The 54576-nt window shown below is 67.6% G+C and carries 57 protein-coding genes, 2 tRNA genes and 1 pseudogene (1 of these 60 running past the window's edge); 30 read left to right on the plus strand and 30 right to left on the minus strand.

The window, feature by feature from the left end; all coding sequences use genetic code 11:
- Positions 1-18: 18 nt before the first annotated feature.
- Positions 19-486, minus strand: a complete 468-nt coding sequence (locus tag WT24_RS11685; protein ID WP_059791513.1) for an NINE protein — start codon at positions 484-486, stop codon at positions 19-21.
- Between the two features lie 111 nt (positions 487-597).
- A pseudogene (locus WT24_RS11690) lies at positions 598-1889 on the minus strand (sorbosone dehydrogenase family protein).
- Here WT24_RS11690 and rpsP point away from each other — a divergent pair.
- The 6 genes from rpsP to WT24_RS11720 all read left to right on the plus strand — a co-directional run bounded on the left by rpsP (position 1890) and on the right by WT24_RS11720 (position 6019).
- Positions 1890-2144, plus strand: a complete 255-nt coding sequence (gene rpsP / locus WT24_RS11695) for a 30S ribosomal protein S16 (RefSeq protein ID WP_006476550.1) — start codon at positions 1890-1892, stop codon at positions 2142-2144.
- A gap of 42 nt (positions 2145-2186) precedes the next feature.
- The gene (rimM, locus tag WT24_RS11700) at positions 2187-2864 is read left to right on the plus strand and encodes a ribosome maturation factor RimM (protein WP_060033588.1); all 678 of its coding nucleotides are present in this window, start codon (positions 2187-2189) and stop codon (positions 2862-2864) included.
- A 1-nt stretch (position 2865) separates the two neighbouring features.
- Entirely contained in the window at positions 2866-3660 is a 795-nt protein-coding gene (trmD, locus tag WT24_RS11705; protein WP_059501656.1) for a tRNA (guanosine(37)-N1)-methyltransferase TrmD, read from the plus strand.
- 132 nt (positions 3661-3792) lie between these two features.
- A complete protein-coding gene (gene rplS, locus WT24_RS11710) occupies positions 3793-4185 on the plus strand; it encodes a 50S ribosomal protein L19 (RefSeq protein WP_006486838.1) in 393 nt (130 codons plus the stop codon).
- Between the two features lie 87 nt (positions 4186-4272).
- Positions 4273-4959: a CoA pyrophosphatase gene (locus tag WT24_RS11715; protein WP_059501654.1), complete on the plus strand. Its 687-nt coding sequence runs from the start codon at positions 4273-4275 to the stop codon at positions 4957-4959.
- 121 nt (positions 4960-5080) lie between these two features.
- Complete coding sequence (locus tag WT24_RS11720; RefSeq protein ID WP_059791509.1) at positions 5081-6019, plus strand: CobD/CbiB family protein; 939 nt, start codon at positions 5081-5083, stop codon at positions 6017-6019.
- Between the two features lie 77 nt (positions 6020-6096).
- Here the strand turns inward: WT24_RS11720 and WT24_RS11725 are convergent, their stop codons facing one another.
- The 3 genes from WT24_RS11725 to WT24_RS11735 all read right to left on the minus strand — a co-directional run bounded on the left by WT24_RS11725 (position 6097) and on the right by WT24_RS11735 (position 8676).
- Positions 6097-6414 carry a putative signal transducing protein gene (locus tag WT24_RS11725; RefSeq protein WP_011351362.1) on the minus strand — a complete coding sequence of 106 codons (318 nt, stop codon included), beginning with the start codon at positions 6412-6414 and terminating at the stop codon, positions 6097-6099.
- A 64-nt stretch (positions 6415-6478) separates the two neighbouring features.
- Complete coding sequence (gene rsgA, locus WT24_RS11730; RefSeq protein ID WP_034206736.1) at positions 6479-7420, minus strand: ribosome small subunit-dependent GTPase A; 942 nt, start codon at positions 7418-7420, stop codon at positions 6479-6481.
- The gene (locus WT24_RS11735; protein WP_059501650.1) at positions 7417-8676 is read right to left on the minus strand and encodes a M48 family metallopeptidase; all 1260 of its coding nucleotides are present in this window, start codon (positions 8674-8676) and stop codon (positions 7417-7419) included. Before WT24_RS11735 ends, rsgA begins: the two co-directional genes overlap by 4 nt.
- A 125-nt stretch (positions 8677-8801) precedes the next feature.
- On the opposite strand from WT24_RS11735, the gene orn reads away from it, so the two are divergent.
- The gene (gene orn / locus WT24_RS11740) at positions 8802-9422 is read left to right on the plus strand and encodes an oligoribonuclease (protein ID WP_059501648.1); all 621 of its coding nucleotides are present in this window, start codon (positions 8802-8804) and stop codon (positions 9420-9422) included.
- A 34-nt stretch (positions 9423-9456) separates the two neighbouring features.
- On the opposite strand, the gene mog is transcribed toward orn, so the two are convergent.
- Complete coding sequence (gene mog / locus WT24_RS11745; protein ID WP_082720383.1) at positions 9457-10065, minus strand: molybdopterin adenylyltransferase; 609 nt, start codon at positions 10063-10065, stop codon at positions 9457-9459.
- Positions 10049-10651 carry a ribosome biogenesis factor YjgA gene (gene yjgA / locus WT24_RS11750; RefSeq protein WP_306453343.1) on the minus strand — a complete coding sequence of 201 codons (603 nt, stop codon included), beginning with the start codon at positions 10649-10651 and terminating at the stop codon, positions 10049-10051. The genes mog and yjgA overlap by 17 nt, the downstream gene beginning before the upstream one ends.
- A 127-nt stretch (positions 10652-10778) precedes the next feature.
- Between yjgA and pmbA the strand changes: the two genes are divergently transcribed.
- Positions 10779-12149, plus strand: a complete 1371-nt coding sequence (pmbA, locus tag WT24_RS11755) for a metalloprotease PmbA (RefSeq protein WP_059501644.1) — start codon at positions 10779-10781, stop codon at positions 12147-12149.
- 87 nt (positions 12150-12236) lie between these two features.
- Here the strand turns inward: pmbA and WT24_RS11760 are convergent, their stop codons facing one another.
- Positions 12237-12737 carry a dihydrofolate reductase gene (locus WT24_RS11760; protein ID WP_060033595.1) on the minus strand — a complete coding sequence of 167 codons (501 nt, stop codon included), beginning with the start codon at positions 12735-12737 and terminating at the stop codon, positions 12237-12239.
- A gap of 285 nt (positions 12738-13022) precedes the next feature.
- A complete protein-coding gene (locus WT24_RS11765; RefSeq protein ID WP_257127472.1) occupies positions 13023-13241 on the minus strand; it encodes a hypothetical protein in 219 nt (72 codons plus the stop codon).
- A gap of 609 nt (positions 13242-13850) precedes the next feature.
- Between WT24_RS11765 and WT24_RS11770 the strand changes: the two genes are divergently transcribed.
- Both WT24_RS11770 and WT24_RS11775 read left to right on the plus strand, forming a co-directional pair.
- Positions 13851-15248 carry a sigma-54 dependent transcriptional regulator gene (locus WT24_RS11770; RefSeq protein WP_059501638.1) on the plus strand — a complete coding sequence of 466 codons (1398 nt, stop codon included), beginning with the start codon at positions 13851-13853 and terminating at the stop codon, positions 15246-15248.
- Positions 15249-15290: 42 nt separating this feature from the next.
- Positions 15291-16262, plus strand: a complete 972-nt coding sequence (locus tag WT24_RS11775; protein WP_059501636.1) for a thymidylate synthase — start codon at positions 15291-15293, stop codon at positions 16260-16262.
- A 99-nt stretch (positions 16263-16361) separates the two neighbouring features.
- On the opposite strand, the gene WT24_RS11780 is transcribed toward WT24_RS11775, so the two are convergent.
- A complete protein-coding gene (locus WT24_RS11780; protein WP_060033692.1) occupies positions 16362-18923 on the minus strand; it encodes a DUF6600 domain-containing protein in 2562 nt (853 codons plus the stop codon).
- Between the two features lie 162 nt (positions 18924-19085).
- On the minus strand, positions 19086-19793 hold the full coding sequence (locus tag WT24_RS11785; RefSeq protein WP_060033599.1) for a helix-turn-helix transcriptional regulator: 708 nt from the start codon (positions 19791-19793) through the stop codon (positions 19086-19088).
- A gap of 187 nt (positions 19794-19980) precedes the next feature.
- Between WT24_RS11785 and WT24_RS34870 the strand changes: the two genes are divergently transcribed.
- On the plus strand, positions 19981-20121 hold the full coding sequence (locus WT24_RS34870) for a hypothetical protein (RefSeq protein ID WP_179949338.1): 141 nt from the start codon (positions 19981-19983) through the stop codon (positions 20119-20121).
- A gap of 129 nt (positions 20122-20250) precedes the next feature.
- Entirely contained in the window at positions 20251-20763 is a 513-nt protein-coding gene (locus WT24_RS11790) for an acyl-CoA thioesterase (RefSeq protein ID WP_023475851.1), read from the plus strand.
- Positions 20764-20809: 46 nt separating this feature from the next.
- Here the strand turns inward: WT24_RS11790 and fumC are convergent, their stop codons facing one another.
- The 3 genes from fumC to WT24_RS11805 all read right to left on the minus strand — a co-directional run bounded on the left by fumC (position 20810) and on the right by WT24_RS11805 (position 24106).
- Complete coding sequence (gene fumC / locus WT24_RS11795) at positions 20810-22204, minus strand: class II fumarate hydratase (RefSeq protein WP_059501633.1); 1395 nt, start codon at positions 22202-22204, stop codon at positions 20810-20812.
- A 156-nt stretch (positions 22205-22360) separates the two neighbouring features.
- Positions 22361-23749 carry a multidrug efflux MATE transporter NorM gene (norM, locus tag WT24_RS11800; protein WP_060033602.1) on the minus strand — a complete coding sequence of 463 codons (1389 nt, stop codon included), beginning with the start codon at positions 23747-23749 and terminating at the stop codon, positions 22361-22363.
- Between the two features lie 138 nt (positions 23750-23887).
- Positions 23888-24106: an RNA-binding S4 domain-containing protein gene (locus WT24_RS11805; protein WP_027783904.1), complete on the minus strand. Its 219-nt coding sequence runs from the start codon at positions 24104-24106 to the stop codon at positions 23888-23890.
- A 267-nt stretch (positions 24107-24373) separates the two neighbouring features.
- On the opposite strand from WT24_RS11805, the gene WT24_RS11810 reads away from it, so the two are divergent.
- The gene (locus tag WT24_RS11810; protein WP_059501628.1) at positions 24374-24775 is read left to right on the plus strand and encodes a hypothetical protein; all 402 of its coding nucleotides are present in this window, start codon (positions 24374-24376) and stop codon (positions 24773-24775) included.
- Between the two features lie 128 nt (positions 24776-24903).
- Here WT24_RS11810 and WT24_RS11815 read toward each other — a convergent pair whose 3' ends face one another.
- From WT24_RS11815 to fdxA, 8 genes are all read right to left on the minus strand, one after another.
- Entirely contained in the window at positions 24904-25680 is a 777-nt protein-coding gene (locus WT24_RS11815) for a DUF4088 family protein (protein ID WP_060033605.1), read from the minus strand.
- Positions 25681-25842: 162 nt separating this feature from the next.
- Positions 25843-26181 carry an AzlD domain-containing protein gene (locus tag WT24_RS11820; RefSeq protein ID WP_043181927.1) on the minus strand — a complete coding sequence of 113 codons (339 nt, stop codon included), beginning with the start codon at positions 26179-26181 and terminating at the stop codon, positions 25843-25845.
- Positions 26178-26945 carry an AzlC family ABC transporter permease gene (locus WT24_RS11825; protein ID WP_060033608.1) on the minus strand — a complete coding sequence of 256 codons (768 nt, stop codon included), beginning with the start codon at positions 26943-26945 and terminating at the stop codon, positions 26178-26180. Before WT24_RS11825 ends, WT24_RS11820 begins: the two co-directional genes overlap by 4 nt.
- Positions 26946-27068: 123 nt before the next feature.
- On the minus strand, positions 27069-27986 hold the full coding sequence (locus WT24_RS11830) for an AraC family transcriptional regulator (RefSeq protein WP_060033611.1): 918 nt from the start codon (positions 27984-27986) through the stop codon (positions 27069-27071).
- A gap of 61 nt (positions 27987-28047) precedes the next feature.
- Positions 28048-28533, minus strand: a complete 486-nt coding sequence (locus WT24_RS11835) for a CreA family protein (protein ID WP_059501619.1) — start codon at positions 28531-28533, stop codon at positions 28048-28050.
- A 128-nt stretch (positions 28534-28661) separates the two neighbouring features.
- Positions 28662-28737 (minus strand) — tRNA-Asn (locus tag WT24_RS11840).
- A 72-nt stretch (positions 28738-28809) separates the two neighbouring features.
- Positions 28810-28885, minus strand: a tRNA-Asn gene (locus WT24_RS11845).
- 104 nt (positions 28886-28989) lie between these two features.
- A complete protein-coding gene (fdxA, locus tag WT24_RS11850) occupies positions 28990-29313 on the minus strand; it encodes a ferredoxin FdxA (RefSeq protein WP_009688972.1) in 324 nt (107 codons plus the stop codon).
- 288 nt (positions 29314-29601) lie between these two features.
- Between fdxA and pncB the strand changes: the two genes are divergently transcribed.
- From pncB to rmuC, 5 genes are all read left to right on the plus strand, one after another.
- Entirely contained in the window at positions 29602-30801 is a 1200-nt protein-coding gene (gene pncB, locus WT24_RS11855) for a nicotinate phosphoribosyltransferase (RefSeq protein WP_034206754.1), read from the plus strand.
- Between the two features lie 86 nt (positions 30802-30887).
- Positions 30888-31550, plus strand: coding sequence for a lactate utilization protein C (locus WT24_RS11860; RefSeq protein WP_060033614.1), 663 nt, complete (start codon positions 30888-30890; stop codon positions 31548-31550).
- A 43-nt stretch (positions 31551-31593) separates the two neighbouring features.
- The gene (locus WT24_RS11865) at positions 31594-33024 is read left to right on the plus strand and encodes a sodium:proton antiporter (RefSeq protein WP_060033617.1); all 1431 of its coding nucleotides are present in this window, start codon (positions 31594-31596) and stop codon (positions 33022-33024) included.
- A gap of 79 nt (positions 33025-33103) precedes the next feature.
- The gene (locus WT24_RS11870; RefSeq protein ID WP_059501719.1) at positions 33104-34093 is read left to right on the plus strand and encodes a D-glycerate dehydrogenase; all 990 of its coding nucleotides are present in this window, start codon (positions 33104-33106) and stop codon (positions 34091-34093) included.
- Positions 34090-35568 carry a DNA recombination protein RmuC gene (gene rmuC, locus WT24_RS11875; RefSeq protein WP_060033620.1) on the plus strand — a complete coding sequence of 493 codons (1479 nt, stop codon included), beginning with the start codon at positions 34090-34092 and terminating at the stop codon, positions 35566-35568. The genes WT24_RS11870 and rmuC overlap by 4 nt, the downstream gene beginning before the upstream one ends.
- A gap of 111 nt (positions 35569-35679) precedes the next feature.
- On the opposite strand, the gene WT24_RS11880 is transcribed toward rmuC, so the two are convergent.
- The 6 genes from WT24_RS11880 to WT24_RS11905 form a co-directional block, all read right to left on the minus strand.
- Positions 35680-36165 carry a GNAT family N-acetyltransferase gene (locus WT24_RS11880; protein WP_059791490.1) on the minus strand — a complete coding sequence of 162 codons (486 nt, stop codon included), beginning with the start codon at positions 36163-36165 and terminating at the stop codon, positions 35680-35682.
- Positions 36162-36437, minus strand: coding sequence for a hypothetical protein (locus WT24_RS11885; protein WP_006476519.1), 276 nt, complete (start codon positions 36435-36437; stop codon positions 36162-36164). The genes WT24_RS11880 and WT24_RS11885 overlap by 4 nt, the downstream gene beginning before the upstream one ends.
- A gap of 37 nt (positions 36438-36474) precedes the next feature.
- Entirely contained in the window at positions 36475-37773 is a 1299-nt protein-coding gene (gene glp, locus WT24_RS11890; RefSeq protein WP_060033624.1) for a gephyrin-like molybdotransferase Glp, read from the minus strand.
- A 113-nt stretch (positions 37774-37886) separates the two neighbouring features.
- Positions 37887-38510, minus strand: a complete 624-nt coding sequence (mobA, locus tag WT24_RS11895; RefSeq protein ID WP_060033627.1) for a molybdenum cofactor guanylyltransferase MobA — start codon at positions 38508-38510, stop codon at positions 37887-37889.
- 28 nt (positions 38511-38538) lie between these two features.
- A complete protein-coding gene (gene moaA, locus WT24_RS11900; RefSeq protein WP_060033630.1) occupies positions 38539-39651 on the minus strand; it encodes a GTP 3',8-cyclase MoaA in 1113 nt (370 codons plus the stop codon).
- Positions 39652-39782: 131 nt separating this feature from the next.
- Complete coding sequence (locus tag WT24_RS11905) at positions 39783-42956, minus strand: Rne/Rng family ribonuclease (protein ID WP_060033633.1); 3174 nt, start codon at positions 42954-42956, stop codon at positions 39783-39785.
- A 720-nt stretch (positions 42957-43676) separates the two neighbouring features.
- Here WT24_RS11905 and WT24_RS11910 point away from each other — a divergent pair.
- From WT24_RS11910 to WT24_RS11925, 4 genes are read left to right on the plus strand one after another with little or no spacing between them, the layout of a single operon-like run.
- Positions 43677-44681 (plus strand): RluA family pseudouridine synthase, encoded by a 1005-nt coding sequence (locus tag WT24_RS11910; RefSeq protein WP_034206763.1) that lies wholly within the window; start codon positions 43677-43679, stop codon positions 44679-44681.
- A 5-nt stretch (positions 44682-44686) separates the two neighbouring features.
- A complete protein-coding gene (locus WT24_RS11915; RefSeq protein WP_034206764.1) occupies positions 44687-45346 on the plus strand; it encodes an HAD-IA family hydrolase in 660 nt (219 codons plus the stop codon).
- The gene (locus tag WT24_RS11920; protein WP_059501717.1) at positions 45343-45744 is read left to right on the plus strand and encodes a Rieske 2Fe-2S domain-containing protein; all 402 of its coding nucleotides are present in this window, start codon (positions 45343-45345) and stop codon (positions 45742-45744) included. Before WT24_RS11915 ends, WT24_RS11920 begins: the two co-directional genes overlap by 4 nt.
- 12 nt (positions 45745-45756) lie before the next feature.
- Positions 45757-46749: a S49 family peptidase gene (locus WT24_RS11925; protein ID WP_059501600.1), complete on the plus strand. Its 993-nt coding sequence runs from the start codon at positions 45757-45759 to the stop codon at positions 46747-46749.
- A 69-nt stretch (positions 46750-46818) separates the two neighbouring features.
- On the opposite strand, the gene WT24_RS11930 is transcribed toward WT24_RS11925, so the two are convergent.
- On the minus strand, positions 46819-47541 hold the full coding sequence (locus tag WT24_RS11930) for an SAM-dependent methyltransferase (RefSeq protein ID WP_059501598.1): 723 nt from the start codon (positions 47539-47541) through the stop codon (positions 46819-46821).
- Positions 47538-48170, minus strand: a complete 633-nt coding sequence (locus WT24_RS11935; protein ID WP_059791478.1) for a Maf-like protein — start codon at positions 48168-48170, stop codon at positions 47538-47540. Before WT24_RS11935 ends, WT24_RS11930 begins: the two co-directional genes overlap by 4 nt.
- A 229-nt stretch (positions 48171-48399) precedes the next feature.
- Here WT24_RS11935 and WT24_RS11940 point away from each other — a divergent pair, with 229 nt between their 5' ends.
- The 8 genes from WT24_RS11940 to fabF form a co-directional block, all read left to right on the plus strand.
- Positions 48400-49035, plus strand: coding sequence for a DUF177 domain-containing protein (locus WT24_RS11940; RefSeq protein ID WP_060033636.1), 636 nt, complete (start codon positions 48400-48402; stop codon positions 49033-49035).
- A gap of 97 nt (positions 49036-49132) precedes the next feature.
- Entirely contained in the window at positions 49133-49312 is a 180-nt protein-coding gene (rpmF, locus tag WT24_RS11945) for a 50S ribosomal protein L32 (protein ID WP_006051932.1), read from the plus strand.
- A gap of 129 nt (positions 49313-49441) precedes the next feature.
- Complete coding sequence (gene plsX, locus WT24_RS11950) at positions 49442-50548, plus strand: phosphate acyltransferase PlsX (protein ID WP_060033639.1); 1107 nt, start codon at positions 49442-49444, stop codon at positions 50546-50548.
- Positions 50549-51538 carry a beta-ketoacyl-ACP synthase III gene (locus tag WT24_RS11955; protein ID WP_059501594.1) on the plus strand — a complete coding sequence of 330 codons (990 nt, stop codon included), beginning with the start codon at positions 50549-50551 and terminating at the stop codon, positions 51536-51538. It begins immediately after the preceding gene.
- Between the two features lie 86 nt (positions 51539-51624).
- A complete protein-coding gene (gene fabD / locus WT24_RS11960; RefSeq protein ID WP_059791474.1) occupies positions 51625-52557 on the plus strand; it encodes an ACP S-malonyltransferase in 933 nt (310 codons plus the stop codon).
- A 36-nt stretch (positions 52558-52593) separates the two neighbouring features.
- Entirely contained in the window at positions 52594-53343 is a 750-nt protein-coding gene (gene fabG / locus WT24_RS11965) for a 3-oxoacyl-ACP reductase FabG (protein ID WP_034206773.1), read from the plus strand.
- 144 nt (positions 53344-53487) lie between these two features.
- A complete protein-coding gene (acpP, locus tag WT24_RS11970; protein WP_004197638.1) occupies positions 53488-53727 on the plus strand; it encodes an acyl carrier protein in 240 nt (79 codons plus the stop codon).
- Between the two features lie 164 nt (positions 53728-53891).
- On the plus strand, positions 53892-54576 hold the 5' portion of the coding sequence (fabF, locus tag WT24_RS11975; RefSeq protein ID WP_059501592.1) for a beta-ketoacyl-ACP synthase II. It continues 548 nt past the right edge of the window; only the first 685 of its 1233 coding nucleotides appear in the window; it begins with the start codon at positions 53892-53894; the stop codon falls past the right edge of the window.

The raw sequence follows: 54576 nt of genomic DNA on the forward strand, positions 1-54576 counted from the left end.
CGACCGTATGGGTCGTGCTTACTGCGAAATCTGCTTGGCTGCTTCGACCTGCGATTCGAAGTACGTCTGGAACGACAGCGCGAGTGCGGTCATCAACAGGAACGCGCCGATCAGCAGCGAGAAGATCACGACGAAGATCACGGTCCAGCCCGACCGGCTGTGCTTGCCGGTATCCGCGTTGAATTGCGCATCCCATTTTTCGTCGGGGCGCAGCCCGTAGACGAGTGCGGCAAGAAACGCCGCCAGCAGCGAGATTGCGCCGGGTACCGCGAGCCACCAGCCGAGGCCGGCGCTGCGCTGGGTTGCGGCGAGCAGGAGGAAGCCCGGGATGCCGACGATCGTCGCGAGCAGGTGGGCCCAGCCGTACACATCGCGAAAGCCGTACAGATAGAAGCGGTGCGCGCCGAGCGATCCGAGCAGGAACGCGAGGGCGGCGGTGAGCGTCTTGGAGCGGAAGCGGCGGGGCGATGCGGTGCTGCTGGACATGGATGGCGGCGTATTGTCGTTGGCATGGGCGGGGCCGGCAGGCCGGCGCGGGCGCACGGCCCGGCACGCATTCTACGATGCCCGGTCGGGCCCGGTCACGCCTCGCCTGCGTCAAGGTGCCGCATAGGTCACGCGGTAGATCGCGCCCGCGTAATCGTCGCTGACGAGCAGCGAGCCGTCCGGTAGCGGCAATACATCGGCCGGGCGTCCCCATACGGTGCCGTCGGGTCGCAGCCAGCCCGTGATGAACGGTATCTGGCGCGCGTGGCTGCCGTCCGCCGATGCGATCACGCGCATCACGCGGTAGCCGACCTTCGTGCTGCGATTCCACGAGCCGTGTTCGGCAATGAAGACATTGTTGCGATAGGGCGCCGGAAACATCGTCCCGGTATAGAAGCGCATCCCGAGCGCCGCGACGTGCGCGCCGAGTTTCAGGACGGGCGGCACGTAATGACGACAGACGTCGGCGCCGCCGAATTCGGGGTCGGGCGTATCGCCGCCGTGGCAGTATGGAAAGCCGAAGTCGAGGCCGGTGCGCGGCGCACGGTTCAGCTTGTCGTCGGGTACGTCGTCGCCCATCATGTCGCGCCCGTTGTCGGTGAACCACAGCTCGCCCGAGTCAGGGTGCCATGCAAAGCCGACCGTATTGCGTATGCCGCGAGCGATCACTTCACGCCCGCTGCCGTCGGCGTTCATCCGCGCGATGATCGCGTAGCGGCCGCGATCGGCGAGGCACGCGTTGCACGGCGCGCCGACCGGCACGTACAGCTTGCCGTCGGGGCCGAACGCGATGAATTTCCAACCGTGATGGTGGTCGGTCGGCAGCGCATCGGTCACGACGACGGGCGCGGGCGGTCTGGCGAGCCGGTCGTCGATATGGTCGAGGCGCAGGATGCGCGAGACGGCGGATATATAGAGGGCGCCATCGCGATAGGCGACGCCGACGGGCATGTCGAGCCCGGACGCGATGACGTAGTGCGCGCTGATCCGGCCCTCGTGCATTGCGAACGCGTGGACGCGGCCGTCTCGCGTGCCGACATACAGGATGCCGCGCGGCGACCACGCCATTTCGCGCGCGGCCGGTACGGCGTCGGTCAGCACGCTCACATGGAATCCGGGCGGCACGACGAGTTCGTTCACCGGCAGCGGCGCGGCAAACGCCGCGGCGGACGCGACGCAGGCAAGGCCGGCAAGCAGCGCCGCCAATTGGCGCTGCACGCGGCGCATCGGGGTGGCGCGAAGGGGCGGCATGATGGTCGAGCGCATCCTGGACACGACGATTGTAGGCCCGGCCGACGGGCCGTCCGCGGATTTTTACGCGTAAGTGTTTGTTGTACCTCTGGTTTCCGGCTATAATCGCGTGTTTCAGTAGTTTCGAACCCGGTTTTCCCGAAGGACATCATATGGTTATCATCCGTCTGGCTCGTGGCGGCTCGAAGAAGCGCCCGTTCTACAACATCGTTGCTACCGATTCGCGCAACCGTCGTGACGGCCGCTTCATCGAGCGCGTCGGCTTCTACAACCCGGTCGCCACGAAGGGCGAATCGCTGCGTATCGCTCAGGATCGCCTGACGTACTGGCAAGGCGTTGGCGCGCAACTGTCGCCGACCGTCCAGCGTCTCGTGAAGGAAGCGCAAAAGGCGCAACCGGCTGCCTGACATGGCGCGGTGTGCCGGTCGTGCCGGCTGTGAGGTGCATTGATGGCGGGTCACGATTCCGGTAATGCAAGGCGCGGGCGTGCGTCATTCGGCGCATTCGTCCGCAAGCCGGTCGAGCGCGACACGGTCGCGAACGCCGGTCAGGCTGCCGAACAGGGCGGCCCCGAAGCGACGCAAGCCTGGCCCGACGATGCCGTCGAGGTCGGGGCGGTGGTCGACGCCTACGGCCTGAAGGGCTGGGTCAAGGTGGCGACGCATGCCGATGCCGGTCGCGGTGGCGACGCGCTGCTCAGCGCGCGTCGCTGGTGGCTGGAACGCGGTGCGGAGCGGCTTTCCGTCCGCATCATGCAGTCGAAGACGCACAGCGACACAGTCGTTGCGCAACCCGCGGGTGTCGGCGACCGCGATGCTGCGCTGTCCATGCGCGGCTTTCGCGTGTTCGTGCGCCGGGAAGATTTCCCGGCACTGGCCGCGGACGAATTCTATTGGGTCGACCTGATCGGTCTCGATGTCGTCAACGAGCAATCGGTGGCGCTCGGGAAGGTGAGCGGGATGATCGACAACGGCGTGCATTCGATCATGCGCGTCGAGTATCCGGCAACCGGCAAAGACGGTCAGCCGACCACCGACGAGCGGTTGATTCCGTTCGTCGGCGTCTACGTCAAAACGGTGGATCAGGCGGCGCGTCGCATCGTCGTCGACTGGGAAGCCGATTACTGAAATGAACCAGGTTACCGAGAGCGCGGTGCAGTTCGACGTCATCACGCTCTTTCCCGAGATGTTCCGCGCACTGACCGACTGGGGAATCACCAGCCGGGCCGTCAAGCAGGGGCGCTTCGGGCTGCGCACCTGGAACCCGCGTGATTTCACGACGGACAACTACCGCACGGTCGACGATCGTCCGTACGGCGGCGGTCCGGGCATGGTGATGCTGGCCAGGCCGCTCGAAGCCGCGATCGACGCCGCGAAAGCGGCGCAGGCGGAGCAGGGCATCGCGAGCACGCGCGTCGTGATGATGTCGCCGCAAGGCGCGCCGCTCACGCATGATCGTGCGGTGCGGATGGCGCAGGAACCCGGCGTCGTCGTGCTGTGCGGTCGCTACGAAGCGATCGATCAGCGCTTGCTCGACCGTTGCGTCGACGAGGAAATCAGCCTCGGCGATTTCGTGCTGTCGGGCGGCGAACTGCCGGCGATGGCGATGATGGATGCGGTCGTGCGGTTGCTGCCCGGCGTGCTGAACGATTCGCTGTCGGCCGTGCAGGACAGCTTCGCCGACGGCCTGCTCGATTGCCCGCACTACACGCGCCCCGAGGAATACGCCGGCGTGCGCGTGCCGGACGTGCTGCTCGGCGGGCATCATGCCGAGATCGAGCGGTGGCGGCGTCAGGAAGCATTGAGGAATACGTTGCGGAAGCGGCCGGACCTGATCGTCCGGGCGCGCCGCGAGAAGTTGTTGAGCCGCGCCGACGAGGCGTGGCTCGCGAACCTCGCACGCGAAGCGAAGGACGCCTCCTGAGGCGGCTGCGCGAGCGGGAATTGGCGGTGCCGTACATGCGTGTGCGGCGCCTGATGTGAATCCATCCTCTATCGGGACCAGGCCTGGAAGCAGGCGGGTTGAACGCCGACACGATGGCATAAGGAGTCAGTAATGAATCTGATCGCAAAACTTGAGCAGGAAGAAATCGAGCGCGCGCTCGCCGGCAAGACGATCCCCGATTTCGCCCCGGGCGACACGGTGATCGTGAACGTGAACGTGGTTGAAGGTAACCGCAAGCGCGTTCAGGCTTACGAAGGCGTCGTGATCGCGATTCGCAATCGTGGTCTGAACTCGAACTTCATCGTCCGCAAGATCTCGTCGGGCGAAGGCGTCGAGCGTACGTTCCAGACGTACTCGCCGCTGCTGGCAAGCATCGTCGTGAAGCGTCGCGGTGATGTGCGTCGTGCGAAGCTGTACTACCTGCGCGAGCGTTCGGGCAAGTCGGCTCGTATCAAGGAAAAGCTGGTGTCGAAGGATCGCGCCGCAGCAGCTTCCCAAGAGTAAGGGCTGTAAGGAAAAAGCACCCAACCGGGTGCTTTTTTCATTCTGGCGCGACAATATGCTCGATACGACACGAACCCGAGAGCCCCATTGAATCGCCGCCCCATCATCGATCCCGAAGTATTGCCGGTCGAAGGCACCGGCGCCGGCCTGCCGGTCATCGATTCCCGGCTGATGACGCCGTCCGGCCTGCGCGAACGGTTCGCGCGCACGCTCGAATGGAGCGTCGAGCCTGGCGAAGCGAGGCTGCAGGAAGGCGTCGATCCGCGTAGCGCGGCCGTCCTCGTGCCGCTCGTCGTCCGCGAATCGGGCCTCACCGTATTGCTGACGCAGCGCGCCGATCACCTGAACGACCACGCCGGACAGATCAGCTTTCCCGGCGGTCGTCGCGAGCCGTTCGATCGCGACGCGACCGCCACCGCGTTGCGCGAGGCGAAGGAGGAGATCGGGCTGGCCGCCGAACGCGTCGAGATTCTCGGTGCGCTGCCCGACTACCTGACCGGCACGGGTTTCTGCGTGACGCCGGTGGTCGGCCTCGTGCATCCGCCGTTCACCGTGCAGGCCGACACGTTCGAAGTCGCCGAGATTTTCGAGGTGCCGCTCGCGTTCGTGATGAATCCCGCGAACCATCAGGTGCGTGTGTTCCGGTGGGAAGGCGGCGAGCGTCGTTTTTTTGCCATGCCCTATCCGAATGAGAAACCGGACGGGCATTACTTCATTTGGGGCGCAACTGCCGCCATGTTTCGCAATCTGTATCGCTTCTTGGCTGCCGGCTAGGCGGGCGCGCCGGCCGGCGCGCGCCGCCGGCTGCCTGGCGAGCGCGCCGTGCAGCCATGCGCGGCTGACGCTGTGCTATCGTTATGCAAAAAATGACATAACTCCGAAGACGGCGCCACGCATGACTTTCTTTTCGGTTCTCCTCGCCCTCATCATCGAACAGGTCCGCGCGTTGTCGCCGAGCAATCCGGTGTTCGCGCTGTTCCAGTTTCATGCGGAAACCGTCGCGCATGGCCTCGACGCCGGCAAGCAGAAGCACGGAATCCTTGCATGGCTCGCGGTCGTGCTGCCGTGGGTACTGATCGTCGCGCTGATCTATTTCCTGCTGTACAAGGTGAGCTTCGTGCTCGCGTTTCTGTGGAACGTCGTCGTCGTGTATTTCACGCTCGGCTTCCGCCAGTTCAGCCACTACTTCACCGATATCCATCTCGCGCTCAACAACGACGACGTGCCGCGCGCGCGCGAAATCCTGCACGAGTGGACGGGTATCGACACGGTCGACATGCCGGTCGGCGAAATCGTCCGTCATACGCTGATCCACGCGGTCGTCGCGTCGCATCGCCACGTCTTCGGCGTGTTCTTCTGGTACGTGCTGCCGCTCGGCCCGGCGGGCGCCGTGCTGTACCGGATTTCCGAATACCTCGCGCGCAGCTGGTCGACGCCGGGCGACGACCGCACCGCTGCCTTCTCGACGTTCGCGCAGCGCGCGTTCTTCGTGATCGACTGGATTCCGTCCCGGCTGACGGCGCTCGGCTTCGCGATCGTCGGCAATTTCGAGGATGCGATCTACGCGTGGCGCAACCATACGCGCCAGTGGCCCGACCCGAACGACGGCGTGCTGCTGGCCGCCGGCAGCGGGGCGCTCGGCGCGCGTCTTGCCGGGCCGCTCGCGGAGCCGTCGAGCCTCGATGCGCTGGCGGTCGGCGACAGCGGTCCGTTGACGGTCGGTGACGATTGCACGCCGCGCACGCTGCAGTCGGCGGTCGGCCTCGTGTGGCGCGCGGTGATCCTGTGGATGATCCTGTTGCTGATGCTGACGCTGGCGGTCTGGGTATCGTGACGCGCTAGCCCGGCGCCCGATGAAATGAACAGGCCGGCTTGATGCCGGCCTTTTCGCTGTGCGTCGGCGCAATGCGTTCAGTCGTCGAGCGGGTCGCGCACGGCGCCGCATTGCCAGCACGCGGTGAATTGCGCTTCGAGCGCTTCGCCGCACTGCCGGCAGCGCCAGGGTGCGGCGCCGGCAGACGGGCCGTGCGATGCGGCATCGAGGAGCCGGCGGGCGAGTGCGTCGTCGCGTTCGTCGTCGAGCCACAGTTCGGGCGTGCACGCGTCGGCGGGCAGGCCACCGAGCGCGCCGGTCGCGTAGCAGTTGTGCAACTCGCAACCGATGCCGGCCACCTGGAGCACGTTGGCCCAATGCTGCGCGGTCGCGAGGTCGGGTGCCTTGAAACGCATCGCCGCTCCTGTCGGTGAAGGCCGGCCCGTCTGGCGCCGGCCGGCCGTCGCACACGTCGCGCGATCAGCGGACGATCTGGCTCGCCTCGTGCACGAGCTGCGCGTACAGCGCGTGCCGGGACGGCGCGATGCGGCCGTCGGCGACGGCTTCGAGGATCGCGCAGCCGGGCTCGTGCAGATGATGACAATTATAGAAACGGCAGTCCGCGAGCAGCGGCCGGAATTCCGGGAACGCGCGCTCGAGGCGGCCTTCGGTCAGGTGGTAGAGGCCGAATTCCTGGAAGCCCGGCGAATCGATCAGCGCACCGCCGCCTTCCAGCGGGTACAGGCGCGTGAACGTCGTCGTGTGACGGCCGCTGTTGAGCGCGGCCGAGATCTCGCGGGTCGCGGCTTCGGCGTCGGGCACGAGCAGGTTCACGAGCGTCGACTTGCCCATCCCGGACTGGCCGAGCAGGATCGTCGAATGGCCGGCGAGGTGCGGCATCAGTTGCGCGCGCGCGTCGTCCGGCGCGCCTTTCACCGACAGCTCGAGCACGTCGTAGCCGAGCGCGCGGTACGGCGCGAGGCGTTCGCGCGCGACCGGCAGCGCGGCCTCCACGTCGATCTTGTTCAGCACGACGAGCGGCTTCAGCTCGTTCGCTTCGGCGGCGATCAGCGCGCGGCCGAGCAGATCCTCGCTGAAATAGGGCTCGGTCGCGAGCACGATCAGCAGTTGGTCGAGGTTGGCCGCGAACAGCTTCGACTTGAACTGGTCGGAGCGGTACAGCAGGTTGCGCCGTTCGCCGATCTCCACGATCACGCCCTGGTCGGCCGACGCGAGTTCGTACGCGACGCGGTCGCCGACCGCGACGTCGCTCTTCTTGCCGCGCGGGAAGCATTGCAGCATCGGGCCGCCGTCGTCGGGGGCGACGATGTAGTGGCGGCCGTGCGCCGCGATCACGCGGCCTTCGGCCCGTTGCGCGCCCGATGCGCGCGGGGCCGGCTTGCGGGAGGTCGGCCGGCTCATGCGTGCTGCAGCAGGCGGTCGATCCGCTGCGACGCAGGCGGATGCGAGTAGTAGAAGGCCGTGTAGACGGGGTCGGGCGTCAGCGTCGACGCGTTGTCTTCATAGAGTTTCACGAGCGCGCTGACGAGATCCTGCGCGTCGGTCTGGCTGGCCGCGAACGCGTCGGCCTCGAATTCGTGCTTGCGCGACGTGAGGCTGCTGAACGGCGTCGCGAAGAACAGGAATACCGGAATCGCGAGGAAGAACAGGATGAGCGCGGCGCCCGCGTTGCTGGTGTCGAGCGACGGCGTGACGCCGAGCCCCGTATAGAACCACGTACGTTGGGCGAGCCAGCCGAGCAGCGCGAGCAGCACGAGGCTCAGCACGAACGACACGAGCATCCGCTTCATCACGTGGCGGCGCTTGAAGTGGCCGAGCTCGTGCGCGAGCACGGCTTCGATCTCCTGGCCGGACAGGCGCGCGAGCAGCGTATCGAAGAACACGATCCGCTTGGATGCGCCGAAGCCCGTGAAGTACGCGTTGCCGTGCGCCGAGCGGCGGCTGCCGTCCATGACGAACAGGCCCTTCGCCGCGAAGCCGCAGCGCTTCATCAGCGACTCGATGCGTGCGCGCAGCGCGTCGTCCTTCAGCGGCTCGAACTTGTTGAAGAGCGGCGCGATGAAGGTCGGGTAGATCAGCAGCACGAGCATCTGGAACGCGACCCACACGATCCAGGTCCACAGCCACCACAGGCTGCCGGCCTGGTTCATCAGCCACAGCACGACGAACAGCAGCGGCAGGCCGAGCACGGCGCCGAGCAGCGAATTTTTCAGCATGTCGGCGAAGAACAGCCGCTTCGTCATCCGGTTGAAGCCGAAACGCTGCTCGATCCCGAACTGGCGGTAATACTCGAACGGGACGTCGATCGCGCTCATGATCACGAGCACCGCGGCGACCAGCGCGACCTGTTGCCCGTAGCCGCGGCCGAGCCAGCCGGTCAGCAGCGAGTCGAGCGCGCCGACGCCGCCGAGCAGCGTGAGGCCGACCAGCACGGCCGCGCTGACGACGATCTCGAGCATCGTCAGCCGGGTGCGCTCGACCGTGTAGTCGGCGGCGCGCTGGTGGGCGGTCAGCGGGATGGTGGCGCTGAATTGCGCGGGCACGCCGTTGCGGTGCGCGGCGACGAAGCGGATCTGCCGCGACGCGAGCCACAGCTTGGTGACGACCATCGCGAGTACGGCGATCGCGAACAGCAGGGTGAACGAAAAGGGTGACATCGAAGGCGCCAAAGGGTTCTATGCGAGAATTATATGTTCTTGCGGACCGGCCCCGCTGATGCGATGCCGGCCGCCCGGGCGGCGCCGCATCGGCGCGCCCGGTCCGCCATTTTCCAGGATGAATCATGACCGATACCGCCGCTTCCGCCAGCCAGCCCGCGCTCGTGCGCAACGAGTTGAACCTCGTCTGGCTCGACATGGAGATGACGGGCCTCGACCCGGAAAACGACCGCATCATCGAGATCGCGGTCGTGGTGACCAATTCCACGCTCGACGTTGCCGTCGAGGGCCCGGTGTTCGCGATTCACCAGAGCGACGAGACGCTCGCGAAGATGGACGACTGGAACAAGTCGACGCATGGCCGCTCGGGGCTGATCGACCGCGTGCGCGCATCGACCGTGACCGAGGCGGAAGCCGCCGCGCAACTGCAGGCGTTCCTCGCGCAGTACGTGTCGCCGGGCAAGTCGCCGATGTGCGGCAACTCGATTTGCCAGGACCGCCGATTCATGGCGCGCTGGATGCCGGAATTCGAGCGGTTCTTCCATTACCGCAACCTCGACGTCAGCACGCTCAAGGAGCTGTGCCGCCGCTGGCAGCCCGCCATCTACAAGGGTTTCCAGAAGCGGGCGATGCACACCGCGCTCGCCGACATCCACGAGTCGATCGACGAGCTGAAGTACTATCGCGAGCATTTCCTGATTCCGGCCGCATCGGCGCCGGCAGGCGACTCCGTGCCGGCCGCCTGAGCGGGCCGGCACGCGCGCGGCGCTCGAGCCACGTTCAGCGCCGCGCGCTTTTCGGCCGGAACGCCGCGACCACCGCGGCGTCGGTCTCGATATACGGGCCGCCGATCAGGTCGATGCAGTAGGGCACCGCGGCGAAGATGCCGGGCACGGTCGATTTGCCGTCGGCATCGCGCAGCCCTTCCAGCGTCTCGCGGATCGACTTCGGCTGGCCGGGCAGGTTGATGATCAGCGCCGCATGGTCGGCCGTTTCGCGGATCACCGCGACCTGCCGCGACAGGATCGCGGTCGGGACGAAATTCAGGCTGATCTGCCGCATCTGTTCGCCGAATCCCGGCATTTCCTTCGTCGCCACGGCCAGCGTGGCTTCCGGCGTCACGTCGCGGCGCGCGGGACCGGTGCCGCCCGTCGTCAGCACGAGATCGCAGCCGGCGACGTCGACCAGTTCGGTCAGCGTGGCCGAGATCGTCGGCGCGTCGTCCTGGATCAGGCGCGTTTGCGCGCGCCACGGCGAGACGAGCGCGCCGGCGAGCCATTCCTGCAGCGCCGGGATGCCCTTGTCCTCGTAGACGCCCGTACTCGCGCGGTCGCTGATCGACACGAGGCCGACCACGAGCTCGTCCGGATGGTTACGCTTCGTCGTCATGGTCGTCTCCAGTGGCGTCGTCCCCTTCGTCATCGCCGCCGGGCGTGCCGCTCGCGGTCTTGATCCACTGGAACAGCTCGCGGAAATAGCGCGGGGGCTTGCCTTGCTGGGCTTCCTTGCGCGCGTTGCGGATCAGCGTACGGCCTTCCTGGATGTCGGCGTCGGGGTGCTGGCGCAGGAATTCGGTCAGCGCGTCGTCGCTCGCGAGCAGTTGCTCGCGCGTGCGCTCGATCCAGTGCAGCCGGGCCGTCGCGGCCTTGTTCACGCCGCGTTGCGCGTCGAGCGCGGTGCGCAGCGCGGCCGTTTCGTCGTCGGTTAGCGAGCGCATCACGCGGCCGACGTACTGGAGCTGGCGGCGCTTGCCTTCGTGATCGGTGATCCGGCGGGCCTCGCGCACGGCGTCCGCGAGATCTTCGGGCATCGGCATGCGCTTGAGCGCGTCCTTCGGCAGATCGACGAGTGCCTGGCCGAGTTCCTGCAGCGCGTGCATTTCGCGCTTCAACTGGGATTTGCTGGGGCGATCGTAGCCATTGTCGTCGTCCTCGACGGCATGTTCGATCGGCTGGATTCGGGTTTTGCGTGTCATGGACCGCATTGTATCGCGGCGCGGATACCCCAAGCTTGTCTGTGTCCGGCCCCGGACCTTGCTATGATCGCGGGATACGCAACATTTTGACCATGCGGGCGCCCGCCCGCCACCGGATACCAAGACGATGGCAGCCAATCTCGACGTACAAGCGCGCTATTTCCCGCACACGCAGGACCAGCTCAAAGAAATCGCATCGGACATCCTTCGCCATGCGAAGGCGCTCGGCGCGACGGACGCCGCGACCGAAATCTCCGAGGGCGACGGCCTGTCGGTGTCGGTGCGCCGTGGCGAGGTCGAAACGATCGAGCACAACCGCGACAAGATGGTCGGCGTCACCGTGTTCATCGGCAAGAAACGCGGCAACGCGAGCACGTCGGATTTCTCGCCGGCCGCGATCAAGGATACCGTCGCCGCCGCCTACAACATCGCGCGCTTCACGGCCGAGGACGAAGCGGCCGGTCTCGCCGAAGCCGAGCTGCTCGAAACCGACCCGCAGGACCTCGATCTGTACCATCCGTGGGCGCTGACGGCCGACGACGCGGTCGAGCTTGCCCGCCGCGCGGAAGACGCCGCGTTTGCGGTCAGCCCGCAAATTCGCAATTCGGAAGGTGCGAGCGTGTCGGCGCAGCACTCGCAGTTCGTGCTCGCGACGTCGCGCGGCTTCCTGGCCGGCTATCCGTACTCGCGCCACTACATCGCATGCGCGCCGATCGCGGGCAGCGGCCGCCACATGCAGCGCGACGACTGGTATTCGTCGAAGCGCAGCGCGATCGATCTCGCCGCGCCCGAAGCGGTGGGCCGTTACGCGGCCGAACGCGCGCTCGCGCGGATGGGCGCGCGTCGTCTCGACACGCGCAAGGTGCCCGTGCTGTTCGAGGCGCCGCTCGCGGCCGGCCTGCTCGGCGCATTCGTACAGGCGGTGAGCGGCGGCGCACTGTATCGCAAGACGTCGTTCCTCGTCGACAGCCTCGGCAAGCCGGTGTTCGCACCGCACATCCAGATCGTCGAGGATCCGCACGTGCCGCGCGCGATGGGCAGCGCGCCGTTCGACGAGGAAGGCGTGCGCACGCGTGCGCGCAGCGTCGTGAAGGACGGTGTCGTCGAAGGCTATTTCCTGTCGACCTATTCGGCACGCAAGCTCGGCACGCAAACCACCGGCAACGCGGGCGGCTCGCACAATCTCGCGCTACGCAGCGCGAACACGCAGGCGGGCGACGACTTCGACGCGATGCTGAAGAAGCTCGGCACGGGGCTGCTGCTGACCGAGTTGATGGGGCAGGGCGTGAACTACGTGACGGGCGACTATTCGCGCGGTGCTGCGGGTTTCTGGGTGGAGAACGGCGTGATCCAGTATCCGGTCGAGGAAATCACCGTTGCCAGCACGCTGCAGGAGATGTTCCGCCATATCGTCGCGATCGGTGCGGATTCGATCGTGCGCGGTACGAAGGAAACCGGCTCGGTGCTGATCGAGCAGATGACGATCGCAGGGCAGTAAGCCGCACGCGGCGCAGGCCGCCAGAAAACGAAAGCCCGACCGGCGCGCGAAGCCGGTCGGGCTTTTTTCATCGTGCGGAAGAAGACGTCAGCCGCGCTTGCGTTCGTAGACGACGAACGCATAGCCGAACGTGTTCGGCGCGGCAGCCTGATGCGCGTCGCGCGAGATTTCCTGCCAGTGCGCGGCGTCGGGCGCCGGGAACGACGCGTCGCCGTCGAAGTCGGCGTCGATCTCGGTGACGACCAGCCTGTCGGCGAGCGTGAGACCTTCCGCGTAGAGTTGCGCACCGCCGATCAGGAATACCTCCGGCGCGCCGTCGCGCTCGGCGAGCGCCAGTGCGTCGGCGAGCGACGTGACCGTATCGCAGCCGTCGAAACGGCGCGTGGCATCGCGCGTGACGACGATATTGCGGCGGCCGGGCAGCGGCCGGCCGATCGATTCGTGGGTCTTGCGGCCCATCACGATCGGCGCGCCCATCGTCGTGCGCTTGAAGAACGCGAGATCCTCGGGAAGTTTCCAGGGCAACTGGTTGTCGCGGCCGATGATGCCGTTGCGGGCACGCGCGACGATCAGGGTCAACGTCGTCATGAAGGTCGGGAAAGAGGGGAACGGGGCCGATTTTACCGGAACGACGGCGTGCGCCGGATTCCGCCCGCCCGCACGGGGACCGGCGTTTCCGGCGTCGTGCGCCGCGACGCGCGATGCCCCGCGTCGCGGCGGCCCGTCCGAATAAAAAGAGTGCCCGCCGGGGGACGGAGCACCAAAACGTTTTATGTCGCGAGATCGGCGAAGCCGGTTCCGCTCGACGGCATCCCGTTCGACTGGCTCGTCAGTTCAATACGTTATCCTGATCGAATTGAAGAGGCACATGCATCAGGGATGCGTATTGCCTCGCGCATTGCCTTCCATCGCATGCCGGATGTCGCCCGGTTGCGGCGCCGGCAGCGGCATCGGCAACTGGGGCGGTGGCGGGATCTCGTCCCACAGCGTCACGGAGGCGCTGGCGGCCGGCAGCGATTGCGGTGCCGACACGGTCAGGATGCCGAACCCGTTGCCGTGCTGCCTGCTCGACGTGTTTTCGGCAAGCAGCATGGCGCGATCCGGCTGCATGCCATCGTCCGCGCATGCCGGAGCAGGCGGGCCGGCGGTCGAGAGCGCGAGCGCCATCGGCACGAAAGAAAGTAAACGAGGTTTTCGCATGGCGGATGTCTCCGATCGTGTACGTATTCAGCGAAATACATGCCACCGTACCGGGGCCATTGCCGCCATTGCGACTCGCGCTCGAGCGTTGCGAACGGTGGCCGAAAACGCCTGAAAATGTTTCAGGCCTGAAACGATGGGGCTCGGGAATACTGCTGATTCAATCGACACGCTTCAAGGATGAAAATCGGCGCGTGTGTCGATGACGAAACCGTTCCTGCGCATGTGCTATGTGCAGAGGATTGATCTGCATCGACTCCCGAGCGATTCGGCCGTGTCGCCATCGGCAATGAAACGGATTTGTCGTATTCGGTGCCTATAACCGGGTTGTCTCGATCAAAAAATTACTGGACGCGAGACAAGCGCCATCATGCGAGGCTGTGTCGTTGCCGCGCATCGGCATGGCGAATCGAGCCACCTCTGGCTGACCCGATTCGATCCTTTTGCACGCAATCCGACGTGTGCAGCAATCGTTGGACGGTTGATGAACGGGGTGAGCATATGGGAGCCGATCAGCGGCACGTGGTCTACTATTCGCGCGAACCGAACGACGCGTTGCGCGGCCATTTCGACGAATGCGGCTGGCGCGTCGACTTGGCCGAGACCGTGCGCGATGTGCGGCGCGTCGTGCAGCACGGCGTGGCCACCGCCGGCCTGCTCGATTTCTCGCCGGGCTTCAAGCCGTCGGACCTGCGCGAACTCGAATCCTGCCTGAGCATCCAGCACATCGGCTGGATCGCGGCGACGCGGCGCGGCCAGTTGCAGGACGCGACGCTGCGCCATCTCATTCGCGACTATTGCTTCGACTACGTGACGATGCCGTACGAAACGGCGCGGATCGTCGAGACTGTCGGTCATGCGCACGGCATGGTCGCACTGACCGATCCCGTTTCGCCGCCCGTCGGCGCGGGGCGCAGCGAAGGCGAGATGGTCGGCACCTGCGATGCGATGCTCGGGCTCTTCAGGACGATCCGCCGTGTCGCGGCGACCGACGCACCGGTGTTCATCTCCGGCGAGTCGGGCACGGGCAAGGAATTGACGGCGGTCGCGATTCACGAGCGCTCGGCGCGCGCGCAGGCGCCGTTCATCGCGATCAATTGCGGTGCGATACCGTCGACGCTGCTGCAGGCCGAACTGTTCGGCTATGAACGCGGCGCGTTCACCGGCGCGAACCAGCGCAAGATCGGCCGCGTCGAGGCAGCCAACGGCGGCACGCTGTTTCTCGACGAGATCGGCGATCTGCCGCTCGAAAGCCAGGCCAGCCTGCTACGCTTCCTGCAGGAAGGCAAGATCGAGCGGCTCGGCGCGCATGCGTCGATGCCGGTCGATGTACGCGTGATCTGCGCGACGCACGTGAACATGGAGGCGGCGCTGCGTGAAGGGCGTTTTCGCGAGGACCTGTTTCACCGGCTGTGTGTGCTGAAGATCGAGGAGCCGCCGCTGCGCGCGCGCGGCAAGGACATCGAGGTGCTCGCGCGCCACATGCTCGAGCGCTTCAAGGGCGATGCGCATCGGCGCCTGCGCGGTTTTTCCCCGGATGCGGTCGCGTCGCTGTACGGCTATTCGTGGCCCGGCAACGTGCGCGAGCTGATCAACCGTGTGCGCCGTGCGATCGTGATGTCCGAAGGCCGGATGATCACCGCCGCCGATCTCGAGCTGAACGACTATGCGACGCTCGCGCCGGTGTCGCTGCTGGAGGCGCGCGAGGCGGCCGAACGGCAGGCGATCGAGCAGGCGCTGCTGCGCCATCGCGGCCGTTTCGCGGATGCCGCGCGCGAGCTCGGCGTGTCGCGCGTCACGCTCTACCGGCTGATGTGCGCGCACGGCATGCGCGACCGTGGCGACACGCTGGCAGGGTTTTCGGCGCCGTTGCCGGAGCTTCCGCGCCACGCTTGTTAAAATCGGCGGGTACGGCCGCCTCTCGCGGCCGAAGGAACCCGCATGAAACAGTATCTCGATCTCGTTCGTACCATTCTCGATACCGGCGCCTGGCAGGAGAACCGCACGGGGATCCGTACCATCAGCATGCCGGGCGCGATGCTGCGCTTCGACCTGCAGCAAGGCTTTCCGGCCGTGACGACCAAGAAGCTGGCGTTCAAGTCGGCGATCGGCGAACTGGTCGGCTTCCTGCGTGCGTCGCGCAGCGCGGCCGATTTCCGCGCGCTCGGCTGCAAGGTGTGGGATGCGAACGCGAACGAGAACGCGCAGTGGCTCGCGAACCCGTATCGCCAGGGCGTCGACGATCTCGGCGACGTATACGGCGTGCAATGGCGCCAGTGGCCTGGCTACAAGGTGCTCGATGCGAGCGCCGACGCGCAGATCGCCGATGCGACACGCCGCGGCTTCCGGATCGTCACGCGTTTCGACGAAGATGGCGCGCCGAAGGTGCTGCTGTACAAGGCGATCGACCAGTTGCGCCAGTGCCTGGACACGATCATGGAGAACCCGTCCGATCGTCGTATCCTGTTTCACGCGTGGAATCCGGCCGTGCTCGACCAGATCGCGCTGCCCGCGTGCCATCTGCTGTACCAGTTCCTGCCGAATGCGACGAAGCGCGAGATCTCGCTGTGCTTGTACATCCGCAGCAACGACGTCGGTCTCGGCACGCCGTTCAACTTGACGGAAGGGGCCGCGCTGCTGTCGCTCGTCGGCCGGCTGACGGGCTACACGCCGCGCTGGTTCACGTATTTCATCGGCGACGCCCACATCTACGAGAACCAGCTCGACATGCTGCAGCAGCAGCTCACGCGCGAGCCGTACGAAAGCCCGCGGCTCGAGATTGCCGAGCGCGTGCCCGAGTACGCGAAAACGGGCGTCTATGCGCCCGAATGGCTGGAGCAGGTCGAGCCGTCCGATTTCTCGCTCGTCGGCTATCGCCACCACGAGCCGCTGACCGCGCCGATGGCGGTCTGATCGCGCGGGCGAGGCCGCACGGTTTCATCGATCCGTACCCTGCAAAAAGGCTCGACCGGTATTAGCCGGTCGAGCCTTTTTGTTTCATCTTTGCTGCACTTACTGGCGATGCCGCTCGTCGTGGCCGCCCTGCGGCGGCGGATTGCCCGGATGCGGCGCCTCGACGTGCGGCGCCGGCTGCGGCCGCGGTTCCATCCGGGGAGCGGGCATCGACGGGCGCGGTTCCATGCGGGGCGCCGGCTGCGGTCGCGGCTCCATGTGCGGCGCCTGCGGCTGCGGACGCGGCACGTCGTGCACTGCGGGCGCGGGCGGACGGTACTCGTTCACGCGCGGCGGCGCGACCTCGCGATGCGGCGCCGGTTGAGCGAAGTCCGGGCGTGGTTGCGGCGCGGGGGCGGCCCGTTCCGGTTGCGGCTGCGGCTGCGGCTGCGCATGCCGGGCCGGCGTCTGGAAATCAGGGTGCGGACGCGGTTGCTGAATCTGTGCGGTATTGTCGACCCGCGGTTGCGGCAGCGCGCGCGGCGCTTCGTTGCGGCCGCCGGGCTGTACGCCTTGCGGCGCCGGCACGCCGTTCGGATGCGGCACCGCGGCGCTGCGCACGGGGGGCAGCGCATTCTCTCCTGCCGCATGCAGTGCGGTGGGTGAATCGGGGCGTTGACGCGCCATCGGCGTGTGCGGCTGCATCCACACGGGGGACGGCGCGTTGGCCGCGTGCGCGTTGCCGGTCCCTGCCGGAGCGTTGTTCGCGCCCGGTGGATGCGGGACGCCGTTGCCGGGCGCGAACGCCTGATGCGCCATCGGGTTGCCGGGTGCCGGCGGCGTGCCACCGTTGGCGAAACGCTGTGCGTTGGCGCTTTCGCCGTTCGGCGGCCGCGCGACATTCGACATGCCCGGCGTCGGCGCGCCAGGCCGCGCGGCCTGCTCGCCCGCCGGCGGGCCTTCGCGCGACGCACGGGGCTGCACGACGGGGCCGTGCGGATTCACGAGCTGCACGTTGTGCATCGCCCATGCGCCGCCGCCCTGCGACTGACCCGGAACGCGGACCGGGCGAGCCGTATAGTCGGCCGGCACGTTCGTCTTCACGACGGGCGCGCCGGCGCCCGGTACGCGCCCGCCTTGCTGCGCGAGGTGGGCGGCGGCCTGGTCGCGATACGCGGGCGGCACGGCCGGATTGCGCGTCGCGACGTACGGGTGCTGCGCGATCGCCGCCGGCGGGCGGTAGCTGGCATTGCGCAGCCCGCCGGTGAAACTCTGGCGCACCGGCGCGATGCCGGGCGTGCCCGGCGTGACGCGCGCGTTGCGCCATTGCTGCGGATCGACGTGCTGCGAGAAATGCGCGACCGGCTGGCCGTGCACGAACGCGGTGGCCGGCACGGCCGTGATCGCGTGCGGTGCACGGAAGTTCACATATGTCTTGTTGATGTTGGTGATATTGGTGATGTTCGTCACGTTCACGGTCTTGTTCACGTTGACGTTGTTCACCACGATGTTGCGGTTGACGCGGTCGTAGTAGTGCGGGCTCCAGCCGCCCCAGCCCGGATGCCACGGTTCGCCGGGGCCGAGCGCGAACCATGCGCAACCGGCCGCGGCGACGCCGCCGACCGTGAGCGCGACGCTCCAGTCGGAACCGCCGCCGCCCCCGCCGCCCACGAACGCGACGAGCGCCGGCGCATAGACGGGTGGCTGGCTGACGACCATCGGGCCGGGCACCCATGCCCAGTTGTCGTCCACGTACGCCCAGCGGCCGTAGTGATACGGCGCGAAGCCCCACGGCGCGTCGTCGACCCAGGTCCAGCCCCACGGCGCCTGCCAGATCCAGTGGCCGTCGTGATACGGCGCCCAATCGGCCGGCGTGTCGTTCGGCACCCATACCGCGCCGTAATTCGGGGTTTCGCGCCACGTGCCGTTCGCGTCGAGATCCTGGTAGCCGGGAATGTCGCGGGACACGTAGCGGGCGGACACCGAGCGCGTTTCGGCCGCGTCGCGGCTGGCGGCCCACTGGTCGAGCGCGTCGGGGCCGGGTGCACCCGATTGCTGCGCGACCTGCAGGTCGGTGCCGGTGAACACCACCTGCTGCCCCGGCGACAGCGGATACTGCCCGTTGCTGCCGTACACGGTCGCGCTCCCGCTACGTACCGTCACCGTCGTGCTCGCGCCGTTCGGCGCCACATCGACGCGATAGTCGCCGGGGCCGGCGATGCCGAGCGCGAGGTTCGGCGTGTCGATTTCGTACGATCCGCCGGCCGGCAAGTCGCGCACGTGTGTCGACACGGTGCCGAGCCCTACCTTCAATTGCGTCGTCGTGTCGTCGAGGTTCAGCACCGACAGGCTCGTCGATTCGCCGAGCCGCACCGCGGTCGAGCCGATGTGCAGTTCCGAGCGCGCGCCGGCATCGTTCCAGAGCTGATCGCCGGTCGTCAGCGGCCGGTTCACCGCCGCATACGACCACGTATCGGTGCCGGCCGGTTCGGTCGTCACGGCGCCCGACAGGTAATTGAGCCGCGCGACGCGGCCCGGCGGATCGCCGGCCGGTTGCCGTGCCGCGGCGATATTCGGCGGCGCATCGGCCGATTGCGCGAAGGCGGGCGGCAGCGTCGCCAGCGCGACGAACGCGAGCAGCGTGTAGCGGGCGGTGCGCTTGAGCGTGAAGAGGGAGGCCATGGTGAGCGTCATCGTTGTGATCGCGGCGCGTCGATTCGTGCCGTCCAGTTCACGATATCCGCTTGGCCTGTTTCAAGGCACGGTGTTTTGTAAGTCGAATGGCACGCGATGTAACAAAACCTGTCCATCGCGCGCTGTTGTCGTGCGGCTGCAATGCCGGCGTCAAGCGGACGTAAGCCACGCGTCGAAAACCTGCTGCCCGGGCACCGTGACGCTCAGCACGCGCGGTCGGGCGGCGCGCTCGATCCAGCCGTGCGCGCAGAAGCTTTCGAGCAGTGCCGCGCCGAGCGCGCCGCCGAGATGCGAGCGCCGCTCGCTCCAGTCGAGGCAGCCGCACGCGAAGCGTCGCCGGCGCGTGCGTTGCTGCGCGACGTCGATGCCCCATTGCGCGAGCGCCTGCGTGCCGAGCTCGGTGGTCTCGATCGCGTCGCCGTTCGCGAATAGCCAGCGGCGCGCGGTGAGGCCGTCGAAGATCCGTACCGCGAGCTCGCCGGCCATGTGGTCGTAGCAGGTGCGTGCATAGCGCAGTTCGGCCGGGACCGTGCGCGACGGCGGCGGGACCGGGCGATGCGGCGCGGCCGCGCGGGCGACGTTCGCCAGCGCTTCGAGCGAGGCCGCGATGTCGGCCGACGCAATGCGGTAGTAACGATGCCGGCCGCGCACGTCGAGGGCCAGCAGGCCGCCCTCGGTCAAGCGCGCGAGGTGCGCGCTGGCCGCGGACGGCGACAGCCCCGCGATCATCGTCAGTTCGCCGGCCGGTCGCGCGCTGCCGTCCATCAGCACCCATAGCATCGCGGCGCGGCCGGGATCGGCGATCAGCGCGCCGATGCGGCTCAAGCCCGGAAAATGGTGGTCGTCTTGATCGGTCATCGTCGTGTCTCGTCGAGCGGGATGAGGGCAGTGTAGTCCGTGCGCGCATTCGACGTTTCGCTTTCGGATGAAATGTCGGATGCAGCGACGGTGCCGCTGCGCGGCCCGGCCTGCAGCCCGTTGCAGGGCACGCGTAGAATGGCCGGACGCGGCGGCAGCGGGCCGCCGCATGAGACGCGATGCAACGATGAAGACGATTTTCTGTGTGTTGGCGGCGGCGCTCGTGTGCGCCGCCTGTGCACCCGGCGGCACCGGCGCGACCGGCGAGCGCGGCGGCAGTATCGAGATGTACGGAACGATCGACCAGGGCGTCACGGTACGCCGCTGAGCGGCGCTGGTCCGGCGCGAGCCGGCATGGTCGCCGCAGCCCCGCCACGCGGGGCTTGCCGCGCCGCGTTGCCGCAGTGCAACGTATAATGGCCCGATGACGGCGCCCCTGCCGCCTGGAGCCAGAACAATGCCTCAACCGTCCCCCGTGCCGGCTGCCCTCGACCGCACCGAAACCGTATTCCGCTTCCTTGCCGAGCCTTCGTCCGTGAACTTCGGCGGCAAGGTGCACGGCGGCGCGCTGATGAAGTGGATCGACGAAGTCGCGTATGCGTGCGCGGCCGTCTGGTCGAGCCGCTATTGCGTGACGGTCAGCGTCGGCAACATCCGTTTCCAGCGTCCGATCCTGGTCGGCAATCTGGTCGAGTTGAAGGCGCGCGTTGTCGCGACGGGCCGTACCAGCATGCACATCCATGTGTCGGTGCACGCCGGCGATCCGAAGGGCGGCGTGCTGCGTCAGACGACCGATTGCCTCGTCGTGTTCGTCGCGGTCGACGAGAACGGCAACCCGGTGCCGGTGCCGCCGTTCGTGCCCGAAACCGACGAGCAGCGGGTGCTGGCGAAATACGCGGCCGACGTGCGGGCCGCGCTCGACAAGATCGTCGAGATGAAGCCGGAAGAAGTCGCGAAGGGCACCGTCTGAGTGCCGCGGGCGCCGCGCCTTCCGCGCCGCGCCCGTCGTCCTGCCGTTACCGCGTGCCGATCATCTGCTCGGGGCGCACCCATGCATCGAATTCCGCCTCGGTCAGGTAGCCGAGCGCGAGCGCGGCCGCCTTCAGCGTCGTGCCTTCCTTGTGCGCCTTCTTCGCGATCTGTGCGGACTTGTCGTAGCCGATGTGCGGATTGAGCGCCGTCACGAGCATCAGCGATTCGTTCAGCAACAGGTCGATCCGCGCGCGGTTCGGCTCGATGCCCACCGCACAGTGATCGTTGAAGCTCTGCGCGCCGTCGGCGAGGAGCCGCACCGACTGCAGCACGTTGTGCGCGATCATCGGCCGGAACACGTTCAACTCGAAATTGCCGCTCGCGCCGCCGACGTTGACCGCGACGTCGTTGCCGAACACCTGGCAGCACAGCATCGTCACGGCTTCCGACTGTGTCGGGTTCACCTTGCCCGGCATGATCGAACTGCCCGGCTCGTTTTCCGGAATCGACAGCTCGCCGAGCCCGCAGCGCGGGCCGCTCGCGAGCCAGCGCACGTCGTTCGCGATCTTCATCAGGCTGGCTGCCACCGTCTTCAGCGCGCCGTGCGCGAAGACCAGCGCGTCGGCGGCGGCCATCACCTCGAACTTGCTCGGCGCGGTCACGAACGGCAGCTTCGTCAGCCGGCCGATCTCGTCGGCCACGCGCACCGCGAACTCCGGATGCGCGTTCAGCCCCGTGCCGACCGCGGTGCCGCCGAGCGCGAGCTCGTACAGGTGCGGCAGCGACGATTCGACGTGACGGATGCCGTGGTCGAGCTGCGCGACATAACCGGAGAACTCCTGGCCGAGCGTGAGCGGCGTGGCGTCCTGCAGGTGCGTGCGGCCGATCTTCACGATGTCGGCGAACGCCTTCGACTTCGCGTCGAGCGTCGCGCGCAGCGTGCGCAGCGCCGGCAGCAGGTGATTGACGATCGCGTACGCGGCCGCGACGTGCATCGCGGTCGGGAACACGTCGTTCGACGACTGGCCGCGGTTCACGTCGTCGTTCGGATGAACCTTGCGCGCTTCGCCGCGCTCGCCGCCCATCAGCTCGCTCGCGCGGTTCGCGATCACCTCGTTGAGGTTCATGTTGGTCTGCGTGCCGGAGCCCGTCTGCCACACCGCGAGCGGGAACTCGCGTGGATGCCGGCCGGCGATGATCTCGTCGGCGGCTTCGATGATCGCGCGCGCCTTGTCGTCGGCGAGTACGCCGAGCGACTGGTTGACGGCCGCCGCGGCACGCTTGACGATCGCGAGCGCGTGGATCAGCTCGGGCGACTGCTTCTCCGTCGAGATCCGGAAATTCTGCAGCGAGCGCTCGGTCTGCGCGCCCCAGAGCCGGTCGGCGGGCACGGCGATCTCGCCGAACGTGTCGCGTTCCATCCGAACTGCTTCGTTCATGATGCACTCCTCCAGGAAAGGGGAAAGGCCGCGCGTCGTCGCGCGGCGTCAGGCGTAATCAGACGTATCGTGAGGCAGTCGCGCCGCTGGCGCGGCGTCTCGAGGGGTTCCGATCGACAAGCATAGCGCCGGCTGCGATTTTGCGTCGTGTCGCGCCTAGCGGGCCGTCGCGACGAGCGACGTGGTCTTGCGGTGAAAGCGCCATGCCATCAGCGCGGCGACACTCGCGAGCCCGGCCGCGAGCCCCCACCACAGGCCGCGCGCGCCCATGCCCGCGTGGAATGCGAACCAGTAGCCGGTCGGGAAGCCGATGCCCCAGTAGCCGAAGGTCGCGGCGAGCATCGGGATGCGCGTGTCCTTCAGGCCGCGCAGCGCACCCGACGCGACGGTCTGCATGCCGTCGACGATCTGGAATACCGCGGCGATGCCGAGCAGCGACGCGGCGAGCGATACCGTGGCCGCGTTGGCCGGGTCGTCGAGGTGCAGGTACAGGCCGACGATCGTATGCGGCGCGACGATCATCACGAGGCCCGACAGCGACATGAAGCCGACGCCGAGCGCGAGCGCGACGAAGCCCGCGTGCCGTGCGGCGACGGGCGAGCCCGCGCCGATCCAGTAGCCGACGCGGACGTTGGCCGCCTGGCCGATCGCGAGCGGCACCATGAACGACACCGACGCGACATTCAGCGCGATCTGGTGCGCGGCGAGCGACGTCGCGCCCAGCACGCCGACCGTGAGGCCGGTGGCGAGGAACAGCATCGATTCGACCCCGTACGTGATCGCGACCGGCCAGCCGATGCCGATCAACTCGCCCATCACGGGCAGCTTCGGGCGCGCCGCGGTCACGAAATGGCGGAAGCGCTGCCGGCCGTGCAGCAGCCAGATCAGCGCGAGCGCGGTGAGCCAGATCGTGATCGTCGTCGCGACGGCCGAACCGAGAAAGCCGAGGCGCGGCAACCCGAAGGCGCCGTGGATCAGCCCGTAGTTCAGCACGCCGTTGACGCCGACGCCGCCGATCGACACCCACAAGAGCCGCCGCGCGGCACCGATCGCCGGCAGGAACGCGCGCATCAGCCCGACGCCGATCAGGCTGCCGAGCGCCGCGAAGCGCAGGATGCCCGTGTATTCGCCGACATGATGCGCGAGCAGCGGTGGCTCGTGGAACATCAGCAGGATCGGTTCGGCAAGCGACAGCGCGACGATGGCCGGAATCGCGAGCAGCACGGACAGCGCGAAGCCTGTCCAGTAGATGTGCGGCACGCGATCCTCGGCCTGGGCGCCGCGCGCATGCGCGACGCTCACGCTGACCGACGACAGCACGCCTTGCAGGATCGTCACGATGACGAAGAAGAAGTTCGCGCCGAGCCCGCCCGCCGCGAGCGAATCGGGGCCGAGCGAACCGAGCAGCACCGTGTCGGTGACGCTCATCGCCATCTGGGAAAGTTGCGCGATCGCGAGCGGCGCGGCGAGGCGCGCGGTATCGGCGGCATGACTGGACAGGGACGGCGGCGCGGCGGCCGTCCTCGTAAGACCGGAATGCGACATGGAATGGGCGCTCGCGCGGGTGCGGGCCCGCGCTATATGTATTTATTTTGAGAGACGGCTAGCTTACGGCTTTATTCGTACCGTGTCGAACGCGCGCGCCGATGGCCATGTCGCGGGCAGGGGGAACCCGCGCGGGCGCTAGGCCTCGCGCACCGCGATGCGCGTGTCGCCGAGCAGCACGACTTGGCCCGCGCGGATCTTGCAGGTCTTGCGAAGCTCGATCGCGCCGTCGACTTTCACGGCGCCGGACGCGACGATCAGCTTCGCGGTGCCGCCGCTGTCCGCGAGGCCGGTGATCTTGAGAAGGTTGTGCAGCTCGACGTATTCGCCGGTCAGCGTGAAATCCAGATTGGGCATGACGAGGAAGGTGCGCGACGCGCGGGAGGAAACGCTCCGCATCATACGGCACCGCGCGCCCGCACGCGAGCGCGGGCGGCCGCCGGCGGATGTAAAGGACTGTGAGCGATTCGTCAGCAAATGAAACGGTGGGTAACAGTCTGAGAGATTCGCGAACCGGCCGCGCGGGCGGCCGGTCTTCTGTCGTACCTGCTGCGCGTTGCGGCGGGGAACGCGCCGGACCGCTTCGCTGCGGCCCGGGCGCACAACTTCTTGAGGAGAATTGCCATGTCCAAGATTCGTACGATGCTGATCGGTGCCGCGCTGACGGCGTTCGCCACTTCGGCCGCATTCGCCCAGACGGGCACGACGGCGCAAGGCGCGGCCGGTGCCGGCGTGCAGGCACAGACGCCGGCGGCAGGTGTCGGTGCGGGCGCGCAGGGCGGTGCCGGCGCGAACATGTCGGGCAATGCGACGGGCGGTGCGACCGATGCAGTCGGCGCGGCGGCCGATGGCGCGAAGGATACGACGTCGTCGGCCGTCCATTCGGCTAAGAAGCACACGAAGCATGCGGCGAAGTCGGCCAAGGGCCATGCGGGCTCGGCCAAGGCGAAGGCCGACGAGGCGACCGAAGGCGGCGCATCGGTCGGCGCGCAGGGCGGTGCATCGGCCCAGGGCGCCACGCAGTAAGCGTGCGCGACGCCGTCGCGACGCTTGCCTGGAACGGCGCGGCGCGACGGCAATCGTCAGGCGGCCCGGTTCGCTTCGCGCGACCGGGCCGTTTTCGTGGGGTGATGCGTTGCGCGGGACGAGCGGGCTCAGGGCCGGCGCTGGCCTTGCCCCTGTCCCTGGGCCGGCCGTACGGCGGCCGGCGTGAACACGCTGCGAAGCCACGCGGCCAGGCGCGCGAAGACGTCGTACGGTTCCTCGACGAAGATCTCCGGCTTCAGCAGCCGCAGGTATTCCATGATCTGCTGCGCTTCCTGCTTCTGGAACGAGCCGTGCGCGAGCCCGAGCCGCAGCAGCCCGCGCAGTTCGCCGAGCTTGTCGCGCGCGGTGCTGCCGACGCTCATCTCGCACGCGAGCTTGGCCTCGTAGATCCGCTGCCGCAGCGATTCCACGAGCCGCCATGCAGGCGTCTGCATCTGTTCCTCGAGCGTCTGGATGTCCTGCGCCGCGCTCTTGATCTGCGACGCGAGCGGGTCGATCAGCGACGCGTCGCCCTGCGCTTCGGCGACGATCGCCTTCGCCCAGTCGCGGCATGCCTTCGCGAGTTCGTCGGGGGTCCATTCCGAGCGCGACGCGAAGCCGAAGCCGAATTCGCTCGCCTGCCGCATCAGGATCGCGACGACGTCCGGAAATTCCTTGTCGAGCGTGCGCTTGGCCCACGCGTACTGGCCGCCCTGCAGCATCCGCTGCACGGCGTGTTCGGTCAGCGGCACCATGTTGTCGAGCAGCTTGGCGCGCAGGAAATCCTCGAACGACGGCGTCGCGAATTGCGGGTCGAGTTTCAGCGACACGCGGACGAACGCATCGTAGTCCTTGCGCAGGGACTCGAGCGTGTCGTCCTTGAGGGAAAGGGTGATCTGGCCCATGAATCGTCTCGATGGCGGCCCGCGCAAGCCGGCGCCGGCGCGGTGCACCGGGGACGGGGCACGGCGTCGACTGACCGATGCGCGCCGGGGCCGGTGGCGGGTCTTCATCTCCTATATCGGCGCACCGGGCGGAAACTTGAGCGTGCGCGACGGAGCCTGCGCTCAGGCGGGCAGCCAGTGCGGCAGTACGACCCCTTGCCACAGGAAGAACACCGCGAGCCCGGCGGCGATCGTCACGAGCGGGCGGCGGGTCGCGGCCGATACGAGCACGGCCGCGAGCGCGCCGACGAGCTGCGGGTTTCGCCAGGTCAGCTCGGCCGTGCCGCCGTGCGGCGAGACGGTCATCGGCACGATGATCGCGGTCAGTACGGTGACCGGCACGAAGCCGAGCGCGGTCCGCACGAGCGGCGGGAACGTCAGCCGCTCGCCGAACAGGAACAGCGTCGAACGGATCGCATACGTGATGACGGCCATCCCGAGGATCAGCAGCGCGTAACTCACGACGCAGCCTCCGGGCGGGAGCCGGCGCGCGTGCGATCGTGCAGCAGCGTGAGCACGACGCCGATCGCGACGCCGGCGGCGACCGCGCCGAGCAGCCCGAGCTTGTACGGCCAGCTCTGCCAGAAGTACGCGAGCGTGCCGGCCGTGGCGGCCGCCGCGAAGTAGCGCAGCGTGCCGAGCTGCGGGACGACGATCGCGATGAAGGTTGCCGCCATCGCGAAATCGAGGCCGAGCGACTGCAGGCCCGGGAATGCCGTGCCGAAGCCGATGCCCGCGAGCGTCCAGACCTGCCAGTTCAGGTACATCGCGAGCCCGGAGCCGAAAAAGTAGTGGGGGCCGATCGTACCGGGCGGGTAGTGCCGGTAGTGTCCGTAGGCGACCGCGAACACCTCGTCGGTCATCAACGCGCCAAGCGTCGCGCGCCAGCGCAGCGGCAGGTGTGCGACATAGGGCGCGAGCGTCGCGCTGTACAGCAGGTGGCGCAGGTTCACGATCAGCGTCGTGGCGAGCACGACGGCGAAACCCGCGCTGCCGGCGATCAGGCCGAGCGCGATGAACTGCGCGGAGCCCGCGAACACTGCGAGCGACATCAGCGCGCCGTGCCATGCGGCGAGCGGGCCGCCGCCGACGAGCGTGCCAAAAATCACGCCGAACGGTGCCGCGCCGATCATCATCGGAATCGTGTCGCGTGCGCCGTCGAGCCATTCGTTGAGCGGGCGGCGCGGGGGCGATACGGGTGTCTTGTTCAAGAAGCGCTCCTCCATGAGGGGGAGGATAGCGTGCCGGTGGCGAGCCGGCTTGTATGTTCTTGCGCTCGCCGGAGCGGTGCCGGTTCGCGTGCCGGCCGGCGCGGGTCACGGCGCGGCCGACGGCTGCGGGAAGCCGCGTCAGCTTGCCTGCCAGCGCCCGGGCGGCACGCCGAACATCCGTTTGAAATGCCGCGTGAAATGGCTCTGGTCGACGAAGCCGCTGGCCGCCGCGACATCGGCGACGGGGATGCCCGCGCGCAGCGGCGCCAGCGCCCGCTGCAGCCGCAGCTGATTGCGCCACGCATGCGGCGGCATGCCGACCGTACGGGTGAACAGGCGCGCCGCGTGAAACGGCGACAGGCCGGCCGCCTGCGCGACATCGTCGAGCGTCACCGTGCACGTCAGATCGGCGGCGAGCCGCTCGCGCATCGCGTCGACGCGCGGTTCGTCGGCCGCGAGCGGCGCCGGCTGCGGCCGCACGACGGCATGGCGCGCGATCAGCGTCGACAGCGCGTCGAGCATCGCGGTTTCGGCGGCGAGCGGATCGTAGATGCGCGGCGCGCCGGTGGTGGCCGGACCGCCGGCCGCCCGCGCGTCGGCCGACTGCACGGGCGCATGCGACGACAGCGCTTGCTCGCTGCCGGCTTCCAGCATCCGGTGCGCGAGCGTGAGCCGGGCCGCGAGATCGGCGTCGCGGATCACGTCGGGCGCAAACCACGGCGCATCCTGCGGGCGGCCCGCGATCGAACTGGCGAGTTCGCGGATGAATTCGACCGGCATGTAGCTGACGCGATAGCACCAGCCCTCGTCGGCGGCACGCGACCCCGTATGGACTTCGCCGGGATTGATCACGGGCACGGTGCCCGTTTCGGCGACATGGCCGGTGCCGCGATAGGTGAAGCGTTCCGCGCCTTCGAGAATCACGGGGATCGTGTATGCGTCGTGCCAGTGAGGCGCGAACGCGTGATCGCGATAGGTGGCCGTGAGGAGATCCGCGTCCGGCACGAGCGGCGTGCGCCAGTAGCGTGCGGAATCGGGAAGGCGGGTGGCGGACATGAGCGGGCGCGGGAGCGGTCGAACCGACAGTGTATCGCTCGCGCGCCCGGCGGGAGCGGGCTTACTTGACCGGAATCGTCGTGCCGGCCGGCATCGGCACCGCGGTGACGGCGTTCTTCGGGCTGCCGCTGACGATGCGGTCGCTGTAGGTCAGGTAGACGATCGTGTTGCGTTTCTTGTCGACCACGCGCACGACGTGCAGCGTCTTGAAGATGAACGACATGCGTTCGCTGAACACGTCGGTCTGCTGCTTGAGCGGTTCCTTGAAGCTGATCGGGCCGACCTGCCGGCACGCGATCGATGCCTCGCTCGGATCCTCGGCCACGCCGAGCGTGCCCTTGATCCCGCCGGTGCGGGCGCGCGACACGTAGCAGGTCACGCCGTTCACGACCGGATCGTCATAGGCCTCGACGACCACGCGATCGGAGCCCGTGACGCGGAAATGGGTATTGACGCTGCCGACTTCCTCCGCCTGCGCGAACGGCGCTGCAGCGAACGCGGAGAGCAGGAGGGCGAGAGGGGCGGAGAGCAGTAGGCGATGCTTCATCGACGGAACCGGATGCGAATGCGGGACAGAGACTCTAGCATGCGCGTGACCGGGCCACGAAAAGCGGAAGGGCGGAACGGCGGCCGGAAAAAACAAAAGGCCCGTCGAATGACGGGCCTTTCGCTATTTGGCTCCCCGACCTGGGCTCGAACCAGGGACCTACGGATTAACAGTCCGGCGCTCTACCGACTGAGCTATCGGGGAATAAATCGGTACATCTGCGTGTTGCTTCGTTCAACAAAAAACCCGTCCACTTTCAACGGGCCTTTCGCTATTTGGCTCCCCGACCTGGGCTCGAACCAGGGACCTACGGATTAACAGTCCGGCGCTCTACCGACTGAGCTATCGGGGAACAAACAACAACAGCAGAGAAACGAGATTGTATGGAGTGTTCGCTAACCTGTCAATACTTTGGAGCCGCAGCGAATAAAATTTTTTTCAGTCGCCGTCGTGCGATCAGCGTTCGAGCAGGTGCAGCTTGTCCTGCACGTCCTTCCACTCGTCCGCATCGGCGGGCGCCGGCTTGGTCTTCGTGATCGACGGCCAGTTCTTCGCCAGCTCCGCGTTCAGCGCGGTGAACTGCTGCTGGTCGCCCGGAACGTCTTCTTCGGCATAGATCGCATTGGTCGGGCATTCTGCGACGCACACGGCGCAGTCGATGCACTCGTCCGGATCGATGGCGAGAAAGTTGGGACCTTCACGGAAGCAATCCACCGGGCACACATCCACGCAATCCGTGTATTTGCACTTGATGCAGCCTTCGGTCACAACGTGAGTCATTAAAACGCTCCTGCTTGGCGGTATATATGGGGTGGCGTTTGCGCCAAAAGCGGCATTGTAACTGAAGCGCAAAACCCGCATGGCGTGGTCGGCTATCCGGCTTATATCGTTTCGTGATTAGTTTATGGTGGGCGCAAGACGGACACAACCGCGCGCCGGGCACGAGCGCGATGCGGCGTGGCGGGGGCGGTTTCGCGATGGTCCGGCACGCATTCGGGTAACATGGTCGACAGACCGGGCGGCGCGCGGTGCGTCGGGGCCGGTCACGCTATTGGCGCTGCCGTCATCATGATCATCACTTCGCTGCTCGACACGGATCTCTACAAGTTCACGATGATGCAGGTCGTCCTGCATCACTTTCCCGCTGCAAACGTCGAATACCGTTTCCGGTGCCGTACGCCCGGCGTCGATCTCGTGCCGTACATCGACGAGATTCGCGACGAGGTGCGCGGCCTGTGCTCGCTGCGCTTTTCCGACGTCGAACTCGACTATCTGCGGCGGATGCGCTTCATCAAGAGCGACTTCGTCGACTTCCTCGCGCTGTTCCACCTGAACGAGAAGTACATCTCGATCACGCCGTCGCCGAAAGGCAACGGCGAGATCGACATCGTGATCGAGGGGCCGTGGCTGCATACGATCCTGTTCGAGATCCCGGTGCTCGCGATCGTCAACGAAGTCTATTTCCGCAACACGCAGCGCGAGCCCGACTATCGCGAAGGCCGCGAACGGCTGCGCGAGAAGATCAAGCTGCTCGGCGCGAAGCCCGAATTCGCCGACTGCAAGATCGCCGACTACGGCACGCGCCGGCGCTTCTCGAAGGTCTGGCACGAGGAAGTCGCGCTCACGCTGCGCGACGGGCTCGGCCCGCAGTTCGCGGGCACCAGCAACGTGCTGTACGCGATGAAGCACGGCATCACGCCGCTCGGCACGATGGCGCACGAATACCTGCAGGCGTGCCAGGCGCTCGGCCCGCGGTTGCGCGATTCGCAGATCTACGGCTTCGAGATGTGGGCAAAGGAGTATCGCGGCGACCTCGGGATCGCGCTGTCGGACGTCTACGGCATGGACGCGTTCCTGAACGACTTCGACATGTACTTCTGCAAGCTGTTCGACGGCGCGCGCCACGATTCGGGCGATCCGTTCGACTGGGGCGAGCGGATGCTGCGTCATTACGAGGCGAACCGGTGCGACCCGCGCACCAAGGTGCTCGTGTTCTCGGACGCGCTCGACATTCCGAAGGTCATGCAGCTGTACGAACGGTTCCGCGGCCGCTGCAAGCTTGCGTTCGGCGTCGGCACCAACCTCACCAACGATCTCGGCTACGTGCCGCTGCAGATCGTGATCAAGATGGTTCGCTGCAACGGCCAGCCGGTCGCGAAGCTGTCGGATTCGCCGGGCAAGAGCATGTGCGACGACAAGGCGTATCTCGCGTACCTGCGCCAGGTGTTCGGCATCGCGCAGCCGGTCGAGGAAGACGCGTCGAAGTAGGCGTCGGCCGTTCGGCCGAAGGTGTGTCGCAGCAGGGGTGGCCGGTATAATCCGACGTATTGCACGCAACGTCACGAGGACCGTTCATGGACACTTCCGCTGCCCGTCGCCAGATCCTCGCGCGCATCCGCGCGGCGCAGGGGCGCGCGGCCGAACCCGATGCAGCGGAGCGCGACGGCGTCGCCGACTACCTTGCCCGTCATCCGCAAGGCCCGCGCCCGCCGATGCCGGCCGACCTCGTCGCCGCTTTCGTCGACGAAGCGCAGCGCCTGTCGACCACGGTCGACGAAGTCGCGACGCTGGCCGACGTGCCTGCCGCCGCCGCCCGCTATCTTGCCGCTCACGGCCTGCCGGCGCAGGCCATCGCGTGGCGCACGCTGGCCGATCTCGACTGGGCCGCCGCCGGCCTGTCGGTCGAGTGCCGCAAGCCGCGCGACGGCGATCTCGTCGGCCTGACCGGCTGCTTTTGCGCGACCGCCGAAACGGGGTCGCTGGTATTGTTGTCCGGCCCCGACACTTACGCATCGGCTGGCCTGCTGCCGGAAACCCACATCGCGATCGTGCCGGCGTCGCGCATCGTCGCCGGTCATGAAGACGCGTTCGCGCTGATTCGCGCGGAGCGCGGCGAACTGCCGCGCGCGGTCAATTTCGTGTCGGGCCCGTCGCGCACCGGCGACATCGAGCAAACGATCATTCTGGGCGCACACGGTCCGTACCGCGTGCACGCGATCGTCGTACGGGGCGCATGACGCGCCCGCTGCCTTCACCCTTACTCGAACAAGGAAGTTCCGCATGAAACGACATGCCGCCTGGGCGGGCATGGCGTCGGGAATCGCGCTTGGCGCCGCTCCCGCGCTCGCATCGGCCGCCACGCTCGACGGTTCCACGCTGTCGGCGCTCTGGGGGATCCCGTTCGCCGGGATCCTGCTGTCCATCGCGCTGTTTCCGCTCGTCGCCCCCGTGTTCTGGCATCACCACTTCGGCAAGATCGCCGCCGGCTGGGCGATCGTGTTCCTCGCGCCGTTCGCGGTCGCGTTCGGCGCCGGCACCGCGTTCGGCACGCTCGTGCATGCGCTGCTCGAGGAATACATTCCGTTCATCGTGCTGCTCACCGCGCTCTATACGGTCGCGGGCGGCATCTGCGTGAACGGCAACCTGCATGGGTCGCCGAAACTGAATACCGCGATCCTCGCGCTCGGCACGCTGCTCGCGAGCGTGATGGGCACGACGGGCGCCGCGATGCTGCTGATCCGGCCGCTCCTGCGCGCCAACGACAACCGCAAGCATGTCGTGCACGTCGTGATCTTCTTCATCTTCCTCGTCGCGAACGCGGGCGGCTCGCTGTCGCCGCTCGGCGATCCGCCGCTGTTCCTCGGCTTCCTGAACGGCGTGAGCTTCTTCTGGACGACCACGCATCTCGCGCTGCCGATGCTGTTCATCTGCGTGGTGCTGCTGACGCTGTTCTTCGCGCTCGATACGTACTTCTACCGGAAGGGCGGCGAGGAGCGGCCGGCCGCGCTCGATCCGACGCCCGACGGTGCGGCGCTGTCGATCGACGGCAAGATCAACTTCGTGCTGCTGGCGGCCGTGATCGCGCTCGTGCTGATGAGCGGCGTGTGGAAGCCGGGCATCTCGTTCGACGTGTGGGGCACGCACGTCGCGTTGCAGAATCTCGTACGCGACGTCGCGCTCATGGCGGTGACGCTCGTGTCGCTCGCGCTGACGCCGCGTTCCGCGCGCGAGGGCAACGCGTTCAACTGGGCGCCGATCGAGGAGGTCGCGAAGCTGTTCGCCGGCATCTTCGTGACGATCGCGCCGGTGATCGTGATCCTGCGCGCGGGGGCGGACGGCGCGTTCGCGCAGATCGTCCATCTCGTCACGGGGCCCGACGGCAAGCCGATCGATGCGATGTACTTCTGGGCGACGGGCATCCTGTCGTCGTTCCTCGACAATGCGCCGACCTATCTCGTGTTCTTCAACCTCGCGGGCGGCGATGCGCAGACGCTGATGACGACCGGCGCATCGACGCTCGCCGCGATTTCCGCCGGCGCGGTGTTCATGGGCGCGAACAGCTATATCGGCAACGCGCCGAACTTCATGGTGAAGGCGATCGCCGAATCGCGCGGCGTGAAGATGCCGAGCTTCTTTGCGTACCTCGGCTGGGCGCTCGTCGTGCTGATACCGGTATTCCTGCTGACGTCGTGGCTTTTCTTCCCGGCGTAAGCTGACGATTTTCAACCCCGAGCGGGCGGTCCCGGCGGCGCACGGCGCTGCGACCCGTCCGCGGCATGCGGAGATGGCGATGCAGAAGATCCTGGTCGCGCGTCCGATCTTTCCGGACGTGATCGAACGGCTCGAGCAGTATTTCGAAGTCGACTGGAACGACGGCGACGTGCTCACGCCCGACGCGCTCGCCGCGCGTCTGGCCGACAAGGACGGCGCGCTGACGGCCGGCGACCCGGTCGGCGCGGCGACGCTCGCGGCCGCGCCGCGCCTGCGCGTCGTGGCGAACATGGCGGTCGGCTACAACAACTTCGACATGGCCGCGTTCAACGCCGCGAACGTGCTCGGCACCAACACGCCCGACGTGCTGAACGAGTCGACCGCCGATTTCGGCTGGGCGCTGATGATGGCCGCCGCGCGTCGGATCGCCGAATCCGAACACTGGCTGCGCGCCGGTCACTGGCAGAAGTGGGCGTACGACGGCTTCCTGGGTGCCGACATCTACGGCTCGACGCTCGGTGTCATCGGGATGGGCCGCATCGGCCAGGCGCTCGCGCGCCGCGCGCGCGGCTTCGGGATGCAGGTGATCTATCACAACCGGTCGCGGGTCGCGCCCGAGATCGAAGCCGAGCTCGATGCCGAATACGTGTCGAAGGATGCGCTGCTCGCGCGCGCCGATCATGTCGTGCTCGTGCTGCCGTACACGAAAGAGAACCATCACACGATCGGCGCGGCCGAGCTCGCGAAGATGAAACCCACGGCGACGCTGACCAACATCGCGCGCGGCGGGATCGTCGACGATGCGGCGCTGGCCGCCGCGTTGCGCGACGGGACGATCGCCGCGGCCGGCCTCGACGTGTACGAGGGCGAGCCGAGCGTGCATCCGGCGCTGCTCGAAGTGCCGAACGTCGTGCTGACGCCGCATATCGCGAGCGCGACCGAAAAGACGCGCCGCGCGATGGCGAATCTCGCCGCCGACAACCTGATCGCCGCGCTGGGCGAGGGGCCGCGTGCGGGGCAGCCGCCGAATCCGATCAACCCTGACGTGATCGGGAAGCCGCGCGCATGACGATTACGTTGTTGCTTGCGGCGGTCGTCGTGCTGGCCGTCGCGCTCGCGGTGGCGATCGTCGCGCTCGTGCGCGGCGGCGGCCGCCACGACGACGCGGCCGTGCTCGGCGACCGGATCGAGGATGCCGCGCATGCGCAGGCGCGCGCGGTCGAGCGGCTCGAACGCGAATTACGCGGCGAGATCGTCGAAAATGCGCGCGGGTCGCGTACCGAGCTGGCTGGCAGCTTTGCCCAGTTGCAGCAGACGCTCGCCGCGCAACTGACGAGCGTGGCGACCGTGCAGAACAGCCAGATCGAGGGGTTCGCGCAGCAGCTCGGCAAGCTCGTCGCCGGCAATGCACAGCAGTTCGATGCGATGCGCGAGAGCGTGCAGCGCCAGGCCCAGCAGGCGCGCGACGAACAGACCGTCGCGCTGCGGCTGTTCGGCGACACGTTGAACCGGCAGCTCACGCAACTGACCGAGGCGAACGACCGCCGGATCGGCGAAGTGCGTGCGACGCTCGAACAGCGGCTGAAGGAAATCGAGACGAACAACGCAGCGAAGCTCGAGGAGATGCGCCGCACCGTCGACGAGAAGCTGCACGCGACGCTCGAGCAGCGGCTCGGCGAATCGTTCAAGCTCGTGTCGGACCGGCTCGAACAGGTGCATCGCGGGCTCGGCGAGATGCAGACGCTCGCGGCCGGCGTCGGCGACCTGAAGAAGGTGCTGACCAACGTGAAGACGCGCGGCACCTGGGGCGAAGTGCAGCTCGAGGCGCTGCTGGAACAGATGCTGACGCCTGACCAGTACGCGAAGAACGTCGCGACGGTGCCGAAGAGTACCGAGCGCGTGGAATTCGCGATCCGGCTGCCGGGCCGCGCTGCCGGCACGCGCGACGCGCCGCCGGTGTGGCTGCCGATCGACGCGAAATTCCCGCGCGAAGACTACGAGCGGTTGATCGACGCGCAGGAGCGCGCCGATGCGGTGGCCGTCGAGGAGGCGGCGCGTGCGCTCGAGGCGCGGGTGCGGATGGAAGCGCGCACGATCGCCGAGAAGTACGTCGCGCCGCCGCACACGACCGATTTCGCGCTGCTGTTCCTGCCGACCGAGGGGCTCTATGCGGAGATCCTGCGCCGCCCGGGGCTGACCGACCTGCTGCAGCGCGACTATCGTGTGACGGTCGCCGGGCCGACCACGCTCACCGCCCTGTTGAACAGCCTGCAGATGGGGTTCCGCACGCTCGCGATCGAGCAGCGCTCGAGCGAGGTGTGGCAGGTGCTCGGTGCGGTCAAGACGGAGTTCGGCAAGTTCGGCGACGTGCTCGCGCGCACGAAGGCGCAGCTCGAAACGGTCACGCGTTCGATCGAGTCTGCCGAGCAGCGCACGCGTGTGATGAGCCGCAAGCTGAAGCAGGTCGAGGCGCTGCCGGGCGATGCGGCGGCCGGTCTGCTCGGCGCGGAAGGGGCCGAAGGCGCCGATGCGGACGACGCGTGACGCGCGTTGGCGGCAACTGCCCTAGCATTCCTGAACCGTCCAACTTCTGGGGTTCAGTTCACGCGGCGCCCGTTTTCGTTGGCGGCGGTCGCCGGCGCGGCCGGCTCGCGCTCAATGCGCGGCGAGGGTGCCCAGCGCGTCGCCCGTCACGCGCACGATGCGCCACTCCGGCAGCACGGTTGCCCCCATTTTTTCGTAGAAATCGATCGCCGGCTGGTTCCAGTCGAGGACCGACCATTCGAAGCGCGCGCAACGGCGCTCGACGGCGAGTGCCGCGAGATGACGCAGCATCGCGGTGCCGAGGCCCGTGCCGCGCTGCGACGGCTGCACGTACAGATCCTCGAGATAGAGCCCGCGGCGGCCGAGGAACGTCGAATAGTTGTGGAAGAACAGCGCGTACGCGACGATCGCGCCGTCGCGCTCGGCCACCAGCGCTTCGGCAGCGGGGTGCTCGCCGAACAGCGCGTCGGCGAGATCGGCTTCGGCCGCGACGAACAGATGCGCGAGCTTCTCGAACTCGGCCAGCTCGCGCATCAGCGCGAGGATCGCGCCGATGTCGCGTGGGTCGGCCGCGCGGATCAGCGGCGTGCCGCTCACGCTTCCTCCGGCGGATCGGACAGCACGATCTCGATGCCGCCGAAGCGCGACGCGACCCAGTTGTACGCATGGCACGCGATCCACAGCAGCACGAAACCGAGGATCGCGTTCAGCAGCAGTGCGCTCAGGATCGTGCTCAACTCGACCATCCCGTAACGGATATACGCGACGAGAATGCCGAGCAGCACTATCGGCACGCTGAACGTCAGGTAGACGAGGATCAGCGCCTTTGCGGTCTGCCCCGCGGCGATCGACGAGATTTGTTTCTTCATGTGCGGATTGCCCCCGTAGTGATATACCGATTGGAATTCAGACCAGGCCGTCGAGCGGCAGGATGTCGACCGGGGCGCCCGCGTCGACTACCGCGGTATCGTGGCCCAGGACGATGAAACAGTTGGCGGCTGCGAGACCGCTCAGCGACGCGGAGCTTTGCGATCCGGCCGGTGCGACGTGCCATTGGCCGTCGGCGGCGCGCGTCGCGATGCCGCGCAGGTATTCGGTGCGACCGGGACGCGTCTTCAACGGCTGCGTACTGAGCGCCGTGTACATGGCCGGCGGCGGCGTCTGCGCGCCGGCCAGCGTCAGCAGTGCGGGGCGCACGATCGCGTAAAACGTCACGGCGGAGGCGACCGGATTGCCGGGCAGCCCGAAGAACAGCGCGTGGACGGCGCTGTCGCCCTCGCGTGCGAGCGTGCCGCACGCGAGCGGCCGGCCGGGCCGCAGCGCGAGACTGGCGAACGTCACGTCGCCGAGCCGCGCCATCACGTCGCGCGTGAAGTCGGCTTCGCCGACCGACACGCCGCCCGACGTGATGACCGCATCGGCCTGCGCGGCGATGGCGTCGCGCAATGCGGCCTCGAGCGCGGCCGGGTCGTCGCGGACGATTCCGAGATCGATCGTGTCCACGTGCAGCCGTTCGAGCATCGCGATCAGCATCCCGCGATTGCTGTCGTACAGCGCGCCGCGGCCGAGCGGTTCGCCGGGCTCGCGCAGCTCGTCACCGGTCGAGAACACGGCGACGCGCACACGCCGGCGCACCGTGACGTCGGTGACGCCGAACGACGCGAGCAGGCCCAGATCCGATGGCCGCAGGATACGGCCGGCGGCCAGCGCGCAGGCGCCGCGTGCGAGATCCTCGCCGGCCTTGCGGCAGTTCGCGCCGCGCGAGACGTCGCGCGCGGCGAAGCGAATCGTGTCGCCATCGACGCGTACGCGTTCCTGCGGAATCACCGTGTCGCATCCGGCCGGCATCGGCGCGCCCGTCATGATCCGCACGCAGGCATGGGCCGCCACGCCGCCGTCGAACGGATGGCCGGCGAACGCGGTGCCGGCGACCGTCATCGCGACCTCGCCCTGCGCCGATGCGAATGCTGCGCTGCTGCCGTCGAACGCATAGCCGTCCATTGCCGAGTTGTCGTACGCGGGAATGTCGAACGGTGCGCTCACGTCGGCCGCGAGCACGCGGTCGAGCGCATCGCGCAGCGTCACCGTGTCGTATGCGTCGACCGGCGCCGCGAAGCGGCACGCGAGCGCCTGTGCGTCGGCGAGCGACAGCGGGGCATCGGGGCCGGGTGCGGTTCGGGAAGCGGGCGAGGATTGCGTGATCATCAGTCGGACTGCGCCGCAAGGCGTATCGGGTTCGTGGCCGGTGGCGCGAGGATGAGGGTGCCTGGGCGCGGGTTTCGCGTGCGGCGGGCGCCGGGCGGGAACGGCGCGAGCCGTCAGCGGCGGGCTAGCGCGGCGAGTTCCTGCCAGGAGTTGGCATTGTAAAACGCACGCTCGTCGCGAAACTCGACTTCGACCGTCTTGTGGCGTGCGTACCACGCACGCACCTTGCGGTCGCCGGCCGCGAGCCGGGCGGCCAGGTCGTCGGCCAGCGACGTGCGCAGCAGCGCGAACGTCGGCTGCGGCGAGTGCATCTGCTGCGCGTCGACGGTAACCGCCATCGCGATGTCGGCCTGCTGCGCGTCGAGAGCCGCATGCAGCCGCGCGACGAGGTCGGCGGGCAGATAGGGCGTATCGCATGGCGAGCACGCGAGCAGCGGCGCGCGCGCCGCGCGCATGCCGGCAAGCAGGCCCGCGAGCGGCCCGGGGAAGTCGGAGGTTTCGTCGGCGACGATGCGCGCGTCGAACGGTGCACCGAGTTCGGCATAGCGATCGGCATGGCGATTCGCGCTGATGAGCGTCTCGTCGACCTGCGGCGACAGCCGGCGCAGCACGTGCAGCGCGAGCGGCGTACCGTCGAGCAGTTGCAGGCCCTTGTCGACGCCGTCCATGCGGGTCGCGCGCCCGCCTGCGAGCAGCAGGCCGGCGATCGACGGAGAGGCGGACGCGGGAGCGGACATCGGGCGCGGGCGGAAAGAGCGGCGTGCGTCAGCCGCCGATATACGACATTTCGACGCGCTTGCCGGCGCCTTCGGGCGCGGCGTCTGACGAGGCGCTGCCGCGCAGCTGCGAATAGCGGTCGGTGCGCGCCTGCCAGATGCGGGCGATCGCGGTCGCGATCTCGGCATCGCTTGCGCCGCCGCGCACGAGCGCACGCAGGTCGTGGCCGGTCGACGCGAACAGGCACAGGTACAACTTGCCTTCGGTCGACAGTCGCGCGCGCGTGCAGTCGCCGCAGAAGGCCTGCGTGACGCTCGAGATCACGCCGATCTCGCCGCTGCCGTCCGCATAGCCCCAGCGCTGCGCGGTTTCGGCCGCCGTGTGCGGCTCGAGCGGCACGAGCGGGAAGTGTTCGGCGATACGCGCGACGACGTCCGCCGACGGCAGCACTTCGGTCATGTTCCAGCCGTTCGACGTGCCGACGTCCATGTATTCGATAAAACGCAGGATTACGCCGGTGCCGCGGAACCGCTCGGCCATCGGCAGGATCTCGCCGTCGTTGGTGCCGCGCTTCACGACCATGTTGACCTTGACCGGCGCGAGGCCCGCGGCCTGCGCGGCGAAGATGCCGTCGAGCACGTCGGCGCTGGCGAACTCGGCATCGTTCATGCGCTTGAACAGCGTATCGTCGAGCGCATCGAGGCTGACCGTGACGCGCGTGAGCCCGGCGTCCTTCAGCGCGCGCGCCTTGCGGGCGAGCAGCGAGCCGTTGGTCGTCAGCGTCAGGTCGAGCGGGCGGCCGGCGTGCGTCGTCAGACGCGCGAGCCGCTCGATCAGGAATTCGAGGTTCTTGCGCAGCAGCGGCTCGCCGCCAGTGATGCGGATCTTCTCGACACCGTGTGCGACGAAGAGCCGCGCCACGCGCTCGATTTCCTCGTGCGTGAGCAGCGCGCTGTGCGGCAGGAACGGGTAGTCCTTGTCGAAGACCGCGCGCGGCATGCAGTACACGCAGCGGAAATTGCAGCGATCCGTCACCGAAATGCGCAGGTCGCGCAGCCGCCTGGCGAACGTGTCGGCCAGCGTTCCGTCGGGGGCATGCGCGACGCCGGAGACGTCCGGCATCCCGCTGACGTTGGCGAGAGGAATGATGCGTCGGGACATGTTGGAAGAAGTGCGGACCAGACTGCTATTTTAGCCGCAACCGGCCGGCGGGTCCGGTGGGCGGAAACCCGCAGCGCGGACATGAAAAAGCCCGCCGGAGGCGGGCTTTTCCTGGTCGTGCGATGCGCCGTTCAGTGGTGCGTCGTTTCGACCTGCTGCATCGGGGCCGTATCGACCGGCGGCAGCACCTTGCGCTCGCGCGGCACGCGGGCCGGGCGCGGGAGTCGCGACGCGGCTTCCTGCGCGGCCGCGAACTTGTCGGCGTCCGTGTTCACCCAGACGAGACCGGCCTGCTCCAGCACGGCATCCAGGCTCGCCGAAGCGGGCGCGGCTGCCGGTTGCGCGGGAGCGGCAGCCGGTGTCGGGGCGGGAGCCGGTGCCGGTGTCGGGGCGGGAGCCGGTGCCGGTGTCGGTGTCGGGCCGGGAGCCGGTGCCGGTGCAGCGACGGCCTCGGCCGGTGCTGCCTCGACCGGCGCCTCGACCGCCACCGGAGCGGCTTCGGTCGCGACGGCCGGTGCGGCTGCCTCGACGGGCGCGGCTTGCGGCGCTTCGACAGCGGCCGGTGCGGCTGCCGGCACTTCGAACGCATCGGTCGGCGACACCGCGACCGGCGCCGGGCCGGCTTCCGGGACCGCCGGTGCGACCGGTGCCGGTTCGGCTGCCTCGACGGCGACGACAGGCTCGGCCGGCGCGGCCGGTGCCGCTTCGGCTGCCGGTGCCGGCTGCGCTTCGACGGCGGCCGGAGCGGCATGCTGCTCGGCGACGGCTTCCGCGGCGACCGCACTTGCAACGGCCGCGGCGACTGCCGGTGCGGCCGTGTGGGCCGGCTCGGCTGCGACCGGTGCGTTCGGCGTCACGGCTTGCGCTGCGACTTCGCCTTCGGCGCCTTGCTCGGCCTGGTCGACTGCGCCATCTTCCTCGCGCTCGCGACGACCGCCGCGGCGGCCGCGACGGCGACGGCGGCGTTCTTCGCCGTCACGTGCGCCAGCTTCCGCATCGGCTGCCGGTTCCGCCCCGGGCAGGGCTTCTGCGACGGCCTTGTCGGTTTCCGGTTCCGGGTGGTTTTCGCCGCGGGTGACGGTTTCGAGCGTGGCCGCATGCTGGGTCGGCTTACGGCGTTCGCCGCGCTCGCGACGCTCGCCGCGTTCCTGTCGCTCGCCACGGCCGGCTGCTTCGACGCCTTCCGGCTGTTCGACACGCTCGCGCGGTTCGCGGTTTTCACGCGGTTCGCGCGGCTCACGGCCTTCGCGCGGCTCGCGACCTTCGCGCGGGCCACGGCCCTCGCGACCCTCGCGGTTTTCCCGGCCTTCGCGCAGTTCACGACCCTCGCGCGGCTCACGGCCTTCACGCGGTTCGCGCACTTCCTTGCCTTCGCGTTCCTGGCGTTGCGGCTGGCCACGGCCCGCCGCTGCCTGATCGCGGCCGCCCTGCGCCTGCTGGGCGCCGCCGCGACGGTTGCGATTGCGATCGCCGCCGCGCTGCTCGGTCTTTTCGGTGCGCTCGCGAGCCGGACGGGCTGCCTGCTCCTTCGCCGGTGCCGGCGCGACCGGTGCGGGTGCCGGTGCCGGCGACACGCCGAACAGACCTTTCAGCCAGCCGATGAAGCCACCGCTTGCCGCGGCGACGGGCGCCGCCGGGGCCGCAACGGGCTCGACCGGACGCTGCGGGGCCGGGCTCGGCGCCGGACGCTCGGGCGTGATGCCCTTCACCGCGGCTTCCTGCTTCGGCTTCACTTCGGCCGCACGCTTGCTGTAGCCGGTTTCCGACTCGAGCTCGCGGGCCGCTTCCTCGGCCATCTTCCAGGACGCGCGCGGATCGTCGAGGCGCGCGTCGTCGTGACGCAGGCGCTCGAGCTTGTAGTGCGGCGTATCGAGGTGCTTGTTCGGGATCAGCACGATGCCGACCTTGAAGCGCGACTCGATCTTGTTGATTTCCTGACGCTTTTCGTTCAGCAGGAAGGCGGTCACCTCGACCGGCACCTGGCAGTGGATCGCCGCGGTGTTTTCCTTCATCGCTTCTTCCTGAATGATCCGCAGGACCTGCAGCGCGGACGATTCGGTGTCGCGGATGTGGCCGGTGCCGTTGCAGCGCGGGCACGTGACGTGACTGCCTTCCGACAGCGCCGGACGCAGACGCTGGCGCGACAGTTCCATCAGGCCGAAGCGGGAGATCTTGCCCATCTGGACGCGCGCGCGGTCGTGCTTGAGCGCGTCCTTCAGGCGTTGCTCGACTTCACGCTGGCTCTTCGCCGATTCCATGTCGATGAAATCGATCACGATCAGGCCGCCGAGGTCGCGCAGGCGCAGCTGGCGGGCGACTTCGTCGGCCGCTTCGAGGTTCGTGCGGGTGGCCGTTTCCTCGATGTCCGCGCCCTTGGTCGCGCGCGCCGAGTTCACGTCGATCGCGACGAGCGCTTCGGTGTGGTCGATCACGATCGCGCCGCCGGACGGCAGCGGGACCGTGCGCGAGTACGCGGTTTCGATCTGGTGCTCGATCTGGAAGCGGGAGAACAGCGGCACGTCGTCGTGGTAGCGCTTCACTTTCGCGACGTTGTCCGGCATCACGATGTCCATGAATGCCCGGGCCTGATCGTGGATTTCATTCGTATCGATCAGGATTTCGCCGATATCCGGCTGGAAATAGTCGCGGATCGCGCGGATCACGAGGCTCGATTCCAGATAGATCAGCATCGGCTGGCCGGCGTTGCCGCTTTGCGACGCGGCCTCGATCGCGCGCCACAGTTGCAGCAGGTAGTTCAGGTCCCACTGCAGTTCCTCGGCACTGCGGCCGATGCCCGCGGTACGGGCGATCATGCTCATGCCGTCCGGAATCTGCAGTTGCGCCATCGTTTCGCGCAGTTCCTGGCGCTCGTCGCCTTCGATCCGGCGCGACACGCCACCGCCGCGCGGGTTGTTCGGCATCAGGACGAGGTAACGGCCGGCGAGCGAGATGAAGGTGGTGAGGGCGGCGCCCTTGTTGCCACGCTCTTCCTTCTCGACCTGGACGATCAGTTCCTGGCCTTCGCGCAGGGCATCCTGAATGCGCGCGGAGCGCATGTCGATGCCGTCCTTGAAGTACTGGCGGGCGACTTCCTTGAACGGCAGGAAGCCGTGGCGGTCTTCGCCGTAGTTGACGAAGCACGCTTCGAGCGACGGCTCGATACGGGTGATGACACCTTTGTAGATATTGCCTTTGCGCTGTTCGCGCCCGGCGGTTTCGATGTCGATGTCGATGAGCTTTTGCCCATCGACGATGGCGACGCGCAGCTCCTCCTGCTGCGTCGCATTGAACAGCATGCGTTTCATGAACGGCTCCAGGCGGCTCCGCTGCCGGCGCCTCGCGGTTGTCAGGCGCGAGGGCGGGAACGACGGCAGGCCGCACCTTGTTGTGTTGTCACGAGCACGCTGGAGCGGGAACGCTGGCAGGGAGAATTGCCTGAAGAGGCGCTTGGGCCCGAAAGACGGGGCCGGCGGCCATAGGGCACCTGCGAATACGGCTTCAAAGCACGGCGTTCACACACCGCACGCTGCAAAAGCGCGCTAAGCCTGTCCGGGCATTGCCACGGGCGCGCACAATGCGTCGCGCGCGCCGACGGGCGGCAGATGCTGCGGCTTTGGCCGCAGCGGGGAGTATCGAATCCAGCCCGACTTTCCCGCTTGGGGTGTACTTCCCTGGTTTGACGTCGCCAAGCCCCGCACGCTTCGCGGGGCCAAATCGGGCGCAACGCCGTAATTTTCGCAACCGGCAGCCTGCGGACGTACTTCGCGCCGCCGGGCTGCCGATCAAATTCTTTTCAACCAACTTTCCGTTACCGCGGCGCCTTGCCGACCGAATCCGCCTGTGGGCGCGATCCTTGCCGACGGGCGGCGCCGTGCGTGCAACTTGCTGCTTCTCTTTGATTAGGGGCGAGCAGCGGACCCCCGGCGCAAGTAAAATAGCAGTTTGCGCTTGCGCCTTGCCCAATTCAGCCGGGGCCGGCCGATCAGGCCACCCACAACGTCAGGCTGGGCAAAATTATATTCAGTATGAATGAGTTAGGCAAAATATCCCAGAATTCGGTCGCAAGCGGCCAGGTATCGACGATCGAGATCGACGAAAACTCGGCCGGTCAGCGGATCGACAATTTCCTGTTGCGCGTCTGTAAAGGCGTGCCGAAAAGCCATATTTACCGGATCCTGCGCAGCGGCGAAGTGCGCGTCAACAAGGGCCGGATCGATGCGCAGTACCGCCTGGCGCTCGGCGACCTCGTCCGCGTGCCGCCGGTGCGTGTGGCCGCGGCCGACCTCGCGCGCGCCGACACGCCCGTCGTGCCGCCCGCGAATTTCGACGTGCTGTACGAGGACGACGCGATGCTCGTCATCGACAAACCGGCCGGCGTCGCGGTCCACGGCGGCAGCGGCGTCGCGTTCGGCGTGATCGAGCAGATGCGTCAGGCGCGCCCGCGTGCGAAATTCCTCGAACTGGTGCACCGGCTCGACCGCGAGACGTCCGGGATCCTGATGCTCGCGAAGAAGCGCACGGCGCTCGTGGGCCTGCACGAGCAGATCCGCGAGAACCGGATGGACAAGCGCTACTTCGCGTGCGCGCACGGCGAATGGCAGCCCGACTGGGGCCGGCGCCGCGCAGTGAAGGCGCCGCTGTTCAAGTATTCGACCCCGGAAGGGGAGCGCCGCGTGCGCGTGCAGGACGACGGGCTGCCGTCGCATACGGTGTTCAACCTCGTCGACCGCTGGTCCGACTATGTGCTCGTCGAAGCGGAACTCAAAACGGGTCGGACCCATCAGATCCGGGTGCACCTCGCGCATCTCGGCCTGCCGATCGCCGGCGACGCCAAGTATGGCGATTTCGCACTGAACAAGGCGCTGGCGCGCGCGAATGCGCAGCCGTCGTTGAAACGGATGTTCCTGCATGCGCACCGGCTGCGGCTTGCTCATCCGCTGACCGGCGAGGCGCTGCAGTTCGACGCGCCGCTGCCGGCCGAATGCCGGCGCTTTCTCGACCAACTCAGCGCATTGCGCGATACCGCCTGAACCGCATGGCCCGACAGCAATTTGACCTGATCGTCTTCGACTGGGACGGTACGCTGATGGATTCGACTGCGCACATCGCGCACAGCATCCAGGCCGCGTGCCGCGATCTCGGCCTGCCCACGCCGTCCGACGAGGCTTCCCGCTACGTGATCGGCCTTGGCCTGCGCGATGCGCTGCGGATCGCGGCTCCGACCCTCGATCCGTCCGACTACGCGCGGCTGGCCGAGCGCTACCGCTACCACTATCTGCTCGACGACCAGCGCATCGAACTGTTCGCCGGCGTGCGCGAGTTGCTCGCCGAGCTGCGTGACACGGGCTATCTGCTCGCCGTCGCGACCGGCAAGGGGCGGGTAGGGCTGAACCGCGTGCTCGACCAGTCGAAGCTGACGAGCTGGTTCGACGCGACGCGCTGCGCCGACGAGACGTTCTCGAAACCGCATCCGGCGATGCTGCACGAGTTGTCGCGGGAATTGGGGCAGGACCTGTCGCGCACCGTGATGATCGGCGACACCACGCACGACCTGCAAATGGCCGCCAGCGCCGGCGCGGCAGGCGTCGGGGTGTCGTACGGCGCGCACACGGCCGACGCGCTGGCGGCGCTCGCGCCGCGCTTCGTCGCGCCGGACGTCGGCGCGCTGGCCGCATGGCTGCGGGAGCACGCATGAGCGCGGCGCCGGACGCCGTGCGCGTGTGCGCATCGGACGCGCTGATCGACGGCGGCGCCGGCGTGCGCGTCGACGCGACGCTGCGCGGCGAGCCGGCCGTCGTGTTCTTCGTGCGCTACGACGGCCGCGCCTACGGCTACCTGAACCGCTGCGCGCATGTGCCGATGGAGCTCGACTGGGCCGAAGGGCAGTTCTTCGAGTCGTCGGGCCTCTATCTGATGTGCGCGACGCACGGCGCGATCTATGCGCCGGATACCGGCAAGTGCGTCGGCGGCCCGTGCCGCGGCGGCCGCCTGCGGCCGGTCGAGGTCGACGAGCGCGACACGCCCGACGGGCGTGCGGTATTCTGGGTGCCCGATGCCGATCTGCATCCTGCCACTCCCGCCACGACCGACTGACGACACCATTGCATGGCCGACCAACCGAATTCCCCGGATTCTTCCTCCCGTCCCGACGACCGTGAACCAGGCTGGGAGCGCGCGGCGCTCGAGCGGATCGCGCTCGCGGCCGTCAAGGAGCAGCGCGCGGCACGGCGCTGGAAGATCTTCTTCCGCTTCGCGTTTCTCGGCGTGTTCGTGCTGCTCGCGTTCGCGCTGATCGATTTCTCGAGCGATTCGAAGTTTTCGTCGAGCGGGCGGCATACGGCGCTTGTGACGATCGACGGCGAAATCGCGGCCGGCGTCAACGCGAACGCCGACGACATCAACACGGCGCTCGACGCCGCGTTCGACGACGACGGCACGGTCGGCGTCGTGCTGCGGATCAACAGCCCGGGCGGCAGCCCGGTGCAGGCCGGCATGGTCTACGACGAGATCCGGCGGTTGCGCGGCAAGTATCCGAGCAAGCCGCTGTACGTCGTCGTGACCGACATGTGCGCATCGGGCGGCTATTACATCGCGTCCGCGGCCGACAAGATCTTCGTCGACAAGGCGAGCATCGTCGGGTCGATCGGCGTGCTGATGGACGGGTTCGGCTTCACCGGGCTGATGGGCAAGCTCGGGGTCGAACGGCGCCTGCATACGTCGGGAGAAAACAAGGGCTTCTACGATCCGTTCTCGCCGGAAACGCCGAAGATGGATGCGCACGCGCAGGCGCTGCTCGATCAGGTGCATGCGCAGTTCATCAAGGCCGTGAAGGATGGCCGCGGCAAGCGGCTGCACGAGACGCCCGACATGTTCTCGGGCCTGTTCTGGACCGGCGAGAAGAGCGTCGAGCTCGGGCTCGCCGACGGCTACGGCACGACCGACACGGTCGCGCGCGACGTGCTGAAGGCGCCGGATCTGGTCGACTATACGGTGAAGGAAAGCCTGACGAATCGTGTCGCGCGCAAGTTCGGCGCGGCCGTCGGGGGCGCCGCGATGAAGGCGCTGACGGCCGGCGGCGCGTCGGTCAACCTGCGCTGACGGCCGCCGGCCGACGGCAGCAATCGGCGGGCCGCGATGGCCCGCCTTTCATTTTCATCGGTCGCGGCATCAGTTCGCGAGCAGCAGGAAGATCGCGGGGCGCTTGTGCAGATTCGGCGCGGGCGCCTTTTTCCAGTCCGCCACCGTGCGGCTCGCGATCGTCTCGGTCGCAAGGGTCAGATCGGCCGCCACGCAAATCTGCGTCGACGGCGCGCAGGTCGCGACCAGCGTGTCGAGCATCGCGTGATTGCGGTACGGCGTTTCGATGAAGATCTGCGTCTGGCGCGCCTTGCGCGACAGTTGCTCGAGTTCGCGCAGGCGCTTCGCGCGCGCGGCCGCATCGACCGGCAGGTAGCCGTTGAACGCGAAACTCTGGCCGTTCAGGCCCGACGCCATCAGTGCGAGCAGGATCGAACTCGGCCCGACGAGCGGCACGACCTTCACGCCGCGCTCGTGCGCGCGGCGCACCAGCAGCGCGCCGGGGTCGGCGACGGCCGGGCAGCCGGCCTCCGACACGAGGCCGGCGTCCGCGCCGGCCAGCACGGGCGCGAGCAGCCGGTCGACGGCGCCTGCCGGCGTATTCACGTTCAGCTCGCTGATCTCGATTTCCTGGATCGGGCGCGTCGTGCCGATCTTCTTCAGGAACGCGCGGGTCGTTTTCGCGTTTTCGCCGATGTAATAGCCGAGCGTGCCGGCGCGCGCCTGCACGGCCGCGGGCAGCACGGCGGCGAGCATCGATTCGTCGCCTTCGCCGAGCGTGTTGGGGACAAGATAAAGCGTGCCGGCGGTCATGCGCGGTCTCCTCGGGTGATGGCAAACAGCGGGTAGTCGGCGGCGCGCAGCATCCGCGTGAGGGCGATCAGCGGCAGGCCGACGAGCGCGGTCGGGTCGTCCGAGTCGATCGCGTCGAGCAGTGCGATGCCAAGCCCTTCGGATTTCGCGCTGCCGGCCACGTCGTACGGCGTTTCCGCGCGCAGGTAGGCGTCGAGTTCGGCTTCGGGCAGCGAACGGAAGCGCACGTGTGTGACGATGTCCTCGATCTGCGCGTCGTCCGTACGGCTGTCGTACAGGCAGAGCGCGCTGTGGAATTCGACTTCGCGGCCCTGCATCGACACGAGTTGCGCGAGCGCGCGCTCATGCGTGCCGGGCTTGCCGATCTGGCGCCCATCGAAGGTCGCGACCTGGTCCGACCCGATCACGAGCACGCCGTCCGGCGCGTCGATCGTCGCGGCCACGGCGCGCGCCTTCGCGCCGGCGAGACGCAGCGCGGTCGCGGCCGGCGTTTCGCCGGCGAGCGGGGTTTCGTCGAGGTCGGGCGACACGACGTCGAACGGTACGCCGAGGCGCTCGAGGAGCGCGCGGCGGTAGCGGGAACTGGAGGCAAGAATCAGCCGCGGCGGGCGGCAAACGGTATCCGGCATGGTCGGTTGGATCGGTGAGTCGTCAGGTGTGGCGCGGCGTTGCGCGGACGCAAGCTTAAGTGATTGACCGCAAAAGGTAAAACAGGTATGCTTTCCCGCTTTTCGTCGGCAGGCTTTCGCTGTGGTGGCCTGCCGGGTCTTCGGAAGTAAAGTACGGCATCCCTCGATGAGCCGTACGCGAGCGGTGCCAAGCCGGATCCCGCAAGTCAGCCTGTAGGCAGGAGCGCACATGAACACTTCTTCTGGCAAACCTGCAGCGGCCCTCGATCCGCATGCGGTCGACCTGTTCGAGTTCGCCCGCAGCGGGCGGCAGGCGGCCGGGGCAGTGCGCCTCTCGCAACTGCCGCGCATGTTAAACGAAGTGCCGACGGACGCGCCGGATCGCGACACGGTCTTCACGTGGCAGGCGGAAGGGTTCACGCAGAAAGAGTTGCAGGACGACGGCGCCGACGGGCAGCAGCCGTATCTGCGCCTCGCGGTGCACGGCCATGCATGGCTCACGTGCCAGCGCTGCATGACGCCGTACGATCAGGCGTTCGACGTCGACATGACGTACCGGATCGTCGTGACCGAAGAAGAAGCCGAGGAATTTCCGCTCGACGACGATGAAGCCGATGTGATCGTGGGCTCACGCCAGTTCGATCTCGTCGACTTGATCGAAGAGGAATTGCTGCTTTCGTTGCCGCTCGTGCCCAAGCACGAGGTTTGCCCGGCAGTTCACGAAAGCCTCGTGTCGGGCGCGAGCGGTCCCGCGGAAGAGTCGGACGAGGAGTCCGACGAAGCCGGGGACGAAGGCAAACGGCCGAATCCGTTCGCAGCGCTGCAAGCGTTGAAGAAGGACGGTGACGGCACCAAGAAACACTGAGCAGTTGTGGCGCGGGAAGGCGTAGGGCTTTGGGCCAGGGTAGTTAAGCGCCGGATCGGGCTGTGTTAGAATCCGGAAAATTATTTAGGAGTTAGTCATGGCAGTCCAGCAAAACAAGAAGTCGCCGTCGAAGCGCGGCATGCATCGTTCGCACGATTTCCTGACGGCAGCGCCGCTGGCAGTCGAGCCGAGCACGGGTGAAGTGCACCTGCGTCACCACGTCAGCCCGAACGGCTACTATCGCGGCAAGAAAGTCGTCAAGACGAAGAACGACTAAGCGTCAAGTCACGCGTTGCGCGCTACGCTCGCCGTTCGCGTGACAACTGGTTCGCTTGACACTTTCCTGGCTCAACAAAAAGGCGGCATTCAACTGCCGCTTTTTTGTGCCTGAAATTCGTCGCATTCCATGACCGTAAAGCTCACAATCGATTGCATGGGAGGCGACCACGGCCCGTCCGTGACCGTTCCCGCGGCAGTCAAGTTCGTCCGCGCGCATCCCGATGCGCACCTGATGCTCGTCGGCATCGAAAGCGCGATTCGCGCTCAGTTGAAGAAGCTGAAAGCCCGCGACGATCCCGCGTTGACCATCGTGCCCGCCACCGAAGTCGTGGCGATGGACGACCCTGTCGAAGTGGCGCTGCGCAAGAAGAAGGATTCTTCGATGCGCGTCGCGCTCAACCACGTCAAGGAAGGCGCGGCGCAGGCCTGCATTTCCGCCGGCAATACCGGCGCGTTGATGGCCGTTTCCCGTTACGTACTCAAGACGCTGCCCGGCATCGAGCGGCCCGCGATCGCGTTCGCGCTGCCGAACCCGACCGGCTACACGATGATGCTGGACCTCGGCGCGAACGTCGACTGCGAACCGCAGCATCTGCTGCAGTTCGCGGAGATGGGGCACGCGCTGGTGGCCGCGCTCGAAGGCAAGGAGCGCCCGACGATCGGCCTGCTGAACATCGGCGAAGAGGTCATCAAGGGCAACGAGACGATCAAGCGCGCAGGCGAGCTGCTGCGGGCCAGCACGCTCAATTTCCGCGGCAACGTGGAAGGCAACGACATCTACAAGGGCACCGTCGACGTGATCGTCTGCGACGGCTTCGTCGGCAACGTCGCGCTGAAGACGTCGGAAGGGCTCGCGCAGATGCTGTCGGACATCATCCGCGAGGAGTTCGGCCGTTCGCTGATGTCGAAGCTGATGGCGCTGCTCGCGCTGCCCGTGCTGATGCGTTTCAAGAAGCGCGTCGACCACCGCCAGTACAACGGCGCGGCGTTGCTGGGGCTGAAGAGCCTCGTGATCAAGAGCCACGGCTCGGCCGACGCCTACGCGTTTGAGTGGGCGATCAAACGCGGGTATGATGCCGTCAAAAACGGGGTGCTGGAGCGCCTCGCGCGCGCGATGGCGGATAATTCGGCGTCGCTCGGCGACGGCGAGCACGACGCGGGCGGCGCGGGCCATGCAAGCCCTGCCGCAGGCCATCACGCCGAACCTTCCGCTGCGCAATCCTCTAAAGCATAAATGGCCCAATCGACTCTCTATTCCCGCGTGCTCGGCACGGGCAGCTACCTGCCGCCCGACCGCGTCACGAACCAGCAGTTGACCGATCGTCTTGCGAAGGAAGGCATCGAGACGAGCGATGAATGGATCGTGGCGCGTACGGGCATCCATGCGCGCCATTTCGCCGCACCCGACGTCACGACGAGCGATCTCGCGCTCGAGGCATCGCGTCGTGCGATCGAAGCGGCCGGTGTCGATCCGCAGTCGATCGACCTGATCATCGTCGCGACTTCGACCCCCGATTTCGTGTTCCCGAGCACCGCGTGCCTGCTGCAGAACAAGCTCGGCATCAAGAACGGCGGCGCGGCATTCGACGTGCAGGCCGTGTGTTCGGGCTTCGCATACGCGATGGCGACGGCCGACAGCTTCATCCGCAGCGGCCAGCACCGTACGGCGCTCGTGGTCGGCGCGGAGACGTTCTCGCGCATTCTCGACTTCAAGGACCGCACGACCTGCGTGCTGTTCGGCGACGGCGCGGGCGCGGTGATCCTGTCCGCATCGGAAGAGCCGGGCGTGCTCGGCAGCGCGCTGCACGCGGACGGCAGCTATTCGAACATCCTGTGCACGCCGGGCAACGTCAATCGCGGCGTGATCGACGGCAGCGCGTTCCTGCACATGGACGGGCAGGCCGTGTTCAAGCTCGCGGTCAACGTGCTCGAAAAAGTCGCGATCGAAGCGCTCGCGAAGGCGAATCTCGCGCCCGAGCAAATCGACTGGCTGATTCCGCACCAGGCCAACATCCGCATCATGACCAGCACCTGCCGCAAGCTCGGCCTGCCGCAGGAGCGCATGGTCGTGACGGTCGACCAGCACGGCAACACGTCGGCCGCGTCGATCCCGCTGGCGCTCGACGTCGCGGTGCGCGACGGCCGCATCCAGCGCGGTCAGCACGTGCTGATCGAAGGCGTCGGCGGCGGCTTCACCTGGGGCGCGTCGGTCTTCCGCTTCTGATCCGCGGTGCGCGACAAGCCGCGCGCGGATCTCAAACCGGCGCGCCGCTCGCGCGCGCCGTTCGAATCGATTCAATTGGGGACGATATGAAATTCGCATTCGTTTTTCCGGGGCAGGGCTCGCAGGCGATCGGCATGCTCAACGCATTCGCCGATCTGGCCGTCGTGCGCGAGACGCTCCAGGAAGCGTCCGACGCGCTCGATCAGGATCTCGGCAAGCTGATCGCCGAAGGTCCGGCCGAAGAGCTGAACCTGACCACCAACACGCAGCCCGTGATGCTGACCGCAGCGTACGCGTGCTACCGCGCGTGGCAGCAGGCAGGCGGCCCGGCGCCGTCGATCGTTGCTGGCCACAGCCTCGGTGAATACACGGCGCTCGTCGCGGCCGGCGCGATCGCGTTCAAGGACGCGGTGCCGCTCGTGCGCTTTCGCGCGCAGGCGATGCAGACGGCCGTGCCGGTAGGCCAGGGCGGCATGGCCGCGATCCTGGGCCTCGACGACGACGCGGTGCGTGCGGTATGCGCCGAAGCCGCGGAAGCGGGCGTCGTCGAAGCGGTGAACTTCAATGCGCCCGCGCAGGTCGTGATCGCAGGCAGCAAGGCCGCGGTCGAAAAGGCATGCGAAATCGCGAAGGCGAAGGGCGCGAAGCGCGCGCTGCCGCTGCCGGTGTCGGCGCCGTTCCATTCGTCGCTGCTCAAGCCGGCGTCGGATCAGTTGCGCGACTATCTCGCGAACGTCGACGTGAAGGCGCCGCAGATTCCGGTCGTCAACAACATCGACGTCGCGGTGACGAGCGATCCGGCTGCGATCAAGGATGCGCTGGTGCGCCAGGCCGCGGGCCCGGTGCGCTGGGTCGAGTGCGTGCGGCACATCGCGGGCACGGGCATCACGCACGTGATCGAATGCGGTCCGGGCAAGGTGCTCGCCGGCCTGACGAAGCGCATCGACGGCAATCTGACGGGGGCGTCGGTGTTCGATCCGGCTTCGCTCGACGAAGCGCTCAAGCTGGTGACCGCCTGACGCGGCGCCTTTTCCCAAGCAACGGATATTCGATCCATGGACAAGACTCTCGATAAACAGGTTGCGATCGTGACCGGCGCGTCGCGCGGCATCGGCCGTTCGATCGCGCTCGAACTCGCGCGTCTGGGCGCGACGGTGATCGGCACGGCGACGAGCGAATCGGGCGCCGCCGCGATCACCGCGGCGTTCGCGGAAGCAGGTGTCGCGGGCCGCGGCGCGGTGCTGAACGTCAACGACGCGGCGGCTGCCGAAGCGCTGATCGACGCGACCGTGAAGGAATTCGGTGCGCTGAACGTGCTCGTCAACAACGCGGGCATCACGCAGGACCAGCTCGCGATGCGGATGAAGGACGAGGACTGGGATGCGGTGATCGACACCAACCTGAAGTCGGTGTTCCGTCTGTCGCGTGCGGTGCTGCGCCCGATGATGAAGGCGCGCGGCGGTCGTATCATCAACATCACGTCGGTGGTCGGCTCGGCCGGCAATCCGGGTCAGGTCAACTATGCGGCCGCGAAGGCCGGCGTCGCGGGCATGACGCGCGCACTCGCGCGCGAAATCGGCAGCCGCGGCATCACCGTGAACTGCGTGGCGCCGGGCTTCATCGACACCGACATGACGAAGACGCTGCCGGAAGAGCAGCAGGCCGCGCTCAAGACCCAGATTCCGCTCGGCCGCCTCGGCAGCCCGGAGGACATCGCCCATGCCGTCGCGTTCCTCGCATCGCCGCAGGCCGGTTACATCACCGGCACGACGCTGCACGTGAACGGCGGCATGTACATGTCGTAACGGTTTTCGTTTACCATCCGCGCCGTATCCCGTTTTTCAGGCGGATCGGCGCTTGATCGACCATCAAGCCAACGCGCGTTTTGGCGTCAGCAAACCTGATAAAATGCGCGCACTTGTAAATCTGAACTTTCCCTCGGAGGGGTAATGGACAACATCGAACAACGTGTCAAGAAGATCGTCGCTGAACAACTGGGCGTCGCCGAAGCCGAGATCAAGAACGAAGCTTCGTTCGTGAACGACCTGGGCGCCGACTCGCTCGACACGGTCGAACTGGTGATGGCGCTCGAAGACGAGTTCGGCATGGAAATCCCGGACGAAGAAGCAGAGAAGATCACGACCGTTCAGCAAGCGATCGACTACGCTCGCGCAAACGTCAAGGCGTAAGCGCCTTTCGCGCTTGTCCGCCACGTCGCCGCGATCTTCGCGATTGACGCGCCATCCTGCCGGCTTCGCGCCGGACGGACTAACAGCCACAGGGCTCGCAGGGCTGATTCCTGTGGCCACTGTGGCTTTTGTTTTTGTCATCCAATAATGGAAAAGAGGTTACCGTGAGCCGCCGTCGTGTTGTCGTTACAGGCCTGGGGCTGATTTCGCCTGTTGGCAATAATGTTGCCGACGGCTGGGCCAATCTCGTCGCCGGCAAGTCCGGTATCGCCACCGTCACGAAGTTCGATGCGTCGAACCTCGCGTGCCATTTCGCGGGCGAAGTGAAGGGTTTCAGCGCCGAGGAATACATCCCGGCGAAGGAAGCCCGGAACATGGATACGTTCATCCATTACGGCATCGCCGCCGGCGTCCAGGCCATCCGCGACAGCGGGCTGGAAGTGACCGAAGCCAATGCGGAACGCATCGGCGTGCTGGTCGGTTCCGGCATCGGGGGCCTGCCGATGATCGAAGACACGCACCAGACCTACGTCGATCGCGGCGCGCGCCGCATTTCGCCGTTCTTCGTGCCGGGTTCGATCATCAACATGATCTCCGGTCACCTGAGCATCATGTTCGGCCTGAAGGGCCCGAACCTCGCGGCCGTGACGGCCTGCACGACCGGCCTGCACAGCATCGGCCTCGCCGCGCGCCTGATCCAGGCCGGCGACGCCGACGTGATGGTCGCGGGCGGCGCCGAATCGACGGTGTCGCCGCTCGGCATCGGCGGTTTCGCGGCAGCGCGCGCGCTGTCGACCCGCAACGACGATCCGGCTACCGCGTCGCGTCCGTGGGACAAGGACCGCGACG

Source organism: Burkholderia sp. MSMB1078WGS, from assembly GCF_001528895.1.
Classification (GTDB): Bacteria; Pseudomonadota; Gammaproteobacteria; order Burkholderiales; family Burkholderiaceae; genus Burkholderia.

What these genes read in the sequence shown, in the direction of transcription:
- WT24_RS11685 (WP_059791513.1), bottom strand. Translation starts at nt 486, where the DNA reads ATGTCCAGCAGCACCGCATCGCCCCGCCGCTTCCGCTCCAAGACGCTC.
- rpsP (WP_006476550.1), top strand. Translation starts at nt 1,890, where the DNA reads ATGGTTATCATCCGTCTGGCTCGTGGCGGCTCGAAGAAGCGCCCGTTC.
- rimM (WP_060033588.1), top strand. Translation starts at nt 2,187, where the DNA reads ATGGCGGGTCACGATTCCGGTAATGCAAGGCGCGGGCGTGCGTCATTC.
- trmD (WP_059501656.1), top strand. Translation starts at nt 2,866, where the DNA reads ATGAACCAGGTTACCGAGAGCGCGGTGCAGTTCGACGTCATCACGCTC.
- rplS (WP_006486838.1), top strand. Translation starts at nt 3,793, where the DNA reads ATGAATCTGATCGCAAAACTTGAGCAGGAAGAAATCGAGCGCGCGCTC.
- WT24_RS11720 (WP_059791509.1), top strand. Translation starts at nt 5,081, where the DNA reads ATGACTTTCTTTTCGGTTCTCCTCGCCCTCATCATCGAACAGGTCCGC.
- WT24_RS11725 (WP_011351362.1), bottom strand. Translation starts at nt 6,414, where the DNA reads ATGCGTTTCAAGGCACCCGACCTCGCGACCGCGCAGCATTGGGCCAAC.
- rsgA (WP_034206736.1), bottom strand. Translation starts at nt 7,420, where the DNA reads ATGAGCCGGCCGACCTCCCGCAAGCCGGCCCCGCGCGCATCGGGCGCG.
- WT24_RS11735 (WP_059501650.1), bottom strand. Translation starts at nt 8,676, where the DNA reads ATGTCACCCTTTTCGTTCACCCTGCTGTTCGCGATCGCCGTACTCGCG.
- orn (WP_059501648.1), top strand. Translation starts at nt 8,802, where the DNA reads ATGACCGATACCGCCGCTTCCGCCAGCCAGCCCGCGCTCGTGCGCAAC.
- mog (WP_082720383.1), bottom strand. Translation starts at nt 10,065, where the DNA reads ATGACGACGAAGCGTAACCATCCGGACGAGCTCGTGGTCGGCCTCGTG.
- yjgA (WP_306453343.1), bottom strand. Translation starts at nt 10,651, where the DNA reads ATGACACGCAAAACCCGAATCCAGCCGATCGAACATGCCGTCGAGGAC.
- pmbA (WP_059501644.1), top strand. Translation starts at nt 10,779, where the DNA reads ATGGCAGCCAATCTCGACGTACAAGCGCGCTATTTCCCGCACACGCAG.
- WT24_RS11760 (WP_060033595.1), bottom strand. Translation starts at nt 12,737, where the DNA reads ATGACGACGTTGACCCTGATCGTCGCGCGTGCCCGCAACGGCATCATC.
- WT24_RS11765 (WP_257127472.1), bottom strand. Translation starts at nt 13,241, where the DNA reads ATGCTGCTTGCCGAAAACACGTCGAGCAGGCAGCACGGCAACGGGTTC.
- WT24_RS11770 (WP_059501638.1), top strand. Translation starts at nt 13,851, where the DNA reads ATGGGAGCCGATCAGCGGCACGTGGTCTACTATTCGCGCGAACCGAAC.
- WT24_RS11775 (WP_059501636.1), top strand. Translation starts at nt 15,291, where the DNA reads ATGAAACAGTATCTCGATCTCGTTCGTACCATTCTCGATACCGGCGCC.
- WT24_RS11780 (WP_060033692.1), bottom strand. Translation starts at nt 18,923, where the DNA reads ATGGCCTCCCTCTTCACGCTCAAGCGCACCGCCCGCTACACGCTGCTC.
- WT24_RS11785 (WP_060033599.1), bottom strand. Translation starts at nt 19,793, where the DNA reads ATGACCGATCAAGACGACCACCATTTTCCGGGCTTGAGCCGCATCGGC.
- WT24_RS34870 (WP_179949338.1), top strand. Translation starts at nt 19,981, where the DNA reads ATGAAGACGATTTTCTGTGTGTTGGCGGCGGCGCTCGTGTGCGCCGCC.
- WT24_RS11790 (WP_023475851.1), top strand. Translation starts at nt 20,251, where the DNA reads ATGCCTCAACCGTCCCCCGTGCCGGCTGCCCTCGACCGCACCGAAACC.
- fumC (WP_059501633.1), bottom strand. Translation starts at nt 22,204, where the DNA reads ATGAACGAAGCAGTTCGGATGGAACGCGACACGTTCGGCGAGATCGCC.
- norM (WP_060033602.1), bottom strand. Translation starts at nt 23,749, where the DNA reads ATGTCGCATTCCGGTCTTACGAGGACGGCCGCCGCGCCGCCGTCCCTG.
- WT24_RS11805 (WP_027783904.1), bottom strand. Translation starts at nt 24,106, where the DNA reads ATGCCCAATCTGGATTTCACGCTGACCGGCGAATACGTCGAGCTGCAC.
- WT24_RS11810 (WP_059501628.1), top strand. Translation starts at nt 24,374, where the DNA reads ATGTCCAAGATTCGTACGATGCTGATCGGTGCCGCGCTGACGGCGTTC.
- WT24_RS11815 (WP_060033605.1), bottom strand. Translation starts at nt 25,680, where the DNA reads ATGGGCCAGATCACCCTTTCCCTCAAGGACGACACGCTCGAGTCCCTG.
- WT24_RS11825 (WP_060033608.1), bottom strand. Translation starts at nt 26,945, where the DNA reads ATGGAGGAGCGCTTCTTGAACAAGACACCCGTATCGCCCCCGCGCCGC.
- WT24_RS11830 (WP_060033611.1), bottom strand. Translation starts at nt 27,986, where the DNA reads ATGTCCGCCACCCGCCTTCCCGATTCCGCACGCTACTGGCGCACGCCG.
- WT24_RS11835 (WP_059501619.1), bottom strand. Translation starts at nt 28,533, where the DNA reads ATGAAGCATCGCCTACTGCTCTCCGCCCCTCTCGCCCTCCTGCTCTCC.
- fdxA (WP_009688972.1), bottom strand. Translation starts at nt 29,313, where the DNA reads ATGACTCACGTTGTGACCGAAGGCTGCATCAAGTGCAAATACACGGAT.
- pncB (WP_034206754.1), top strand. Translation starts at nt 29,602, where the DNA reads ATGATCATCACTTCGCTGCTCGACACGGATCTCTACAAGTTCACGATG.
- WT24_RS11860 (WP_060033614.1), top strand. Translation starts at nt 30,888, where the DNA reads ATGGACACTTCCGCTGCCCGTCGCCAGATCCTCGCGCGCATCCGCGCG.
- WT24_RS11865 (WP_060033617.1), top strand. Translation starts at nt 31,594, where the DNA reads ATGAAACGACATGCCGCCTGGGCGGGCATGGCGTCGGGAATCGCGCTT.
- WT24_RS11870 (WP_059501719.1), top strand. Translation starts at nt 33,104, where the DNA reads ATGCAGAAGATCCTGGTCGCGCGTCCGATCTTTCCGGACGTGATCGAA.
- rmuC (WP_060033620.1), top strand. Translation starts at nt 34,090, where the DNA reads ATGACGATTACGTTGTTGCTTGCGGCGGTCGTCGTGCTGGCCGTCGCG.
- WT24_RS11885 (WP_006476519.1), bottom strand. Translation starts at nt 36,437, where the DNA reads ATGAAGAAACAAATCTCGTCGATCGCCGCGGGGCAGACCGCAAAGGCG.
- glp (WP_060033624.1), bottom strand. Translation starts at nt 37,773, where the DNA reads ATGATCACGCAATCCTCGCCCGCTTCCCGAACCGCACCCGGCCCCGAT.
- mobA (WP_060033627.1), bottom strand. Translation starts at nt 38,510, where the DNA reads ATGTCCGCTCCCGCGTCCGCCTCTCCGTCGATCGCCGGCCTGCTGCTC.
- moaA (WP_060033630.1), bottom strand. Translation starts at nt 39,651, where the DNA reads ATGTCCCGACGCATCATTCCTCTCGCCAACGTCAGCGGGATGCCGGAC.
- WT24_RS11905 (WP_060033633.1), bottom strand. Translation starts at nt 42,956, where the DNA reads ATGAAACGCATGCTGTTCAATGCGACGCAGCAGGAGGAGCTGCGCGTC.
- WT24_RS11910 (WP_034206763.1), top strand. Translation starts at nt 43,677, where the DNA reads ATGAATGAGTTAGGCAAAATATCCCAGAATTCGGTCGCAAGCGGCCAG.
- WT24_RS11915 (WP_034206764.1), top strand. Translation starts at nt 44,687, where the DNA reads ATGGCCCGACAGCAATTTGACCTGATCGTCTTCGACTGGGACGGTACG.
- WT24_RS11920 (WP_059501717.1), top strand. Translation starts at nt 45,343, where the DNA reads ATGAGCGCGGCGCCGGACGCCGTGCGCGTGTGCGCATCGGACGCGCTG.
- WT24_RS11925 (WP_059501600.1), top strand. Translation starts at nt 45,757, where the DNA reads ATGGCCGACCAACCGAATTCCCCGGATTCTTCCTCCCGTCCCGACGAC.
- WT24_RS11930 (WP_059501598.1), bottom strand. Translation starts at nt 47,541, where the DNA reads ATGACCGCCGGCACGCTTTATCTTGTCCCCAACACGCTCGGCGAAGGC.
- WT24_RS11935 (WP_059791478.1), bottom strand. Translation starts at nt 48,170, where the DNA reads ATGCCGGATACCGTTTGCCGCCCGCCGCGGCTGATTCTTGCCTCCAGT.
- WT24_RS11940 (WP_060033636.1), top strand. Translation starts at nt 48,400, where the DNA reads ATGAACACTTCTTCTGGCAAACCTGCAGCGGCCCTCGATCCGCATGCG.
- rpmF (WP_006051932.1), top strand. Translation starts at nt 49,133, where the DNA reads ATGGCAGTCCAGCAAAACAAGAAGTCGCCGTCGAAGCGCGGCATGCAT.
- plsX (WP_060033639.1), top strand. Translation starts at nt 49,442, where the DNA reads ATGACCGTAAAGCTCACAATCGATTGCATGGGAGGCGACCACGGCCCG.
- WT24_RS11955 (WP_059501594.1), top strand. Translation starts at nt 50,549, where the DNA reads ATGGCCCAATCGACTCTCTATTCCCGCGTGCTCGGCACGGGCAGCTAC.
- fabD (WP_059791474.1), top strand. Translation starts at nt 51,625, where the DNA reads ATGAAATTCGCATTCGTTTTTCCGGGGCAGGGCTCGCAGGCGATCGGC.
- fabG (WP_034206773.1), top strand. Translation starts at nt 52,594, where the DNA reads ATGGACAAGACTCTCGATAAACAGGTTGCGATCGTGACCGGCGCGTCG.
- acpP (WP_004197638.1), top strand. Translation starts at nt 53,488, where the DNA reads ATGGACAACATCGAACAACGTGTCAAGAAGATCGTCGCTGAACAACTG.